Source organism: Salinibacterium sp. NG22 (assembly GCF_015864925.1).
Lineage (GTDB): Bacteria > Actinomycetota > Actinomycetes > Actinomycetales > Microbacteriaceae > Rhodoglobus.
On record NZ_JADYWG010000003.1, the window covers coordinates 56546 to 113719 of the forward strand.

A 57174-nucleotide genomic window follows, 5' to 3' on the forward strand; every position below is an offset into this window, starting at 1 on the left:
TGGAGTCAGTCGCCGCCGAACTCACTAAGCCCGACTTCCGCGGATGCCCGTTCCTCAACGTTGTCGCGGAATTCCCCGACCCCACCCACCCGGTTCGCCTGCTGATCGCTGATCACCGCGACTGGTACAACGAGTCGCTGTACGAACTTATGCGCGCCGCAGAGCACCCCTTTGCCGGCGACGCCGCTGACGAGCTCATGCTCGCCAAGGATGGCGCCCTCGCCGGTGGCTACGCTGGCGACACTATCGCCGCCGGCGCCGCAATGGCTCGCGTCATCAAGCGCGTGCTCTCTGACGCCGTCAAGGTCTAGCCAGCCAGTCCCGCACCCACAGAGGCGCACTGGTCTCCTGAGCTCGCTAGTTACGCGAAGGCGCCCGTCGCATGAAGGCGTCAGCCGTATGACGGCGATAGCGGCACGACGGCGATAGCGGCACGACGGCGTCTGGGGCAGAGCGTGCTCGTCACCGTCGCGCGCTTGTTCCTGACACGCGTTAGTAGTGAGAAACGCGGTCAAGCTCCGCTGACTGATGCCGCGTCAATTGCACCCGCGCCGCTGCAATCAGCTCGGGGACCTGTTCGGCACGGCTAGCGCTGACCACCGGCGCTACAACGCCAGGCTTGTTTAAGAGCCAGGCCAGAGCGATCGTCGCGACACTCTCATCTTGCTCTTCGGCGACTCCGTCGAGAGCATTCAGAATTTTGATGCCACGGCGACGCAAGTACTGTGCCGCATCGTGGCCGCGCGAGTTGAGCGCAAGATCGGCACGCTGCCGATACTTGCCGCTTAAGAATCCACTGGCGAGCGCGAATCGGGGCATCACGCCAAGCCCCTGAATCGCTGCCACATGCGCGAGCCCCGTTTCGTACTCGTGACGGTGAAGAAGATTGTAGTGCGCCTGTACCGCGACCATGGGCGCAACCCCCATCTGGCCGCAGGCAATGCGCGCCTGAATGAGTCGGTTGCCCGTGTGATCGGAACCACCGAAGTAGCGAACCTTGCCCTCACCAATCAGTTCGTCAACGGCGAGCAGCGTCTCATCGAAGTCGACACTCTCGTCGTCGACGTGCAAGTACAAAAGATCAATGTGGGATGTTCCCAATCGCGCAAGCGAAGCATCCACTGAGCGCTTGATGGCGTCAGCTTCCATGCCTGGGTTGTCGCGACTCTTCCCGACCTTGGTTGCGACCACAATCTGATCGCGGTTGCGGCGGACGCGCATCCACTTTCCGATCATGAGCTCGCTGCGGCCAGACGCGTAGGAGTCTGCGGTGTCGATGAAGTTGCCTCCGCCGTCGGCAAAAGCATTGAGAATCGAGGCGGTCGCGGCATCATCTGCGGTCCAGCCGAAGATGTTTCCACTGAGCGCAAGAGGGAAGACACGGAGGTCAGACGACCCGATGACGCGGGTAGAGAAATGCTGCCCGGTTACTGGACGCGCGCGAGTGGAACCCGTCAGTGATTGCGTCGGGTGCACTTGCGTCATAACGGCCTCCCACAAGGCTTTTGGTAAGAATATGTCGCCATGGGAGTGAATGGCGGGAGGACAGACAGATCGTTATTAGTCCGTGTCGAAAACCGTCATTTTCGCGTCACACACCCCTCGAAAGTGTCGTCTGCGCATCATTCTCGCCATACTGGCCACAGCGCCGTTTTTGCTATCGAGAGGACCGTCACCGTGAATGACCCCAATTGGAAACTGCCCGCAGTACCCACCTTTGAACTCGAGAGTCCCGATTTCGAAGAGGGTGGCACACTCCCCCAGTGGGCCCGTTCAGGGATTGCGAACGCCGGCGGCGAAGATCGCTCCCCCACACTGCATTGGCACGGTTTCCCCTCCGGCACCAAGAGCTTCGCACTGACGGTCTTCGACCCCGACGCCCCCACCGGCAGCGGCTGGTGGCACTGGGCCGTCTACAACATCCCGGCCTCCGTTGAGTCGTTGCCCCAAGACGCCGGCAATCCGGATGCCCAGCTCATGCCCCATGGCGCGATCACCCTTCCCAACGAACTGCGGCTCACCTCGTTTCAGGGAGCGGCCCCTCCGGCCGACCATGGGCCGCACCGCTACGTCTTTACCGTGAGCGCCCTCAACGTCGAACGTCTCGACGTGCCAGAAGGAAGCACCCCGGCCATGCTCGGCTTCGCACTGCGCGACTTCATCGTCGCGCGCGCGCAACTGATTGGCGTCTCGAGTACCTAGAGGATAGCTAGCGCCTGAAGCGCGCAGCAGCCAGTGCAGGCACGACAAACATCCCGTATCGGAAATACGGGCAATCGAGAGAACGCGAAAGTCTCTGAGTTAGGTGTTGCGGCGGTAGTAATGCGGAACGCGTTCGTAGCCTCGGCTGCGCATCTTCGCAACAACCACGCAAACGACCACGACGAAAACAACAATGCCGAGGGCCACCCACAAATACCATGCGGTCTCTAGCCAAATGAACATGTCGCTCATGAAGGCATCAAGAGGTGTAGTGATTCGGGTCACTCCCACACAATAGCGTGATCGCCCCCCCGAAGCGGCACCCCAACGAAGGGCAGACAAGGGTGACTACCCCTGTCTTGCCTGCATTCCGATCAGACAATTTTTCGGCGGTGCACGATCGCGGCGGCGAGACTCACCGTTAACGACACAGCGCCCCTTCTCGTCGAGAAGGGGCGCTGTGTGATGTACGTCTAGCGGGACTTAGCTTTCGTCAGCGGGAGCCGCTGCTTCTGCTTCAGTCTCTTCCAAGACGGGAGCAAGCGAGAGCTTGCCACGGTCATCAATCTTCGTGATCTCAACCTGAATCTTCTGGCCGACTCCGAGAACGTCTTCGACGTTCTCAACACGCTTGCCACCGGCAAGCTTGCGAACCTCAGAGATGTGCAGCAGTCCGTCCTTGCCCGGGGTGAGCGATACGAATGCACCGAAGGTAGCGATCTTGACGACCGTACCCAAGAAGCGTTCGCCAACCTCAGGGTTGAGCGGGTTCGCGATGGCGTTGACCGCCGCGCGTGCAGCCTCGGCAGAAGGACCATCGACAGCGCCGATGTAGACGGTTCCGTCATCCTCAATCGAGATGTCGGCTCCGGTGTCATCCTGGATCTGGTTGATGTTCTTGCCCTTAGGGCCAATCAGCTCACCGATCTTGTCGATCGGAATCTGAACCGAGATCACGCGAGGCGCCGTGGGGGCCATCTCGTCGGGAGCGTCGATTGCAGCGTTGATCACCGAAAGAATCGCGGTACGCGCTTCCTTAGCCTGCTTGAGCGCTCCGTCGAGAACCGACGAAGGCAAACCAGCGAGCTTGGTGTCGAGCTGGATAGCGGTGATGAATTCGCTCGTACCGGCAACCTTGAAGTCCATGTCACCGAGTGCGTCTTCAGCACCGAGGATGTCGGTGAGAGCTGCGTAGCGCGTAACGCCATCAACTTCATCCGAGATCAGGCCCATGGCGATACCGGCGACGGGTGCGCGCAGCGGCACACCAGCGTTCAGCAGCGACAGAGTCGACGCACAAACAGAACCCATCGACGTCGAACCGTTGGAGCCGAGAGCCTCGGATACCTGGCGGATCGCGTAAGGGAAGTCTTCACGAGCAGGAAGCACCGGTGCGATAGCGCGCTCGGCAAGGAAGCCGTGCCCGATCTCGCGACGCTTCGGGCTACCAACGCGACCGGTCTCACCAGTCGAGTAGGGCGGGAAGTTGTAGTGGTGCATGTAGCGCTTCTTGGTCACTGGTGCCAGTGAGTCAATCTGCTGCTCCATCTTGAGCATGTTCAGCGTGGTGACACCCAGGATCTGAGTCTCGCCGCGCTGGAAGATTGCCGAACCGTGAACGCGAGGAATGACCTCGACCTCAGCATCGAGCGCACGAATGTCGCTCAAGCCACGGCCGTCGATACGGATGCCCTCGGTGAGTACGCGGGTACGCATAACCTTCTTGCTGACGGCCTTGTACGCTCCGCCAACCATGCCGAGTACGTCTTCGCTGAGTTCTTCAGCGTCAACCTTGGACTGAACCTCAGCCTTGACGCGAGCCTTGAGCTCGTCGTCAGCGGTCTGGCGCTCGATCTTGTCAGCGATCTTGTACACGTCGCGAAGCTCAGCTTCAGCGATTTCGCTGACCGCGTTGTACGCCTGGTCGGAGTACGGCGGGAAGAGCTGGAACTCGGCAACAGGCTTGGCAGCCTTGTTGGCAACCTCGAGCTGAGCCTTGACGAGCTGCTTGAGGAAGGGCTTCGATGCTTCGAGGCCCTGAGCAACAACAGCCTCGTCGGGCTTCGTTGCGCCAGCCTTGATGAGCTCCCAGCTGTTCTCGGTAGCTTCTGCCTCAACCATCATGATGGCGATGTCTTCTTCACCCTGGTCGTTGGTGACCATGCGGCCAGCAACGGTGAGGTCGAAGACAGCGTCAGCAAGCTGGCTGTGCTTCGGGAAGGCAACCCACTGGTCGTTGATCAGAGCCATGCGGATGCCGGCAACCGGACCATAGAACGGAAGTCCTGAGATCTGGGTGCTGAGCGATGCGGCGTTGATCGAGAGCGCGTCGTAGAACTCGTCCGGAGCGATGCTCAGAACGGTGATGACGATCTGAACTTCGTTGCGGAGGCCCTCAACGAAGGTCGGACGCATCGGACGGTCAATGAGACGGCAGACGAGGATCGCTTCCGTGGAGGGACGACCCTCGCGACGGAAGAAGCTGCCGGGGATCTTGCCCGCTGCGTAGGAACGCTCTTCAACATCCACAGTGAGTGGGAAGAAGTCGAAGCCTTCGCGCGGGTGCTTGCCAGCGCTGGTCGCGCTCAAGATCATTGTTTCTTCGTCGAGGTACGCAGCGACGGCACCCTGTGCCTGCTGAGCGAGTCGACCGGTTTCGAAGCGCACGGTGCGCTTGCCGAACTTGCCGTTATCGAGAACGGCTTCGGCGAATGTGATTTCTGGACCCTCCATGCGGGGGTTTCTCCTTTGTTTTACGTCGCGCACCCGTGTGGTGTGCGACTCGTCAAGGAGCAGGAGCGGGCAGAAGGACGCGATGGTTCATGCGCATGCCTAGAGTGGCGGCGCATGTCTGGCCAACAGTAGAAAGCCTCCGAACGACTCGGAAAATTACCACCGGTGACCAGCTTCTTGCCAGCCTGCTCCGTGCGTTGCCCTCTAACTAGCAGGACAACTCCCATAATCGTAGCACCGGGGGCCTGTGAAGCCCCAGAGATTGGTGCGCGACACGGACCAGGCACAGATTGTCATGCAGGTGGCCTACGCTGACGAGTATGGAACCCACAGAAGAAACACCCTCTGCGAGCGAAGAAAACAAGCGCAGGTTCCGCGAGGCGCTTGATCGCAAGCAGGGCAAGCAGACCGACCGGCCGGGACACCTGGATGCTGAATCAGCTATCCAAGGCACCCACGACCGGGCCGACCACAAACGCGATTTCCGCCGCAAGACCGGGTAACTGCACCGCGACGGATTAACGCAGACACGTTGTTATTGCGCTCCGAAGCTGCCGACAGGGCTAAAGCCCTCCGGCAGCGCAAAGGGGTCAATCACGCGGTCTGAACGATCGGAGACCGCGGCGAGCGCCGCAAGTTCTCCCGCCGCACGAGTGATTCGTGCCGGAAGAGTGCTCGAGGCACTACCGGCACCACTACCCCAGTCGGCAGATGCCGCATACACGCCGGTTGGTACAGCCACGGCGTGCAGGTAGCTGAATAGCGGTCGCATCGCATAGTCGATCGCGAGTGAGTGCCGATCGGTACCGCCGGTCGCGCCCAGTAGTACCGGCAGGTCCGTGAGTGATTGCGGGTCGAGCACGTCGATGAATGACTTGAACAGCCCGCTGTAGCTCGTGGTGAAGATGGGCGTGACGGCGATGAGCCCGTCAGCGCCGGTAACTGCGGCGATTGCTTCGTCGAGCTTCGTGCTCGGAAAGCCCGTGAGCAGATTGTTTGTCACGTCGTGTGCGAGGTCGCGCAACTCGATGACGGTCACCTCGGCATCGACACCACGTTCGCGCAGGTTGTTGACGGTTGCTTCGGTGAGACGGTCGGCGAGTAGTCGGGTTGACGAGGGCTGGCTGAGGCCAGCGGCGATGACGGCAATCTTCTTGACGTCGGACATGATGAGCTTCTTTCTGTGGATCTGACGGTGTGGATGCGCGGCGGGCCGCGAAACTAGACCGTCGCGGGGGCGTCGGCTGCGGAGGCGGCGAGAGCCGCATCACGCTTGGCGACGAGAGATGCGTGGGTTGGGGCATCCGGAACCTCGGCCGGACGGTTGGTGGCAAACTCCTTGCGAAGGACGGGAACGACCTCTTCACCGAGAATGTCGAGCTGCTCGAGAACTGTCTTGAGCGGCAGGCCAGCGTGATCCATGAGGAACAGCTGACGCTGGTAATCGCCGAAGTGTTCGCGCATCCCGGCATACTTATCGATGACCTCTTGCGGGCTGCCAACGGCAAGCGGTGTCTGGTCGGTGAAGTCTTCCATTGACGGCCCGTGGCCATACACGGGAGCGTTGTCGAAGTAGGGACGGAACTCTGCCTTGGCCGCCTGCGAGTTGCTGCGCATGAAGGCCTGACCACCGAGACCAACGATGGCCTGGGCCGCGGTGCCGTGGCCGTAGTGCTCAAAACGCTGACGGTAGTAGCTCACGAGGCGCATGTAGTGCTCTTTGGGCCAGAAGATGTTGTTGGCGAAGAAGCCGTCGCCGTAGAACGCGGCTTGCTCAGCGATCTCGGGACTGCGGATCGACCCGTGCCAGACGAAGGGAGGCACGCCATCCAGCGGCCGTGGCGTCGGCTGGAAGCCCTGCAGCGGTGTGCGGTACTTGCCCTCCCAGTTGACGAATTCTTCGCGCCACAGCTTGTGCAGCAGCGAATAGTTTTCGATGGCCAGCGGGATGCCCTCGCGAATGTCTTTGCCAAACCACGGGTACACCGGCCCCGTGTTGCCGCGCCCCATCATGAGGTCAGCGCGACCGTCGGAGAGGTGCTGAAGCATCGCGTAGTCTTCCGCGATCTTCACGGGGTCGTTGGTCGTGATGAGCGTCGTGCTCGTCGACAGGATGAGTTTCTCGGTCTGAGCCGCGATGTACGCCAGCGTCGCGGTGGGGCTTGAGGAGACGAACGGAGGGTTGTGGTGCTCCCCCAGCGCGAAAACATCGAGCCCGACTTCTTCCGCCTTCCTGGCGATCGTCACGATGGCCTTGATGCGCTCGCCCTCACTGGGCGTTGTGCCGTTTGTCGGGTCAGTTGTGACGTCGCTCACGGTGAAAATTCCGAACTGCATGGTGTGCTCCGGTCTCCCAAAATCTGTCTGGATGAATCAGTTATCCGGTTCAACCACGCCGTTTCCCGATAATTCCGGCCCGGTACCGCCACATGGCGGTTAAGGGACTCTGAACGTGGAATGGCTGGCGGTACTGACGCGGAGCCGCCACGCTCTAGCGTGGAGATAGGCCGTCACACTGGCGTGACGCAGACCAATGGAGGTCTCATGACTACGAACAATGTTCATTCCGCTCCCCCGTTCGATGCCGAACTGGCTGCAGTGCTGTTGATCGTGAACGAGCAGCTACCGCCCACGCTCACTCCCGCGATGATCGAGCCTTTTCGGGCCGGGCTGGCTACGCCCGTCGCCGATTTGCTCGAAGGGCGGGCGATCACTCACCGCGAAGAGACCTTCGCTGGTCCCGGTGGGGACCTGCTGGTCTCCATTTTCCACCGCAACGATCACACAGTTGCCGGGCCAGGCATCGTTCACACGCACGGCGGTGGGATGATCATTGGCGACCGCTTCAGCGGCATGGAGACAATGCTCGCCTGGGTCGAAGAATTGGATGCCGTTGTGGTGTCGGTCGAGTACCGGTTGGCTCCCGAGCATCCTGACCCTGCTCCGGTCGAGGACTGCTACGCAACTCTCGTGTGGACGGCGGAGAACGCAGCACGGCTCGGAATCGACGCGACGAAGCTCGTTATTGCTGGTGGTAGCGCTGGAGGCGGCCTTGCTGCGGGCACGACGCTCTTGGCGCGCGACCGCAAGGGACCCGCGCTTGCCGCTCAAATGCTGATCTACCCGATGCTCGATGACCGCAACGAGACGGTGTCGAGCTATCAGATCGACGGCACAGGAGTCTGGGATCGTGGTAGCAATGACACCGGCTGGGATGCCCTGCTCGGAGACCGCCGCAAGACCGATGACGTCTCGATCTATGCGGCACCCGCGCGCGCGACGGACCTCAGCAACTTGCCGCCCGCCTTTATTGACGTGGGCACCTCGGAAGTATTCCGCGACGAAGATGTCGCCTACGCCTCAACCATCTGGGCATCGGGCGGCCACTGCGAACTGCACGTCTGGCCCGGTGGCTTCCACGGTTACGACGCCATGGCTCCTTTCGCCGCCCTCTCTATCGCCACTCAAGACGCTCGCCTCAACTGGTTGCGCCGCACGCTCGGCGTGTAACGAGCCAGCAGGGTCCAGCGCCACCAGTGCCCCTGCGGTTCGAGCGCTGACTGCGACTGTTCGTTCTGGGCAGGCCGCAATAGAGTAGGGCTCGAACCACAGAGGGCGGAACGAGAATGCAAGAACTAGCCGGGCGCTTGAAAGCACTCGATCCCGAAGCCAGCGAAACCCTGCGGGTGATCTCGTACTTCGACGCGCTCACCGCAGGCCACGCGAGCGCTGAAGTTCTCTTGCGCGGCGCCAGCATGCTTGCCGGATGCCCCGCCGGGTTCACCTCGCCAGCTCTCACCCTTCGCGTTGATGAGCGCGGACGTCGCAGCCCAGAAGCGGGCACACCGGCGTTCTGGCCAACACGGGCAGTCACCGGCGGCGGCACCGTATGGATCGAACGCGACGGAAACGCCCACGTGAACGACGACATGATTCTCGAACGAGTTGCGCTCGCCCTCGGCATCCTGTTCGAACGCACTGGGCCTGCTGAGTCCGTTCACAACCCGGTCGAAACACTGCTCGATTCGACAGAGAGCGCCGAGAGCCGACAGGCCGCAGCCCACGCTCTCCATTTGGTGGCCACGACCCGCTATCGCGTGATCACTCAGCCGGCGAGCACCACGAACGCCGCGGCCGGGCCGTCTGCCGTGATCACTACCGTCGCGGGTGCTGTGCGCGCCGAGATCATACTGAGCACGGATGCCGTGGCCGCTCCGCGCGCCGGCATCGGCATCGCTGCCTCCCCTTCCGATCTCATACGTTCCTGGTTATCGGCACTCACGGCGCTGCGCCTCACTTCCGATCATGAGCCCGTGCTTTATGGCGACGATCTTGGTTCGCTGTTGTTGCTCGCCGAAATCAGTCCCGCCGGAGCTCCGGAAAATTGCGATCTGCAATCGCTCGGCGTCGTTATCCGCGAGACTCCGCGCATCCTGCCGATGCTCGACACTCTCGCTGCGAGTGAAAGTTTGCGGGCCGCCGCCGCGACGCTCGGCTTTCACCACTCGACGGTGCAGTCCCGCGCGGAGGAACTCAGCGCGAAGCTCGGCTTCGATGTGCGAACCTCGCGCGGTCGCACACGCCTCTCTGTCGCTCTTGCCCTTCACCGCTTGGAGACAGCTCGGTTCGACTGAGCTGAGCCCGAACTAAGCCGAACAGAACCGGACCAACGCTTCAGCGGCGCTCGCTACGCGTCGCTGGAGAGCTGACCTCGCACGATGGAGTCGCCGGAGTGAGCCGGGTTTCCGTCGAACTGTTCCTCCGAGATGTCCACGAGGTCATAACTCGAGATATCGAGACCGTCGGGCACCGTGAACTGACCTGACGTGCCTTCGACGATTCCGAGGCTGACGAGAGCCGTGGCATCCGTCGTGATCAACCACACTTCGCGGTAACCGCCGTCGGTCGCGGGAGCATCAAAATTGACGTCAATGACCCGCGTGCCGTCGGGCAGTTGCTCGAGCTTTGCTTCGCCGGCGGAATCTGGCCAGTCGGGAAATGCAGCGAGCGTTGCGCTCGCGAGAATGGTGGGCTGTTCAGCCGGGCGGAACGTTGACCACAGTGCGGTTCCCGCGCTCGCCACCAGGGCGACGGCGGCCGCTGCAGCAACGATGCCGATCCACGGACGGCGACGACGCTCAGCAAGCGAGTGCACTGTGCCACTCTCCGCAGTAATCGTTGCAGCTGACTCGTCCACCGCGACGTCGTCTCGTTCGACGCGTTTCTGGGCCAGCTCATCGCTGGGCACCCTGTCGCCAGCATCGCCAACAGCGGGGGCGGATGTCGCACTAGCGTCTTCTGCTGTCAGCGCCAGTTCGTCGCTGATGCGCTCCCACACGCGCGAGGGCGGCTGAAGCAACTCACCGGCGTCGAAGGTTGAGCGACCAACCATCGCGGCGCGGGACAAAACCTCGATTTCGCGGCGGCACTGGTCGCACTCGCTGACGTGCACACTGTCTTCAGGAAGGGCAACTTGCTCACCGAGGGCGAGCAGCGCCAGGATCTCTGGATCAACGTGTCGCATAAGTCGCCTCCAATCGTGTTCGCATCCGTTGCAGACTGCGCCGGATATGGCTCTTGACCGTTCCGAGAGGTAGTTCGAGACGGTCGGCTATTTGGTTGTGGGTGAGATCGTCGAAAAACGCCAATCTCATGATCGCTTGAGCATCTGGTTCGAGACGAGAGATTTCGTCGGCGACCATGAGCGTGTCCGCTAGGTCGAAGTCTTCCACGACTGCGTCTCCCCGAGATGTTGTGGCGGCCAACTCTTCTTGGAGCCGACGAATTCGAGCCCGCGCCTCATGCGTGTCCGCAATTTTGTTCTTCGTGATTCCGACAAGCCACGCGGAGAGGCTCGAACGTTCGGGCTTGAAACTTGAGCGCCCGGTCCAGGCCGAGACGAAAACCTTTTGAGTCACATCCTCCGCGTCGCCACGGTCGCCGAGCGAGCGAACAGCAAGGGTGAAGACGAGCGACGACCAACGTTTATAGACCTCGGCGAGTGCGGCTTCGTCACCAGCGATGAACGCCTGCGTCATGCGGGCTTCGTCTGCGGCTTCGTTGTCCGTCATTGCTCTCCGGTTGAGGATGTCGTTCATAGCGGGTTAGCGATCGCTACAACGTTGTCAGAATATTGCCGCACATTTTCGTCGAACTGTCCACCACAGGTGAGAAGGACGATGCGTGGCGCTCCGTCTCGATCGAACACTTGGTCGAGTGGGACCTGGGCCTTCTGAATGTTCTGAACCGATTCGAGTTGATAGCGGTGATCGACGCCATCGTCGGTTGTCACAATGATTTCCGCTTGAGCTGGCATCGATGCCAGTCGCGAAAACGGTCCAAGACCTTGAATGAAGTCGTCGACATGGGCCGTGATGACAGTAGACCCTGTGTCGCTGCTCGGAGACGAGCCGTATTGGTACCAACCCGCAACGGTGATGTTTTCGGGGATCTCCATAAAGCCGTCGGGCTGGATACCGACCGGAGCAATCGAGATGTCCACGCCCACGGAGGGAATCTGAATGCGAACCGGGGCAGCAAGCTGCTCTACCGGCGCAAGTTCGCTGGACTGGCGGGGCACATCGATCTCTGCCGTGGGCAGTGGTGCCGGCACCGGGGCGATGGATTCTGCGGGGGCTGCAGCACAGCCAGCAAGGAGAAGCGCCATGACCGCGAGGGCTAGGATTCTCGGGGCCATGACGTTCTCCTTGCTGGGGTATGTGAGTGCTGGTGTTACTGGATCGTGCTGTGGAGGTTGTGCTGGTGACTACTTCGCTGCGCGTGCGGCGGAGAGTCGAGTTGCGGCGAATCCTGCGAGAGCAAGGAGTGCTGCGAGGCCACCGAGACCGGCGACGAGGATGCCGTTGTTGTTGTCAGCGGCGAGTCCTGCGGTTCCGGCGTCTACTCCACCGGGGTTCGAGTGGAGACCGTCGATGGTCTGCACGGCGAGGGTGAGGTTGTCGTCTGCGGCGCTGCCCCAGGCGTACACGATCGTGTTGACACCTTCGGCGATTTCGACGTCGGCCGGGCCAATGACGGGGTCAGTGGTTCCGGTGAGCGCGACAGCGGCGGAGATGGTTCCGACCGCGAGGTCAGCCTTCACTTCGTCGGGGTTGCTGAGGTTGTCGAAGGCGACTGCATCGTTGGCGAGCACGTCGACAGCAGGGGCTGCAGCAGTGTGGCGAACGGTCAAGCGGCCTTCACCCGCAGCAACAGTGCTGAGGTCGTTGGTGAAGAGGCTGGCCGTGGGGTCACCTGATTCATCGAGGTGAGCAACAGCGGTGTAGCTCGTGTTGGCTTCGAGCGTGAGGTCGATGGGGCCGATAGCGGGCTCCGAGTCGTCGGCAGCATCAGAAGCGGTGATGGCGACCGTGTACGTGTCGGCAGGGAGGTCGAGGGGGCCTGCGAGGTCACCGGGCTCGAAATCGTCGAGGGTGAGCTCACCGTTGACGTAGACGTCTACGGTGAGTCCCGGCACAGCGTGCAGAACATACAGGTCAGCAGTGGTGTCCGAGATGGCATTGGCGGGGATAGCGACTCCTACGGCGGCAATCGCTCCGGCGGCTACACCGGCAAAAATTTTGTTTCGCACTGTTCTTGTCCTCTCATGGTCGGGCGTAAATCGCCTTACATGGAGTACTTCCGGCTGAACCCCTGTTTTGGATGCAGCAATCTCAAAAAACTTTAACGTTTCTTTTCTGGGGCGGTCCTCTCGGCGCCCTCCGGAGTTGATTCTGGGCCAGCGGGCGTGGCTGCCGGAGCAGCTTTTCGGCGCCAACCGAGCCACGCCATGATGACCGCTCCTACGATGAGCGCCCAGAACGCGGAGCCGATTCCGATCACGGTGATGCCCGACGCGGCGACGAGAAAGGTCGCTATGGCCGCGATGCGGTGCTCGGGAGCATCCAGAGCCGTGCGCACCGATGTGATGAGAGCACCGATTACCGCTAGCCCCGCAATGGCAACAACGACGATCGGAGGCGCTACCGAGACGAGCGCTGTGGCGAAGCCAGCGGCCAGCCCGATCACGACGTAGGTTGCCCCAGCGGACACCGATGCGATCCACCGCCGCTTCGGGTCATCGTGCGCCTCCTCGCTTGCCGTGAGCGCTGCCGTGATGGCAGCCAAATTGAGAGCGTGGCCTCCAAAGAACGCACTCGCCGCTGATGCTGCGCCCGTGACGGTGAGCGCGGGCCCCGCGGGCACCGCGTAGCCGTAGGTGCGCATCACCGTGAAGCCAGGCACATTCTGACCCGCCATCGTCACGATAAACAGTGGAATGCCGAGGCTCACGATCAGAATCGGATCAAAAATCGGAACGACGGGAGTGAGCTGCGGCACGACGGCGGCATCCCCCAATAAACTGCCCTCGGTCGTGAGCGCAATCGCGACAATCGCCGCCACCAGCGCGCCGGGCACAGCCCAGCGCGGCGCCACCCTCAACAGGATCAGCCACACCACGACCATCGGTAGCCCCAGCAACGGGTAGTCAACCGAAGCCGTGATCGGAGCAAGACAAATGGGAAACAGGATACCCGCGAGCATCGCACTCGCGATCGGCTGCGGAATGCGAGTGATGAGGCGGCCCAGTGCCGGCACGAGGCCACACACCATGATGAGCACCCCACACACAATGAACGCGCCAACAGCCGCCTGAAACTCGACATCGCCCTGCGCCGCGACGATCAGCAACGCTGCTCCCGGAGTCGACCACGCCACAGTGATCGGCATCCGGTACCGCCAGGCCAAACCGATCGTGACAAGCCCCATCATCACGGTCAGAATCAGTAGACCGGATGCCGCTTGCGCGTCACTAGCGCCGACCGCCTGGAGCCCAGCAACAACGAGGGTGAACGACGAAGCGAAACCGGCGATGCCCGCAATGATGCCGGTGGTGAGGAGCTGGAAAATAGTGGTTGTCGCTCTCTGCGCAGGGACGGGGCTAGGCCAGGTGGTGCGCTAGAGCGCGAGAACGATCTTTCCGCGGGAGTGACCCTCGAGGAGCTTCGTGTAGGCCTCAGAAACCTGCTCAAACGGGAAGATTGAATCAATCGGCACCTGCACGGAGCCGTCAGCAACCAGCGCGGCGAGCGCCGCGAGGTCGTCGGGGGTCGCACCGGCGGCACCGATACCCGATGTGCCGTATTCGGAAATGGCGGCGTAGTCGGCGATCGTGTTAATGCGGTGAGCTGGTGCGCCAAGCGCAAGCGCAGCATCCACAGTTTCGCGGCCGTTGTTGTCGAGAGCCGCGGTGATGCCCTCGGGACTAATCTCCAGAATCCGTTCGACCATGCCCTCGCCGTAACGAACCGGATGGATGCCGAGGGAACGCAAGAACTCGTGGTTCGATTCGCTGGCGGAGCCAATGACTTTCGCGCCCTTGAGCATGGCAAGCTGAGCGGCAATAACGCCGACACCGCCCGCTGCTGCGCTCACCAAGACGGTATCGGCGGGTGTCAGATCGATTGCTTCGACACTCGCCCACGCGGTGCGCCCGACAATGTCGAGGCCACCGGCCTGTTCCCAACTGAGATCGCTGGGCTTTCGGACGAGCTTGTCGGCGGGAACGACAACGAAATCAGCTTGACCGCTGAAGCCCTTGCCACCGAGAACGTCATCCCCGACGGCCCATCGATCAACTCCAGCGCCAATCTCGTCAACGACACCGGCAAAATCGTTGCCGTTGCCACTCGGAAACTGCACATCTTGAGGAGCAGCCGTTGCTGCACCCCTGAAAACCTTCGAGTCAAAGGGATTGATGCCGGCGAACTTCACCCGCACTCGCACCTCACCTTCGCCCACATGAGGTTCAGAGACTTCGGAAATCGTGAGCACTTCAGGCCCACCGAGCTGAGAATAAGTAACACGACGCGACATGGTTCGAGCCTAATGGGTGCGTCGCAGTTGCACACCGGGGCAATCGAACTGGGAGAATGAGAGAGTAAGGCACCACTTGACAACTCTGGATAAGGACCCTCATGAGCTCGTCTGACAGCACGACACCGCCAACCACTTCGGTGAATGATCTTCTTCCCGGCTTGCTGCGCGTGCACCGTGGTCAACTCATGGCGGTCGCCGTCATCGGACTCGTCCTGGGAGTGATCGGCCTGCTGTTCCCCGGCGCCACGTTGCTCACCATCGCGGTGCTCTTCGGTATCTACCTCATTGCCTCCGGCATGTACCGCGTCACCGCAGCCTTCGTTGCCAACAACCTCGACTCCCCGATGCGCTGGACGACCGGCCTCCTGGGACTCCTCGTCGTCATTGCTGGCATCCTGTGCCTTGCCAACCCCTTCCAGTCACTCATCGCACTCGCGCTCGTCATCGGAATCGGTTGGATTCTCGAAGGGATCGTTGACCTCGTCGGCGGCGTTCGCGGCACCATCCACCCCCGCTGGTTTGGCTGGGTTAGTGGAATCGTCTCGATGGCCGCTGGTGTTGCCATGTTCGTGCTTCCCGCTGCGGGCGTTTTCTCGCTCGTCGCGATCGGCGCGATCCTCATGATCGCCGTGAGCCTCACCACCCTGCTGACGCTGCCGCGCAAGCCCAAGACCGACGCAGAAAGCGCCACAGCCACCACCGTCTAGGGAGCACTCTCGACCGAATGGGGTCGGGCTAACCGCACGGTTCGCCCGACCCCATTCCGTTTAAACGGTGCAGCTCATTACTGGCGAAACTCGCACGGGGTCCAGCCGCTACGCAGTGCAGCTCATTCGTCGGACCGCACTGCCTCTGCAGGAAACAACAAAGGCCGCCATCGCATTGCGATGACGGCCTTTGGCAAGTGTGACGAATCGACTAGCGACGCAGTCCCAGCTTCTCGATCAGCGTACGGTAACGCGTGATGTCAACGTTCTGCAGGTAACCCAGCAGACGGCGACGCTGACCAACAAGAAGAAGCAGTCCACGACGTGAGTGGTGGTCGTGCTTGTGCATCTTGAGGTGCTCCGTGAGGTCGAGGATGCGACGAGTCATCATCGCGATCTGGACCTCGGGGGATCCCGTGTCACCTGGGTGGGTTGCGTATTCTTCGATGATCGCCTTCTTGATACTTGCTTCAAGTGCCATTAGGTAATCCCCTCTCTAGTCGTTGCGCGGTGCTCATAGCTGAATGCGCGAGCTCTCTTTATCCGCGGCCGTTAGACGGCAACCTTGAAAGCTTAGCAGAATGGATGCTCCGGCAGAACTATCCCGAGAAGAGCGCAAAGACAGCGGGAATCGCGAACGCCAGCATTGTGACGGTAGCCGCGAGGGCAACCGCTGCCCCGAAGACGATCCACAGCCGCGAGCGCCGGCGGGCGGCATCCACTTCTGTTCGCAATCGTTCGAATCGTGCCGTGAGTCGCACGCTCGCACCTGTGACGGCAGGGCGAACCTGCCAGCCGGCGAGGCGGCCAGCCACCGGCACGAGAGCCGCGACTTGAGCACGCGAATACACCGCTTCATGGCGGATCAACCAGCCGGCCAGCTCGCCGAGAGCAAGCACGGGTACCGGTGCTTTCGACCGGCCACGGATGAGATCGGATGCGCCGGTGAGCGCCACGATCGGCCGCACAGCGACGTCGGCCGCGCCCCGTTGCACAAACTCTTCCGACAATTGCACCGCACGAGTTGTTGCATCGCGCACGTAGGCGGCACGGTGACCATTCACCAAAATCATGCGTCCCGCAGTGACAATTCTGTCCCCCGGATGCCGTCGGCTGCACACGATAAAGGCACCGGCCGGGCCTAACACTAGGTGGTCGGCGCCCACGCTCTGATCGTGATCGTCATCGGAGTGCGCGACCATCCAATCGGATCCCAGCGCGGCGAGCGCCACTGCCGACTCCAACTCGCCGACTCCGTGCTGGTACAGATCCTTCGCTTCCGGAGACAACGGGCTCGTTCCGCGAAGGGCCCGAAACCAGGTGCGTGGTTCATGATCAGCTTGCGCTCGGAGACATGCAGCCATCGCAGCGCCAAAGCCGCGATCGAGCGTTGGGGTCGCCGGAGCCTGGTCTTCGTGTGCTGACTCGCTCACCGGATCCCCCAACATCGTTCTGTCAGAGAATATCTGGCGTCTCGCTTTCGCCCAACTCGACACGTCACGCGCCGACGCAGTTTAGGCTGAGTCCATGAACGTGGCGCCCTTGCTCGATCTACTCCTCGTAGTAGTTCTGCTGGGGTATGTCATCTACGGCCTTGTCATCGGACTCACTCGCGGCATCTTTGTGATCGCAGGCGTTGGTGTCGGCATCTTTTTTGCCACGATGCTCGCCCCGGCAGCATCCCAGCTCGTCGCTCTCCCCCAGCTGCGGGCGATAGTTGCGATCTCTGTTGCCATCGGGCTTGTTGCCCTTGGCCACGCTGTGGGAGTTGCTGCGGGCAAAGCAATCCACGTAGAAATCCAGACCAGCGCCTTGCGTGGAGCCAACCGCGCGGTTGGTGGCCTGGTGATCGGCGTCGTTGCGGCCCTCGTGATCTCGACAGTGAGCTTCAGCGCTGCCCAACTCGGGCTGCCGGTTCTCTCGCGCACCATTGCCTCCTCTGCGGTCATCCGAACGATTCAGGACATCACCCCCGATGTCGTCGAAGCGAGCATCGCCCGCTGGCGAACCGTGCTCACCGAACAAGCTCTGCCCCTGCTCGGCTCCCCTCTCGGCGACCCCAATGCTCTGATCCCGACGATTGACTCCGACAGTCCAGCACTGGCGGCCGCTGCACAATCGGTCGTACGGATTACCGGAAACGCATACGCCTGCGGTCAGGGTCAAACCGGCAGCGGGTTTGTCATCGCCCCTGAGCGTGTGATGACAAACGCGCACGTGATCTCGGGCACTACAGACCCCGTCGTGGAGGCGCTGAACGGTCAAGTGTTGCCTAGCACCATCGTGTACTTCGACTCCGTCAACGACCTCGCTGTACTCGCCGTTCCCGGATTGAGCCTCGATCCATTGCGCCTCGGCGTCACCGCTCGCCCCGGAACGAGCACGGCGATCCAGGGCTACCCCTACGGCGGTCCGTTCAGCACCCATGCCGCTCTCGTGCAGCACATCAGCACGTTTGAAAGTCCCGATATCTATGGGGATGGAGCTGCGCCGCGGGAGGTTTACACCCTCGCCGGTCAGGTAAATCCTGGCAATTCAGGCGGCCCGCTTCTCACTCTCGATGGAGAGTTCGTCGGCACCATTTTCGGCAGCAGCACCGAACAAAATAACGTCGGTTACGCTCTCACGCTGGATGCCGTTCAACCGGTAGTAGACAACGCTGCAGACCTGACGAGCACCGTTTCTAGCGGGGCGTGCATCGCGCGTTAGCCGGTGCCCTCACGCCGCAGGAACTCGGCGACGGGTTAGAGAGCGACTCTCCGCCCACTCGTTACCGATTCATAGCTCTGAGAGGAGCACGGGCCGCTAGCGACCGAAGATTAGGTACTCCGGTGCATCCGGTGTTCCCGGGCACGTATCAATTGTCGATTCGCCGGCCGCGCTAAACCCAAACCATGACCAGTCGTCGCCGAGTTTTTTGCCGATCGAGCGCGGAATAAGGAAGCGAACAGTGGAGCCATCAACTTCGGCGTCGTCAGTGTCGAGGCTGTCGCTGTCGTCGCGGTAGAGCTCATAGGCCGAGACCTCGTCGATTTCGCCATCATCCAACTCCACTAAGAATTGGTAGGCACGCTCACCGTCAGCAGTCTCCGCATAGATTCCGAGCTGGGATGAGTTCTGATCGAACGGTGCTGTGAGAGAAAACTCGATCGCGACTTCCTCCCGGTCCGATTGCGCCACCAGAACCGACTCGATATCGAGCGACGCAACCTCGCGCGTGAAATCGACACACTCGTTGCCACTCGATTCACCGGCAGGCGCAACCACGGTCGACTCAGGCTCCGGAGCGCGTGGTGCGAGCGATGGTGCGGACGAGGACGACGCGGCAACCGGAATCGCCGGCTCCTCGTTAGTCGATGCCGCCGCCAAGGTAACGACGACGGTCAAGACAACGGCAAAGACCACCAACAGAGCGACCCCGACGACCACAGGGACGACGGCGACGCGTCGGTTCACAGAAGGCTCGGAGGGCTCGGGAGTCACCCCGATACGCTAGCAGTGTTCCGCGAGCCTCTTCGTGCCGCAACAAAGCCAACCGCGATCAGAAGCTGACCGCCGGTGTAGAGCGTCATGATGAGAGCATCTGACTGCCACCACACCGCTGCTGGCGCAAAAAGTGCCCAGGCAAGCGCGGTGTCAGACGCCAAAAATAACACCGCTCCGGTTGCGATGAGCCGAGTGGTCGCGAACGCTGAGGCAGTGGATGCCGCCAACACGGCCCCGTAGGCCGCGAGTGGCACAAAAAATGACCCAAGGTCAGCCCGCAGCACGACGAGCAATCCCACCCACCACACGAGGAGGACGGCGGTAGCCCACGGAACTCGGCGGGAACGCACGGCCCTCAGGAACAGCACGAGGTACACCGCGTGGGCGGCGAGAAATGCGGCAAGCCCAATGATGAAGCTTGAGCTTGCGGCATCCGCTACAAAAATATCGCCGACCCAGGCCAGAGTGAGTGCACCGATAAAGGCGTAGTCAGGCCACCGAAACCCGCGCGCGGTCGCGAGAATGACCCCCACGCCGAGCGTCGGCATGAGGAGAAATTTGCTCGGGTTCGCCACTGCGTCCCAGCCCGCGAGAAGGCTCACGACGTGCACAATCGCCACCGCGACGTAGATCCCACACCATCGGAAGTTGACCACGCTCATAGCGTAGGGCGAATCACCGTTTTTGTGAATAATTATCGTAATTGGTCCGGCGTTGATGACGCCGGCGAGCGCGCTCGCGAGCCGCCGCCACGCTCAACGTCACCACGACGCCGATCGTGGCCCCCAGCGAATTCGACACAATGTCGCGCACGTCAGATACCCGAGAAGGAATGAACTGCTGCACCCATTCGATTCCCGACGTAAGAATGACGGCCAGACCGAGAGCGAGCCACCAGCGACGCTTACCCACCAACAGCACGAAGAACAACCCGAGCGGCACAAACAGCGCGATATTCGCGACGAACTCAAGATCGTTGAACGTCAGCCACTGCGTCGCCGGGAAACGATCAAGGAAGACAGCAAACTGCCACAGCGGACCATCGCGTTGGTCAGGGGCCTGCGGGCTCAACGTCAACCACGCCACTACGGCGAGATAACTGAACGTGGCAGCGCTCAGATAAGGGTGACGCCGAAACATCCACCAATCGTGCCCTATGAACGCTCAGAAAGTGCTCGACGCGCTAGGAACTCATGACAAGACGGGCCAATACCGACACGAGAACCCACACCGACAAGAAGGTGACGATGAGGGCCACAACGATCCACAAGAAACTTCGGAGGCTTGCAGCGCGAACATCATGATGGATGCGCACGAAAGCGCGCGTCAGATTCCGCGACTTCTGCGCCGCCTGTTGAGGATGCGGCCAGGTTGTTCCCGCTTCAGCCGCGGTCGAGATTGTGGCAACTTCATCCCCGGTGAACACTTCGGGCGCGCTGGCGAGCCATTGCTCTAGCTGCGTGGAGGTGAGGACATGGACGTCAGCGGGGGCGGCCAGTAGTGAAACTTTTACCGGCTCGACCATGACGAGCACAGGAATAACCTCGACCTCGTGACCGAGCGCTGCCGTCAACGCCCTAGCGACCGCACGAGCAGCCGTGCGCGACGCAACGATAGCGGTGCTGACCGCTCGGGCAACGACGAGTTCGTCACCGTTGACCGCGACATCGTCACCCTGGCAGTTCACGACGGTCACCGCGAAGATGCCGGCACGGCCAACAGCAAAGTGATCGAGAGAAGTTTCTCCAAGCGGAACCCCATGGAGCACGTCCCAACTGTGCCCGAGCCGATCAAGGATTGAGCCGACGAGGAGCTCGCCGACCGCACCGCGATACTGTGCGCGGCTTTCTTTGGTCAATGGAGAGACACCACACAAGCGCGCCACAAAACCTCGCGTCGCACGGCGCGATTGTGCCTCAACGACGGCAGCCATGGCTGACTGTCCGGCGATCCGGCCGCGAAGATCGATATTCTGCGGCACGCAGACCTCCAGCTCTCACATGCGTCTGAATGCATGCAGAAATACGTTGGGCCGGAGGCTCCCCCGCCTCCGGCCCGACTCGTGGCGAAGAATCGCTCCCGAGTGAAGGTTCCTCCCCCGAGGAATAACTTCTAGGTACATACTGCCGAACCTGTGAATCCGCCGAAACCCCCACTATTGGGCATACCCGAGTGGGGGTCAACTACTCAGACCACCCCTTATGACGGTTGCGGAATACCTTCAGGAAGGCCCTCAGCAGCCACGATGGCGAGCCGCTGAGTAGGTCGCGTCATGGCGACATACAGCGCCGCGGCACCCCGGGAAATCTCCTCCACGATCCGCTGTGGCTCCACCACAATGACCGAGTCGAACTCGAGTCCCTTCGACTCTTGTGGCGTCAGCACCGCGATGGGCCGATTGAGCCCCGCGGCACCCTCCCCGACCTCTCCTGCGAACGACTGCTGCAGGGCATCCACGATGGTTGCAGTCAAAGAATCGCTCACAATCACCGCAATGGTGCCGTCGTGGGAAATAGCACGGTCGGCTGTCACTACGGCGGAGACACTGGCAGCCAGCTGTTCGGGGGTCGAGACAGTGACCGCAACGGGCCACTCACTGTGACGAACCGCGCGCGATGGAGTGATCGAGACGTTGTGGGCCACCGCCACTGCCTCGGCAACCGCAACAATCTGCGACGGCGTGCGGTAGTTGACCGTGAGTTCCTCAAGACGCCAATGGTCACCGATGTCGGCCGAGAGCGCCGCACCCCAGCTGGAGGTAGCTGCAGCAGCACTCGCCTGAGCGACGTCTCCGACAATCGTGAAGGACTTCAACGGATTGCGACGGGCCAGCAGTTTCCACTGCATGGGCGACAGCTCTTGAGCTTCATCAACGACGATGTGGCCGTATGTCCACGACCGGTCAGCGGATGCCAGCTCCGCCGTCGTTGACCGTTCGACACTCGCCTCGAAACCCTCAGCCAGCGTTTCCGCATCGATCATGCCGTCGACACCCATGTTGCGAATGGCCGCCGTAGCGTTCTCAACATCGCGTTTACGCTGCTGTTTGCGTTCGTGTTCGGCTGCGGTCTGGGCAACATCGACTTCACCGAGCAACTCGGCAGCTTCGTCGAGCAGGGCAACATCACTGATCGTGAACGGAACGTCCCGCTCGCGACGCAACAGTTCGCGCTGCTCTGGCGTCCAGTGCGGCGTAAGGCTCTGCAACCAACCAGGTCGGGCATAGAGGTCGTCGACGAGTTTTTGGGGCGTCAGCGGCATCCACGCCGTGTTGAGCGCCACCTTCACGTCGTGGGCGGTGCGAATGTCTTCCCGCAACCACTTCTGGTCGGCGTCATCGATCGTGTTGCCGTGGGCGCGCAACTGATTTGCGAGCAGACGGCTGATCCCCGCGATCGCTGCCTTGTTAAAAATCACCCGCGCAAGGTTGTGTGGTTTGTGAGAGTCCCACGCTTTTTGCATGGCGGAGCGCAGGAGTTCGGCAGGGACATCCAGGATCTCGCCGTTGATTTCTAGGCGCTGCGTCTCAGTCGGAACGACACGGCGCGAACGGACGGCACGCTTGATCAGAGCCGCCATTTCGAGCGAGCCCTTGAGCTGCGCCACCGCAGCGACATCATCGTGCCGCGCATCTTCGCCAGGGAACAGTTGCCCGAGGCTCGCCAACACAACGCCCGTTTCGCCGAGAGACGGCAGCACAGCTTCGATGTAACGCAAGAATGCGCGGGACGGTCCCACAATGAGCACACCGGATGCGGAGAGCCGTTCTCGATGCGAGTACAGCAAGAATGCAGCGCGATGCAGCGCGACCGCAGTTTTTCCGGTGCCGGGCCCACCCTGCACGACGAGCGCGCCGCGAAGTTCGGAGCGGATGATCGCATCCTGCTCAGCCTGAATCGTCGCGACAATGTCGCCCATGCGACCGGTGCGCTCCGCGGTGAGACTCGCCATAAGGGCGGCTTCGCCCTGAAGCGATGCTGCATCGGTCTCGAGGAGTTCAGCGTCAAAAATCTCATCGTCAATGCGCACGATGTCTCGGCCCTTGCTCTGCAGGTGCCGGCGGGCGCGGGCTCCTAGTGGCGTCGCGGCTGTGGCCTGATAAAACGCTCGGGCCTGAGGAACGCGCCAGTCGAGCAACAGCGAGCGCTGATCTTCGTCACGCAATCCGATGCGACCGATGTACCGCACCGGGCGTTCAACGGCGCTCTCGCTCTCGGCGTCAGTTTCAGTGCCGGCCTCGGTGTCAGTCTCGACTTCAAGTTCAAGGCGCCCGAAGGCGAGCCGCTCATCGATTTCGCGCAACTGACCGATCCGGTCTTCGTAGATGCGGGCGAATGCGTCCCGCTCTGAGCGGTTTTGGTGGGTGCCACCTGGCGCACTCCGGCGCACTGATTCGAGCTGCTCTTGAGCCGCATCTCTCAGGGCGTCGAGCCGCCGGTAGAGGCCGTGGACATAGTCCCGCTCGCGTTCAAGCTCACTCGATGACATCAGCTGTCCTCTCCAAATTGCGACCTCCAATCGTACGCGCTTTTTGACTATGATTTCGCCGCTTAACCCTTGCGCTCAGCGAAACTCAGTGGCAATCTAAAAGCAGTTAAACTCATCGCCCTCCAGGTCGCAGGCAGTGCCGCACCGGCGGGCGATGAGTCTGTTAAAGGACAAAGACTGAGCAGATCACCCCCAAAGGGAGGCTGCAGCAGACAGCATCCCAGCCTCTACGATGGGCTGATGCTTCGCTCTATCGACTATTCCGGGTTGATCTATCCCGTGAACCCGCACGATGTCGCAGAGTTCAAGCGCAACCGCCGGGATCTCTTCGGGTATTCGCAAGTGCAGCTCATGGGCAAAGTTGTGCTCGTCGGCGTTGCCGTAGTGGTGTTCATATTCGTCGCCGGCGGGCCACTCATTGCCATTGCGACCCATAACTTTCGCACTGTAGCGGCCACAGGCAACATTGTCCCTTCCGTTCCTGCGCTGATCATCGGTGCTCTTGTCGTGTCGATTGCGGGAGGCGCGCTCTATTCGCTCGTGCGGGCGTGGCGTAAAAATGGCGGACCATGGCAACGTTTTTATCGGATGAACACATTTGCCGAAGACAACGAACTGGTCTTTTCGCCCCGTGATCGAGTGATCGACTATCCGGGGCTGATTTTCGATGAAGGCGGAAACCGTTCCATGCGCAACCGCTTTCGAAGCGTGAGCGGTCGAACCCTCGATTACGGAAACTACCGCTACACCACCGGTTCGGGAAAGAACAAGCGAACCCATGACTGGGGATTCTTGGCGTTCGAACTCGACCGCGCTCTGCCCCACATGGTCCTCGATGCCACCGGCAATAACCAGCTTTTCGGCGTAAGCAATCTCCCGCAATCGTTCGCGAAAAATCAGATCCTGAAGCTCGAGGGTGACTTCAATTCGCACTTCACCCTCTATTGCCCGCGCGAGTACGAACGCGACGCCCTGTACATTTTCACGCCCGACCTGATGGCGCTGCTGATCGACAACGCGGGAGCGTACGACGTGGAAGTCGTCGACAAGTGGCTACTGGTGTACTCCCCGAAACCGTTTGACCTTGTTGACCCGGCGCAGCACCGCCGCCTCCTCGGCATCGCCGACACCGTCGGCACAAAAACGGTGCGGCAATCCCGTCGCTATGCCGATGAAAAAATCGGCGATTACAGCGTCAACCTAGTGGCTCCCCGCGGTCAACGCCTCAGGGCCGGTATCCCCGCAACCACGCTCGTAATGGTCGCGCTCTTCGCGGCAGTATGGGGCATCCCTTTCGTGCTGGGGATGTTCACCTAACGCTGCAGAGATCGTGTTCGGCCGGTGCGATCAGAGCGCTACGGTCGCCGCTCACCCGTGAGCGCGTGGCGTGCTTCGACGATTGCGCCGAGCAATACTGCCTCGTCGGCAATTGCGCCGATCCTGTCGCGGCCCGTAATGATGCGCTGACGCGCAAAAGCAAGCCGAGTGGCCTCTTGAATGTAAACCTTCATCGTGGCGCGCTTGTTGTGCTGCGCAGCCCAAGCAAGGGCCCGCCGACGGCCCTGGGAAGTCGCGAGCACCGGAACCTCATCCTGATTGAACCAGCCAGCGTTCGCGTACTCTGCGAGCCTTTCAAACGTCATCCGTTCTTCTTGGCGACGCAGGTAGACGACGATGATGATCGCGATCACGAAGAGCGGAACTTGCACGATGGCGTAGTAGCCAAAGAAGTCGTTGACGAAGAAGAGGGCGCCGTTCCACAGTGCGTGCAGCGCAATCGCGAGCCCAAGCCCAGCAGCGAAGACTCCGACACTGCGGGCGTTGCTTCGTGACCGCACGGCGAAGCCCAAAGCGATGCCAGTGCAGGCCGTAAACATGACGTGCGCGAACGGCGACATGAGGCCGCGAATGAGGAACAACTGCAGGATGCCCGTGCTGTTGTCTCCCACATTGAGGAGCTCGGAACCGAAGTACAGAATGTTCTCGGTAAAGGCGAAACCACCAGCGATCCACGCTCCATAGACGAGCCCATCAACCGGGCCATCGAAGTGGCGTCGTGCCACCCAGAAAATCACGAGGATGCCGAGGGCTTTGCCTGCTTCTTCCACGATGGGCGCCTGAATTGCCGCCGAGAAGAACGCGTAGCCGGGCCCTGGACCACCGAGCGAGTTGATCACGTTATCGATCTCGGCTCCCACAATGAGCGCAAGCAACACGGCAACGCCAGCGCCCCAGAGGAACGCAAAGACTACCGCGAGTCGCGGCTCAGGCTCCCAACGGTCGATCCACCGCACGGCAAAAAATACGACGGCAAGCGGGACTACGGCCAACACCCCGCCGATCGCAAAGGCGTCTGTTCCGATGCCCGAAATCACGTAGACAACAACAAAGAGGAGCACAAACGAGAGTGCGATGACTCCGAGAATTCCCAGAATCAGCAGCCCCGGGCCCCGGGGCTGAGGCACATGGGGCGGCAACTGGTGCCTCCGCGCCTCGTCGGCGATCTCGGCAGATGCCGCAGCGGGGTGAGGGGCTGATCGCCCCGACGATGCCGTGAAATCGGGAGTCGCAGAAGAAGAATGGCTCTCGGTCATGTCAACGAGACTAACGTGCAGGCTGCACCCCGCTGCGTCACTGCTACTCGGTTTCTTGCTGCTCGCGCAGAATGCTGAGCGCGCGAGTGACTCGATCGCCGAGCCCCGCAACACGCTTCTTGGACGAGCGCTCCGCATCCACAATCAGGCTCATTAGTTCACCGCGGTAGACGTCTTGCGTCGACCGCACCGATGCTCCCAACGCGAGAGATGCCTGCGCAGCGCTGACGCCAATGATGAAGCTTGCCACCAGGGCGATCACGGCGATGACGACGGCTGGGCCCTGCGACGAACCCTGCGACGTTTCAACGACGGCAGCGATCACGAGGCCAAGGGCAAGGACGGGGGCGATGAGTCGATACGGGGTGCGCACGCTCAGTTGTAGTGCCGCGCTGACCGTGCCGGCGCCCGTGTTCACGCGACCACGGGATGCGCCGTCGATTGCCGAGACGCGTGCACGAAACTCGTCGACCTGGTCTTGATGGATGCGCAGCCCGGCAGACTCGATGAGTTCGTCGCGCACGAGACGGTAGCTATCCGCGGGCGGCCGAACGACCACGACGGCAATGATCGCCACAATCGTGACCGCAACAACCACCGTGCTGAGCGCGATAAGAATTGCGGCCGGTGCTTGTGCCGGTTCAGCAAAGAAAAGGCGCGTGCTCCAGTCGGCGGCAATGGTGAGCGCCACAATCCCCAGCCCAGCTGTCGGCACGATCCACGCCACCGGGTGCAAGCGCAACCGGGTTCGAACTCCACGCGCGAGGCGAAGGTCATCAAAGCGGGCTGTGGCGTAGTCAGCGAGTTGCGCCGAAAACGCAATGAGCCAGAGAGCTGCCAGAACGGTAAGGGCTGTCCACGAAGATTCCACGGTGCGACTGTAGCCGTTCACCGTCCCCTTCTGCACCGTCGTCGTGGAGCGTTGGGGAGAAACCCTGCCACAGTAATGTCTGATTTCCGCTGGTCAGGCACCACAGGCAGTGACAGAGTTAAGCCATGGTCTCCCCCACGCTCAGCTTCGACGAGCAATACCGCGCCCTCTGCTCGCGGGATGCCCGCTTTGATGGCCAGTTCATTGCTGGCGTGCACTCCACGGGAATCTACTGTCGCCCCAGTTGCCCAGCCGTTGCCCCTCAACCACGCAACGTGCGTTTCTACCGCACCGCCGCCGCCGCGCACGAAGCGGGCCTTCGCGCCTGCAAACGCTGCCAACCGGATGCGGTTCCTGGCTCCCCCGAATGGAACCTCAACGACGATCTCGCCTCGCGCGCCATGCGGCTCATCGCCGATGGCGTTGTCGAACGCGACGGCGTCGAGGGCCTCTCAACTCGCCTCGGCTACACCAGCCGCCACCTCACCCGCGTGCTCTCTGCCGAGCTCGGAGCTGGCCCGCTTGCTCTGGCCCGCGCACACCGCGCGCAGGCCGCCCGCACCCTGCTCGCCGCGACAGAGCTCAGTATTTCTGACGTTGCCTTTGCTGCTGGCTTTTCCAGCATCCGTCAGTTCAACGACACCATTCAGGCTGTGTACGAAACCACGCCGAGCCAACTACGCGCCCTCGCCAGACGCGGAGCAGCAGCACACCCGCACGCTGCCCACGAACGCCCTTCTTCTCTCACGCTGCGCTTGCCCACCCGCGCGCCGTTCGACGGTGCAGGACTCATGACGTTCTTCGCGAATCACGCAGTAGCCGGCATCGAGAGCGCCACCGACACCAGCCTTGAGCGCGCCATCCGGCTCCCCGGCGGCATAGCTCGGGTTCGTCTAGAGCTCGCAGACCAGGGCATCATCTGCACGGCCCAATTAGCCACAATTTCGGATGTCGCCCCGCTCGTCGCTCGAGTGCGTCGCCTCTTCGACCTCGACGCCGACTCGCTCGCGATCGATCACGCGCTCGGCAGCGATCCGGCGCTGGCTGGGTCCGTGGCGCGCGTTCCCGGAATGCGGCTCCCCGGCAGCGTCGACACCGAAGAGACTCTCTTCCGAACGCTCATCGGCCAGCAGATTTCCGTCGCTGCCGCCCGCACGGTGCACGCCCGCATCGTGGAGCAACTGGGCAGCGACGGTCTGTTCCCCTCCGCAGCCGTGCTGGCCGCATCCGGAGCCGAGGTTGTGCGGGGCCCGGCCACCCGCATACGAAGCATCCTCGGGGTCGCCGAAGCCATCGCCTCGGGTGATCTCGATCTTGATGTCTCGACCCCTGTCGACGAATTCACAGCAAAACTTGTCGCGATGCCCGGAATTGGTCCGTGGACGGCCGGCTACATGGCCATGCGTGTGCTCGGAAACTCCGACATCATGCTCAGCAGCGACCTCGTGATTCGCCAAGGTGCTGGGGAGTTGGGGCTTCCTGACACAGCGAAAGCTCTCACCGAGCACTCCAGCCGGTGGGCACCGTGGCGAAGCTACGCCAGCATGCATCTGTGGCGATCACGGCCAGCATAGGTGGAGCGAAAGGCTACGTCACCGTAGGCTGGAGTCATGAACGCCAGACTCTTCATCCTCGGTTTCGGTATCGCTGTCGGATACGTTGTTGGCGCCCGCGCTGGCCGCGAACGTTACGACCAAATGAAGGGCAAAGCCACCCAGGTGTGGGAGAGCCCGCGAGTGTCGAGCGCGCGCACTTCTGTCGAAGAATATGCCCGCACTCAGGCTCCGATCGTGCGCGATAAAGCAACCGCCGTGGCCAAAGCGACCCCCGGCTTCGTGAGCGAGAAGGCGAAAGATGTCGCCGAGAACACTCGGGAGTTTGCCGAGCACACGCGCGACACCGCCAAAGAGCTCGCAGAGAATGCGAAGAAGTCGGCCAAAGAGCTCGCGGAGAACGCGAAAGAGTCGGCCAAAGAGCTCGCCGAAAACGCGAAAGAATCCGCCAAGAGCCTCGCCGATCGCGCTTCCAGCACCGCGCGCGGTGCCGTCGGTCGCGTCACGGAAACGGCCGACGACGTTCGCGAGAACGCCAATAAAGAATTAGCAGAGCTTCGCGAACGCGGCGAAGAAGCCATCGACCGCGCTTTCATCACCGCGGGTAAGGCTCGAGATGAAGCGCTCGCGCCCCTCGATGACGAAGACGACGAGGATTACGACGAAACGGCCGCCCAGAAGTAGCGCCACCTGCACCACGCTTCGTTATCGCCAACGGGCGACCTGAGCACACAAAGACGCCCCATCTTCTCTCGAGAAGCTGGGGCGTCTTTCTGCTGTACCGGGTGGCTATTTTTCTTCCAACCAGGGCAGCGAGATCGCTGCTGTCATCGGTGAGGTTCCGCTGAGACGCTCAGGCGTGAGGACGCGCTTGACGTCTTCTTCCTTCATGAGCCCCGACGAGACGACAAGCTGCGCGATCGACGCGTTTGTCGTGAGCGCAGTGTGGGCAAGATTCGCTGCCGCCGCGTAGCCGATGTACGGGGTCAACGCCGTCACGACACCGACACTCGTCTCGACCTGAGCGGCAAGTCGTTCTTCATTGGCTGTGATGCCATCAATGCAGTTTTCTCGCAGCGTGCGGCAGGCGTTGGTCATCCACATCACTGACTGGAGGATCGAGTGAGCAATCACGGGCTCGAAGGCGTTGAGCTGCAATTGGCCAGCCTCCGCGGCCGCCGTGACCGTAGCATCCGCCCCGATAACGCTGAAGGCAACCTGGTTGACGACTTCGGGGATGACCGGGTTGACCTTGCCGGGCATGATCGACGACCCGGCTTGCTTGGCGGGCAAGTTGATCTCGCCGAAGCCAGCCTGCGGTCCGCTCGAGAGCAAACGAAGGTCGTTACAGATCTTGGAAAGCTTGACAGCAGAGCGCTTGAGAACGCTGCTGAGGGTCATGAAGATTCCGACGTCGCTCGTGGCCTCGATGAGGTCGAACGCGGTCTTCATCTCGATGCCCGTCGCCTCGGTGAGGTGACGACGAACGGCCTCGGCGTAGCGGGAATCGGCCGTGATACCGGTGCCGATCGCGGTAGCGCCCATGTTGATCTCGCTCATGAACGGCAGCACCTCAGTGAGACGCGCGTAGTCCTCTTCGAGGGTGTGCGAGAAGCCCGTGAACTCTTGCCCAAGAGTCATCGGCACAGCGTCTTGCATTTGCGTGCGACCGATTTTGAGGATGTTGACGAACTCACGCCCCTTGGCGCCGAACGATTCCGAGAGCAACTCGTGCTCCACGAGCAGTCGGCGCACACCGAAGACCATCGCGAGCTTGATCGCCGTGGGGTACACGTCGTTCGTGCTCTGGCTGCGGTTGACGTCATCGATGGGATGCAGGAACGAGTATTCGCCCTTGCCGTGTCCCAAAATTTCCAGAGCCCGGTTCGCGATCACTTCGTTCGCGTTCATGTTGGTCGACGTGCCGGCGCCGCCCTGGATTACTCCAACGCAGAATTCTGCGTGCAGTGCGCCATCGAGGATCTCTTGGCAGGCCTGATCGATAGCGTGCGCCTTGCGTGATTCGAGAACGCCGAGTTCGGCGTTAGCGCGCGCCGCTGCCTGCTTGATGTGGGCGAGCGCGCGGACAAGATCGGGGTAAACGGAGATAGCGCGACGCGTGATCGGAAAGTTCTGCATCGCGCGTAGCGTGTGCACTCCCCAATACGCATCAACAGGGACCTCAAGCGAGCCGAGTGAATCGGATTCGATACGGGTTGCGGTGTTCTGCACAGAGGTGTTGCTCAACTCTTTTTCTCATCTCCATTGATTTTTGGCGCGACGCACAAGCGTTGTGATCACGCCTCAAGTGTACGCTCGCGCAGAGTCGTGCCGGAGGAAAGAGCGGTGGCCAGAAAGCCATTTCTTAACGCGGTGCTACTCCTTGATAGCGTCGCGCAAGAGTGCCGAAAGAGCCTGCAATTGAATGTTCGCTTCGGCGACAACAGCCTCATCAGAACCGTCGAGTGCGCGGGCGGCAAGACCGGCCTTGCTGTCGATCAGTTCGGCGATGCGAGCATCGATCGTGTGGGCAGCGATGATGCGCCAGGCCGTGACAGGAAGCTCCTGACCGATGCGGTGCACGCGGTCGATTGCCTGCGTCTGCTCGGCGTTGGTCCAGCTCAATTCGGCAAGCACGACGTTGGATGCTGCCTGCAGGTTGAGGCCGACGCCAGCCGCGGTGAGCGATGCAACCACAATCGCGACATCCGGATCATTGGCAAAGGAGTCAATGGCATTCTGACGCGCCTTGGCGCTCTGATCGCCACGGATGGAAACAGCCTTGAGGCCGACCTTCGCAAAGTGAGCCTCGGCGGTATCCATGACGTCAATGTGCTTGGCGAAGAAAACAACCTTGCCCACCGAGCGAGCGAGCTGGGCCGTGTAGTCGGCGGCCAGTGTTGCCTTGGCCTGACCGATGCGGCGCACCATCGTGAAGACGTTCTCGCCGGTGGTTGCACTCTTCGACTCTTCGAGTTCGGCGTGGGCAACAACGCGGATGAGGTCTTCAATGGCGACGTCTGGCTTGAGCTTGCGTACTCGCGTAAACCGGTCGACAAGACGAGCGGTGAGGGCTTGCTCGGCAGCACGAATCGAGCGACCGAGGTCGTTGTCGAGTTCGACGGGGATGTCAGCGATACGGCGAGCAGGGATGTCCGCGGCAACGTCAACCTTCTTGCGACGCACGATACCCATGTCGATGACCGCGCGACGCGCTTCGGAGAAGAAGCCAGGGTCGGCCGGGGTGAGATCGGTGTCTTCGAGCTTCGACATGAGCGGCGCGAGCGGCTTGGCGCCGTCGATCCAGCCGAGAAACTGCCAGATGGCTCGGAAGTCTTCAATCGAGTTGATCAGCGGGGTTCCCGTGAGCGCCATGAGCAACGCCTTCGGGTACGTCGCACGAATATTCTGCGACAGGTTCAAAACGTGCTTGGAGCGTTCAGATTTGAGGTTCTTAATGAAATGGGCTTCGTCGACGACCATGCCCTTGAAGCCAAAACGACCGAGCCAACCGACGTGGCGGTCAAGAACTTCGTAGTTGACGATGACAACGTCGCTGAAGGCATCAACCGTGTCGCCATCACCGTGAACGACTGTCGCACTGCGACCAGGAGTCCAGAGTTCCACTTCGCGTTCCCAGTTGGTTTTCACCACGTTGGGCACGACGACAAGCAAGGGGTAGGAGTTGGAAGCTTCCGCCGCCATGAGCGCCTGCGCGGTCTTGCCAAGTCCTGGTTCATCGGCGAGCAAGAAGGTGCGATGCCCCTGCTTGACGACCTCGACGAAACGCGCTTGGTGACGCATAAGTTCAAGATTTCCGCGCGTGCGCAGAGACTCGGCTTCTGGCAGCTCCATCGAGGCAGCTCCACCACCGGAGCCGTGCTCGAAAGCACGGAAGAGTGGATCGATGAGTTCCCAGTTGGCGAGCCGGTTGTTGTGTTCCTGCTGAGGAGCAATCGCGCTGAAATCGGGAGCTAAGAATGGATTCGCCATCTGCATTTGACGAACGGATGCCGGCACGACCTGCTTCTCGATCTGCTTGTCGACGGGCTTCGGCTCTTCGGTGATGATCAGTTCATCGGGGCTCAACTCGACACCAGCGTCGAGGAGGAGGTCACGGCGCAACGCCTTCGCTGCGGGAGTGATCGGCGCCGACTCCCCCAACATCGACAGCAGGCTTGTGTCTCGAGCGGCAGTCTTCGCGAGAATGCCCGCGAGGCCATCGAGGCGCTTTTGTTCGTTCGCGCGCTCAGAGTCCGTGAGGGTGGCATCTGTCTTCACCCGAGCACGCTCTTCGCGCAGCAGCAGTGCCGCCACTTGGAAGCGAGCCCGGTTGGCGGGCTTGAGCGGCCCCTTCTGCACGGCGGTTTCGACCTCACGGGCGGCACGGGCCAACACGGGGATCACGCCGGTGTCGTCACCGGGACGAGCACGACGACGCTGGGCACCGCCCGCTTGACGCTGACCCGAATTTTTGGGTCGTTTGTTGCGCTGTGCGGAATCGGACTTTGACGAGGTGGTCAATTATTCTCCTGGCGCTAGGCGAGCGGCTCAGTCGCGGGTACGAGGACTCATAGCCGTTGAACGAATAGACGTTGCCACGATAGGGACTTCAATTGAGTGACAACATCCACTCAAGTGAGCCAGACCCAACTGCGATGCGATTGGTGGTCTCAAGGGATGCGTGAATCAGTCTACGCAGAAAATCGCCAGAGTGCGCTATCCGCGCGAATTAACCTCGACTTGTGGAGTCGGTGACGCGTGCCCCAACGCCGACAGCGATGAACACGAGCGCTGCGGTGTAGTGCAGTCCTTGGAAGAGTTGGATGTCGGCAATCTCGATCGGGAAGATCGGATTCCACAGAATGGCAATCGGAATGAGACCGATGGCCCACCACCACTGGCGCACCTGCCAGACGAGGACAACGCTGATGAGAGCGAGGATGCTCACCACGTAGCGCACGACCGTGAAGATCTCGGTTCCGACCACGCCGGCGCCAACTAACAACACGAGCACAGCAAGGATTGCGGCGGGTAGTGCCACGCGTCGGGGGCGATTCGGATACGTTGCACTCACTCGTTCGAATATACCCGTCTGAGCGTGGCCAGCTGCGCAGCGTGGCGCGCTAAACCCCGCCGCCGCCACCGCCACCGCCACCGCCGCCGGACGAACCGCCGCCGCCTGACCCTCCGCTTGAGCTACTCGAGGAACTGCCGGAGTACGAGCTGGCTACCGCGGTAGAAAAGCTCGAGATGCTCGACGCAAAGATGACAGCGTTGAAGCCACCGCTGCCGCGGTACCAGTCAGGCGAGCTATCGGCGTAGTAGCGGCTGAGCTCGGTCGACCATTCCTTCTCAAGCCCAAACAGAACCGCGTACGGCAGGAGCTTCTCGTACACCTTGAGGACGTCGGTGTTGCCTGTTGCTTCATTTCGCTCGCGCAAAGCGCCCTTGGGGCTTTGCAACATCCGCAAACGGTCGGCCTCTGCCAGGCGAATATAGAGCTTGAGCCCCTCCAAATGATCGCGCAGCTCGGCCCCGTGAGGGGTGAGCGGTGAACGCGCAAGAAGCGCCAGCGTGATCACGGCAGCAATGATGGCCGTCACAATGACCACGAAAGGCACCGCGGCGCCGTAGGAGCCCGAGATCAAGCTAATGCCGAAGAAAATGGCCAGAATGACCGCGACAACAGCGACGAGTAACGGCAGAAAATTGCGGCCATGAACCTTGCGACGGTAGCCAGCATCCGCGAGACCGGAACGTTCCGCCATAATCAGCTTGTAGAGCTTCTGGCTGAGCTTGGCATCCGTTTTCTTCATATCCCGGATGGCGCCGTGTTGAAGCGACTGACCGAACAGGGCGCGCAAGATGTCGAGCTGGTGCCCCGTCACCCCTGTGGGGTCGGTCAGTTCGAGGCGGTACGTGGTGCGAGATGAAAAGAATCCGCTCGATTCTTCTTCGAGGATGCGCAGCTTGCCCCGCACCGCAAAGTCCAGAATCTGCGCGGCAATTGCCTTGTCGCTTTTCTTGATCACGAGGGCAGCGGTCACGACAGGGATGTCGCGGGGCGGTGCATACTCGGCGATGATCGTGGGGCGCCCAACAGCATCCGCGAGAGTGCTGCGACGAAGTCGGATAGCCCAGATAAGCGCTCCGATCGCCCCAATGAGTCCGAGCGGCTGAACGAATCCTGCCGCCGAACCAAAGTACGAGCTATCGCGCGCTACGAAAGTGTCGGGAACGAATCCGAACGCCACAGTCACGTTCTGGCCGGGCCCTATGAGGTCTCGAGTGGCGACGAAGGTGTCGGCGTCGAGCGTGGCGATTTCGCACTTCTCGGTGGAGCCGTCCGCACCCCAATAGCAATCGGGTTCGACGCTCAACGCCTCACTGAGCCCTTCGCCCATATGAATAGTGGCCGTGACCGAGCCGAACGGTTGATTCCAGCCGGTTCCGTTGGTGTCCCAGTAGAACTCGTCGGCGTTGGTGTCGGCGGCAAACCGCGTTACGTTCGAGCGGGTGTACATGAAGACATACGTTTGCGGCCCCTCTACGAACGATCCGGAAGCACTCGTTACCAGCGTGAAGTCGCCGTCGTCTTCCACGTCGAAATCACGCGGCTCTCCCGCTTCATCCGTCACAGCAATGTTCTGAATATCGACAGGGTCACCCTTATAGAAATTGGGGATCGCCCGACGCATTCCGCGGTTTTGGTCGGGCGGAAAGTTGGCGACGAAGGTCTCAACCGTGAGCAGCGTCGAGCGACCTTCTGCGTCGCGATCAAGAAAGAAATCCGCGTCATAACTGTCGAACACAAAATCATCGAGGCCCGCGTGAACAACGCTGGTGACAGCGGTGCCGGTGTTACCGAGGGCGACCGGATGCTCGGCTGCCGTCGCCGCGAGAGGTGCTGTGCCGAGCGCCAGCACGACCGCTAGCGCCCCCACGAGCCGCGCGCCGAGTCGCACGCTCAACCGTGCTCGAGTGCGTCGCTGCGCTCTGGTCGTCATGGCGTCTCCGTTTCCATCACCCTCGCGGGAAAACACGCACCGCCCAGCGCTCGCTAGAGTCGAGGTATGAAGAGTGCTTTGGCTGTCGAACATCTGCAGGAACTTGTTCGAATTCCCACCATTTCGCGGGAGGATGCCTCCACTACTGAATGGCAAGAGTTCGATCGTTTCGTCCAGACGCTGCGCAAACTGTATCCACTGTGCCACAGCCGGCTCGAGCGTGAAACGGTGCTGGACCATTCCCTGATTTTCCGTTGGCGTGGTCGCGCATCAACTGAGCCCGCCGTGCTCATGGGGCATTACGACGTCGTGGCAGCGACCGACGAGGGCTGGAAACGGCCGCCGTTCGCTGCCGAACTCAGCGGTAAAGACGATGAACAACTGATCTGGGGTCGAGGCACGCTCGACGACAAAGGTTCTGTAGTCGCCATCCTTGAGGCAGTCGAGGCGCAGCTCGAGGCTGGTCTTGTTCCTGCCCAAGACATCTACTTGTGCTTCGGCCATGATGAAGAGACTCACGGCACCGGGGCGTCAGCGATTGTTGATCTCTTGGAAAGCCGTGGCGTCAGCCCCACCTTCGTGCTCGACGAGGGCGGTGCCATTGTCGATGATGTTTTTGAGCAGGTTGACTCCCCCATGGCGGTCGTTGGTGTTGCCGAGAAAGGCACGGCCGCTCTTCGCCTGACGGTCGACCAGTCGGGCGGTCACGCTTCCACCCCACCCCAGTTTCCCGCCGCGGTTCGTCTCGCTCAGGCCATCGTGCGCTTGAACTCTCGGCCATTCCCGTCTCGACTGACTCCCACGGGCGCCGACCTCCTGCGTCTGCTCGGCGAGCACGCTGGCGGAGTAACCGGCTACTTGCTGCGCAACGTGTCGTGGACCAAAACCCTGCTGCTGCCGATTCTCGTGCGCAAAAGCGATGAACTCGCCGCCATGATGCGCACAACGCAAGCGGTCACGATTCTGGAGGGCGGTCACGCCGTCAACGCCATGCCGGAACGGGTCAGCGCGATAATCAATGTGCGCATTGCTGTGAACTCGAGCCTCGAAGAAACGGTCAAGCATGTCACGCGCGCGATCAACGACAAGCGCGTTCGAGTGACGGTCGACTCCCCCGGCGAACCATCGCCGGTTTCAGCCACCACCGGCCTGGCGTGGGAACTGCTGCGCTCAACGATCGAGAAGAGCTTCCCAGGAACCCTCGTAACGCCCTACGTACAAAACGGTGCAACCGACAGCCGCCACTTCACCCGCATCAGCACCGGCGTCTATCGCTTCACCCCGTTCGCGATGGCACGCGAGGTGCGCGACACTCTGCACGCCCGCAATGAGCGGATGCTCGTGAGCAGCTATCTCGACGGCATTGCGTTTTATCGAGCCCTCATCGCTTCGCTCTAGACGAGGCGGTCACGGCTGGGTTATCCCGCAGCGGCATGACGAGGCGCTAGCGGGAGGGTATTTGCGTCCGAGACTTCTTTCGCGATCCACGTGCCGAGCTCTGCCGGACGATCGGTGACGATTCCGTCGACACCGAGGGCGACGGCATCCGACCACGTATCTGAATCGTTGAGGGTGTAGATCAAAATGCCGAGACCCGCATCGTGCACGACTTGCACGAGATTCGGGTCGCGAGTGATGGCTTTCTTGCTCGTGACGAGTGCCACGGCGCCCGACGCGGCCGCGAGTTCAGCCGGATCGCCCACGATGTCACGAACGATAAGCATCCCGGGCAATTCGGGGCTCACCCGTTGCACGGCCTGCAGCGTCATGATGTCGAAGCTCCCGATGATCACGTGGTTGTTCACGCCATTGCGGGCAATCAGATCGGCGACGAGCGCGACCTGATCGTCGGTCCACGAGCCTTTGAGTTCCAGAATCGCGTTCTTTGTTGACCAGCGGAGCACTCCCAGAAACTGCTCAAGCGTGGGCACGGTGGCTCCGGCGAATTCCTCGCCGAACCACGAGCCAGCATCGAGGGCAGAAAGCTCCTCGTAGGTGTATTGCCACACCGGCCCAGTGCCGTCTGTTGTGCGATCAACGGTCCAGTCGTGCATGAGCACGGGAACGCCGTCGGCCGTCAGCTGCACATCAGTTTCGACATAGTCGGCCGCGCTATCAAGCGCGAGACTCAAGGCCTCGATCGTGTTCTCGGGAGCAACCGTCTTGTCGCCGCGATGACCGGCGATGAACGCGGCCTCCCCCGGCGCCTTGAGCGAGGTGAAAACTCCCGCCGCATGCACGCGGGCGACGTTAGCGTTCAGTACGAGAGCGAGCGTGATTGCCGTGACAATCGTGGCCGCTAGCGCAGCTCGCCGCGCTCGAAGATGGTGTTTCGGGTGTGCCAGGTGATGCGATGTCGCCATTGACTCGCCGTCCTTGTGTCGGGTTGCCGCACGTTCACGGTGACCCCACTATAGCGAGCCTGTTACCAATCCGTTACCTTTTGGGCGGATTAGTTAAGGCGTGTCTCAATCGCTGCCCGGTGCGGAATCGACGGCACAGCACCGTGGTTCTCCACCGAAATGGATGCCGCAGCCCCGGCAAAGCGCAACGCATCATCCATCATCATTCCCTCGACAACGCCCGCGGCGAAAGCACCACAGAACGTGTCGCCAGCGCCGGTAGCGTCTACGGCCGTGACACGGTGAGCAGGAACGACGACCGGCTCCGAGCCGACGCGGTGAAGAGCAGCACCCTTCGAACCCAACGTGACGATGACAGTCGAGACGAGGCTCAAGAGGCGTTCGCCCACTCCCTCAAGGTCAGCGGACAGGCCGTTATCGCGCGCGAGCTCAGCAGCCTCGTGCTCGTTGACGATCAGGATGTCGAGGTTGTCGAGGAGTTCTTTGGGCAATGGCTGAATCGGCGCCGCGTTCAGAATCACCTGCGTGCCAACGGCGTGCGCAATACGCGCTGACTCGATCACGGTAGCCAGCGGGATCTCCAGCTGCATCATGAGAGCGGATGCTGTGCTGATCGCGGCGGAGTCTTCGCTCGTCAGGTTAGCGACGTCGTTATTGGCGCCGGCCTCAACGATGATCGTGTTCTCACCCGTGGGATCGACGGCGATGAGCGCGGTTCCGGTTGGCTTGTCTGTGGTCTTCAGGTGCGACACATCGATGGAGTCGGCCGCGAGACCGGTACGCACCATTTCTCCGAAACCATCGTTTCCGACGGCACCGATAAACGTGGTGGCTACTCCCGCGCGCGCTGCCGCAACCGCTTGGTTTTGGCCCTTGCCGCCCAGAGCCGTGTTCAGCCCCTGAGACATGACGGTCTCCCCCGGAGAGGGAATCCGTTCCACTCGAAAGACCTGATCAATGTTTGCGCTACCGACGACGACGATTCCTGACATTAGTCAAAAGTAGCGCATTCCCGGCGCGAACGGCGCACTTTATTCGGCCGCGTCAGCTTCGGCGGCTGCCACAATCCGATTCACCATGCCGCTAAAGATCACGCCATGGAACGGCAGAATTGCGGCCCAATAGAGCCGGCCGCCCAAACCGCTCGGAAAGAACACGGCACGCTGGCGATACACGGCACCGTCAGCGCCGCGATCCTCCACCGTCAGTTCAAGCCACGCTCGCCCAGGGAGCTTCATCTCGGCACGCAAGCGCAAACTGTGCCCGCGGTCGATGCTTTCCACTCGCCAAAAGTCGAGGGCATCGCCTGTATTTAACGTGCTCGGATGGCGACGACCACGTCGTAGTCCGACCCCGCCAACGAGCTTGTCGAGCCAGCCGCGCAGAGCCCAGGCCAGCGGGAAGGAATACCACCCGTTCTCGCCACCGATTCCCTCGACGACGCCCCACAGGGCCTCCGCCGAAGCCGGAGTTTCACGTTCCCGAAGATCGGTAAAGACCGTGTGCCCCGTCCACTCCGGGTCGCTAGGAATCGGATCGCTCGGCGCACCAACAACGGTGGCGTCCTGCCAGCTCGTTTCAACCTCGCCGTCGCCCATCTTCACGAGAGCTAAGCGCACCGAAGCGCGGTATCCCGTAAGGCCGCCCTCGGGCTCCGGGATGAAATCTGACACCGAAGTGTCGCGTACGACACAGTCGAACTGCAGCGATTCGATAATCGGCACGGCGAGCAACCGCGGGATGGGCGTCACCAAGTTGACCCACTGCGAAGCCAGCCACGGGGTCAGCACCGGCAATGACGCGATGGGGCGCTGGTGAAGGCCAGCCTCAAGGGCGTAGCCATTCATCATCTGGCCGTAACGCAACACATCCGGGCCACCGATGTCGAAACTGCGATTGAGATCTGCCGGCAATTCGAGGGCCGAAACGAGGTAGTAGAGCACGTCGCGCACCGCGATCGGCTGAATGAAGTTGCGCACCCACTTGGGTGCCGGCATGTAGGGCAGCACCTCGGTGAGGTGACGGATCATCTCGAAGGATGCCGACCCGGAACCGATGACGACTCCCGCATTGAACGCAATCGTGGGCACACCAGATTCCAGCAGGATGTTGCCGACCTCGGCACGACTGCGCAAATGGCGGCTCAGCTCAGCGATATCCCCCGCGGGGTGCAACCCACCGAGGTACACAATGCGTGAGACACCGGCCTTCTTGGCTGCCTTCGCCACATTGTTTGCGGAGAGCTTCTCGGTCTTTTCGAAGTCGCCGGCAGCGCCCATGGCGTGCACCAAGTAATAGAGCGCATCGATATCGACCATGGCGTCCGTGAGTGAACTCGCGTCGGTGAGATCACCAACGACGACGTCAACATCGTCACTCCAAGGAACGTCCTGAAGCTTGCGGGGGTTGCGCACCAGAACGCGCACCGTGTGGCCTGCTTCGATCAGCCGAGGTACGAGTCGGCCACCCAAATATCCTGTTGCTCCAGTTACAAGAACGCGCATGCGGCAACCCTAGGCAGCGCGACTGGGAAGCAGCGCACAAACGCCTAGATACTCGCCGTAGGTTCTTCTATTGGCGGGCGCGACGCGCTACGGGCCGTCGTGACTTCAGACGACGCCACACCACAAACCAGAAGCCTCCGCCGACCGCAAGCAGGGTGAAGAAGATGGTCCACGAAATCCACGTGTAGTCCGGTTGAGTGCCATAGACGCTGGCCTGCAATTCGGCTTGAGTCAACGTGGGGGCTGCGTCGGCATCAATTTCGCCGATCGTGCCGTCAGCTGACGACCCCGACGACGAGTTCGACCCCGCCCCAGAATCCCCGGCGTCGGTTGCTGTCGGCGTGGGTGTGGGTGACGCGGAAGACGTCGCCGTTTCGCTCGACTCCTCAGAAGGCTCGGGAGCCGGTGCGGGAGCTGCGGAGGCGGCATCCGGTCCAGTGTGGCCGGGATAGGTCGCGAAAACCTGCACTCCCCACGTTGTGCCACCGCTCGTATAGAACGCGATACCGATGTCAGTGAACGCGCCCAAGATGTTCTCGCGGTGGCCCTGCGACGACATCCAGCCGTCATGCATGGCCTGCGCGGTGCGATACCCCTGCGCCACGTTCTCGCCGGCGGAACGCCAACCAGTCGGGATCTGATCCGAATAGTTGGGGTTGTGCGACATGTTGTTGCTCGCCGCCATCTTCTTGGCCCACGCCAACGCAACCGCGTCCATCTCCGCATTGCGGATGAGGCCGAGCTGACCGTCATCCCAGCGAGCTTGGTTCACAAGTCCGTGAATAGTGTCTGCCTCGGCGGCCGAGGCAGAACTTGCGGCACCGAGGGGAACAAGGAACATCGCCAAGAGAAGCGCAAAAAATGCGCTGGCGATACGAGACGGAGTGTGGCGTGAAAAAATCATTACTCAGCAAGTATCCGTAGATACGCGCGCCGGGCAACCCCCACGCCACACTTCTCGGCTAAATCAGAGACTTCGTGTGCCAGACCGTCTTCGTTTCGGTCCACTGAACGATGCGCTCGACGGACGGTGCGGGAACTCCCACGACCGGCCCCAGGACGCGCTTGAGCGTGTCGGCAGCCGCGATTTGAAGGTCAACCCACTCGAGCTGTTCTGCTCCGGCGAGGTCGAGACCATTGACATCCGCGTGGCTCGCAAGCCACGGCGCGATCTCGGCCGGTGACCCCGTGAGGATGTTGACGACGCCACCGGGAACGTCGCTCGTCGCGAGAACCTCAGAGAGGCTGATCGCGCTGAGCGGGGCGTTCTGGTGAGCAACCACGACAACCGTGTTTCCGCTGACGAGAGCCGGAGCAATGACGCTCACGAGACCCAACAACGACGACGAATCCTGCGGAGCCACAATGGCGATAACGCCACTCGGCTCAGGAGTGGAGAGGTTGAAGTACGGGCCCGAAACGGGGTTTCCGTTACCGGCAACCTGCACGTACTTGTCTGCCCAGCCCGCATACCAAACCCACGCATCAATTGCCGTATCGAGCTGTGCGGTCGCTGCCGACTTCGAGAGCGACTCCGTTGCCATGAGTTCGTCGATGAACTGCTCGCGACGACCCTCCAACAGTTCTGCAATGCGGTACAGCACCTGGCCGCGGTTGTAGCCCGTGGCCCCCGACCAACCGCTGAAGGCTGCGCGGGCGGCGACTACGGCATCCCGAGCGTCCTTGCGGCTTGCCAAAGCTGCGTTCGCGAGGAAGGCACCCTTTTTAGTGGCGACTTCGTAGGTGCGACCGCTTTCGCTGCGCGGAAACTTGCCACCGATGTAGAGCTTGTAGGTCTTAGGAACCGTGAGACGGGTCATTTCTTGCCACCTTTCGTGACGGCGGGCGCGGCCCATCCAGCGGATTCTAGGTAGGAGGCCAGTCCGTGACGGCCACCCTCGCGGCCGTAGCCACTCTCCTTGTAGCCACCGAATGGCGACGCAGGATCGAAACGGTTGAACGTGTTAGCCCAGATAACGCCAGCACGCAGCTTGTCAGCCACAGCAAGGACTCGTGAGCCCTTCTCGCTCCAGATGCCCGCAGACAGGCCGTAGGGCGTGTTGTTGGCCTTAGCGATAGCTTCTGCTGGGGTGCGGAACGTGAGAACACTCAGCACCGGCCCGAAGACTTCTTCGCGAGCGATGCGACTCGAGGTCGACACGTTCGTGAAGATGGTGGGCGCGAACCAGAAACCGTTTTCGGGAATCGGGCAGTCGGCGGTCCATCGTTCTGAACCTTCCGCTTCACCGATATCGCTGAGTTCACGGATGCGGTCGAGCTGAGCCTTCGAGTTGATCGCACCGATGTCGGTGTTCTTGTCGAGCGGGTCACCCATGCGCAGCGTGGACAGTCGCGCCTTGAGACGATCGACGACTTCGTCGTGCACGTTCTCTTGAACCAGCAGTCGCGAACCTGCACAGCAGACGTGACCCTGGTTGAAGAAGATGCCGTTGACGATTCCCTCGATGGCTTGGTCCATGGGGGCGTCGTCGAAGACGATGTTCGCTGCCTTGCCACCGAGCTCGAGCGTGACCTTCTTGCCCGTGCCCGCGACCGATTTCGCGATCGCACGGCCAACACCGGTTGAGCCGGTGAAGGCAACCTTGTTGACGTCGGGGTGATTGACGAGCGCGTGGCCCGTGTCGCCAGCGCCGGTGACGATGTTGACGACACCCTTGGGCAGGTCAGCCTGCTGCAAGATCTCGGCGAAGATCATCGCGCTCAACGGGGTAGTCTCTGCCGGCTTAATCACGACAGTGTTTCCTGCCGCGAGCGCCGGAGCGATCTTCCACGCGAGCATGAGCAGCGGAAAGTTCCACGGGATTACCTGAGCGGCAACACCGAGCGACTGCGGGTTGGGGCCGAGACCGGCGTAGTCGAGCTTGTCGGCCCAACCGGCGTAGTAGAAGAACCAGGCAGCAACGAGAGGCACATCAACGTCGCGGCTCTCCTTGATCGGCTTTCCGTTGTCGAGGCTCTCGGCAACAGCAAGCTCACGGGCCCGCTCCTGCACGAGGCGCGCAATGCGGAAGAGGTACTTGCCGCGGTCTGCGCCCGACAGCTTCGACCACGTGCGGTCGTAGGCCTTGCGGGCTGCAGCGACTGCGACATCCACATCGGCGCTGTTGGCGTTGGAGATCGAGGCGATCTCCTTTTCGGTTGCCGGTGAGATCGTGCTGAACGCGTCGCCGCGGCCATCCACAAATTCACCATCAATGAAGAGACCGTAGTGCTTCTTCAAGTGCAGAACCGAAGTCGATTCGGGGGCGGGAGCGTAGTCGAGAAAACTCGGGACCTTCGCGCTCAGTGCTTTGTCGTTCTCTGTCATGGTGTGCCTTAGTCAATCGTGACGTAGTCGGGGCCGGAGTAGTGGCCGGTGGTGAGCTTCTGACGCTGCATGAGAACGTCATTGAGAAGACTGGATGCTCCGAAACGGAACAGGTGCGGCTGAAGCCATTCCTCGCCCACCGTTTCAGCAACCGTGACGAGGTACTTGATGGCATCCTTCGAGCTGCGGATGCCGCCAGCCGGCTTCACCCCGATCTTCTCCCCGGTGAGCAAGTGCCAGTCGCGCACAACCTCAAGCATGAGGAGGGTGACGGGCAAAGTCGCTGCTGGCGCGACCTTTCCGGTTGACGTCTTGATGAAGTCTCCCCCGGCCAGAATTGCCAGCCAGGATGCGCGGCGAACGTTGTCGTAGGTGTTGAGCTCGCCGGTCTCCAAAATCACCTTGAGGTGAGCGTAGGTGCCGTTCTCGCGGCGGCAGGCTTCTTTGACAGCAACGATCTGATCGAAGACGACACCGTACTTGCCGGAGAGGAAGGCGCCACGGTCGATGACCATGTCGATTTCGTCTGCACCGTTAGCGACGGCTTCTTTGGTGTCCATGATCTTGATCGGCAACGACGAGCGTCCGCTCGGGAACGCGGTGGCAACGGCGGCAACGTTGATTCCGTTGTCTGAGCCGTTTGACCAGGATGACCCGAGGGCTTCGGCCGCGTAAGGAACCATGTCGCCATACACGCAGACAGCAGCGACCTGAGGGGTCGAGGCATCCGAAGCATCCGGCAGCACAGCCTTGGCCGCGAGTGAGCGAACCTTGCCAGGGGTGTCTGCGCCCTCAAGCGTGGTGAGGTCGATGAGCTTGATGATGGTGTCGAGGGCCCAGGCCTTTGACGTGGTCTTGATCGAGCGGGTGCCGAGCGCTGCGGCACGCTGCTCAAGACCGACCGCGTCGACGCCCGGGAGTCCCTCAAGGTGAAGCTTGAGAGATTTCTCGGTCAGGTCTGCTCCGATGAGATTGACCGCGCGCTCAGCAGGAGCGAGCGCGATGGCCGATTCGATTGTCATGTTGTTTCCTCCAGAAGGGCGTGAGCGGTGGCCTCATCGGTGACGATGACGGAACACAGCCCACTCGTAACGACGGCGCGCGCGACGTCATGTTTAGCGTCGCCAGCGACGACAAAAATTGCGTGCTCAGCAGCACGAAGCTCATCAAGGCCGATACCGACGGTTCGTTCATCGAGTGCCGAATCGACGATCTTGCCTGCGCTATCGATGTAGCGACCAACAACGTCGCCGACCGCTCCCTTAGCCACGAGTTCGTCGACATCGCTCTCAGTGAGGTAGCCGCTATCGACGTGCACGGAACTCGCTCCCGCAACACCAGCGCTATATAAGTACGCGGATGCCGAAGCACCCAGCGCGCGCACACTCGCCACCGTGCGGTCACGTTCAATCGCACGCTTCGTTTCGACCTGCTCAAGAATCGCGGGGATCGGCAGCAGCGTTGCTTGGCCGTGTCCCTTTTGCGCAATGGTCACTGCGGTCTGAGCGGCGGTTCCCTGCTTGCTGTTGAGGCTCACTCCGCCGTTGATCTGCACTACTTGCACACCGATGGTCCAGCCGTCAGCGAGCAAACGAGCGACCTCGTCAAGGGTTCGGCCCCAGCTCACGCCGAGGGTACGAGGAATGGGGCGCACAGCAGCGAGGTAGTCAGCCGCAGCCTGAGCCACGCGAGGGCTCACTTCTTCGTCTTCGGCGGGAAGCGGAACAACAACCGCATCTTTGAGGCCAAAGCGGTCTCGCAACTGACGTTCGATATCCAGCCGGCGGGCTCGGGGGTGCACGATCTCAATACGAACAATTCCGGCTTCGCGAGCGCGAGTGAGTAGGCGGCCCACTTTCCAGCGGGTTATTCCGAGGAGGGCGCCGACTTCGTCTTGCGTCTTGTTCTCTTCGTAATAGAGCTCGGCGACGCGCACGGCCAAGAGTTCGGTTGATTCATCCACTGCTGCCTCCTGCTTCAACGATAGAGTCACGGACACCGAGCTGCAACATATGCGGGGCCACTTGCTCAGATGAGCAGCAAGTGGCCGACGCGAGTGCGCACACGAGCAGCAAACACCCCCAAGCTGAACACCACACGAACGTCCACAGGTGCACCATGACCACCCCTCGAACCCAATAAGGTGGATGCCGTGACCACCACCACATCGAATCGCTATGCCCTTGCCATTGATATTGGCGGAACCAAAGTCGAAGCCGCTCTCGTCGACCCCCACGGCGTCGTTCTCACCCCGAGCCGCTTTCGCGCGCCAACGGGCCGCGCCTCCTCCAGCGCTCAGCTCGCTGACAGCGTGCGCACGGTCGTGCGACAGTCGATCGCTGAGCTTCCGGATGGCGCGGAGCTGCTCGGTGCTGGCATCGGCAGCGCTGGCCCCATCTCGGTGTCCCGCGGTGAGGTCTCCCCCTTGAACTTGCCCGCGTGGCGTGACTTCGGCGTTCGCGCCCTTGTCGAAGAAGAATTGCCAGGACTCACGGTGTCGCTGCGCGGCGATGGCAACTGCATCGCACTGGCAGAACACTGGATCGGTGCCGCTCAGGGAGTGAAGTACTTCATGGGCATGGTCGTCTCCACCGGCGTCGGCGGCGGGCTCATCCTCGACAACCAGCTCATCGACGGTCCCACGGGTAACGGCGGCCATTTCGGTCACGTCGAAGTTGGCGGAGAAACTGTCATCTGCGGCTGTGGCGGAACAGGCTGCGTCGAAGCAGTCGCCGCTGGCCCCAAAACCGTTGAATGGGCACAATCGCAGGGCTGGACTGGCACCACCGGCGAAGAGCTGTCTGCCGACTACGCCGCAGGAAACGACATTGCGATCGCCGCAGTACGCCGCTCGGCGCGTGCCGTTGGCCACGGCATCGCCTCGGCCACCGCACTCGTTGATCTTGAGCTCGTCGCAATCGGTGGCGGCTTCTCGCACGTTGCCGCCGACTACATCGATCTTGTTGCGGACGCGATCACCGATCGAGCGCCCTTCCCGTTCATTACGAAGGTGCGCGTCGTCGCGTCCGGGCTCTCCAGCGATGGACCCCTTATCGGCGCCGCCTCTCTCGTGCATCACCCCGAACGGCTGAGCACGTCAGCTCTCGGCGACTAGTCAACTAGCCGCGCGCCGGTTACTCGTCGAGAGCCGCTGCCGGAAAGTCGATCTCGTCTTCGACGAAACTGGGGCGGGCGAGCATGACAGCGCTGATAAGCGCGAGCAGACTTGTGACGAGCAAGAACATCAGCGGCCAGATCCAGCCGCCGCTGAGCTCACGTACGAGAGCGACAGCAAACGGGCCAAGCGCCGCCACTGAGTAGGCAACGCTCTGCACGAAGCCGCTGAGGGCTGCCGAACCCTCATGGCTTCTCGTACGCAGGTTGATGAGCACGAGGCACAACGGGAACAGGATCGAACTGATTCCAACGAGCACGACCCACAGCCAGGTGGAGACCGTGGGGGCGAACGCAAGACCGGTGAAGCCAATCACGCCGGCAAACACTCCCCCGGCAATGACAACACCGATGTTCTGTACGCGGCTGGCAAGAATAGGGCTCAGGATGCCGAGCGGAATTCCGATGAGCCCAAAGAGAGACAGCATTGCCCCTGCTTCGACCGGGGTGAACTGAGCGGACTCGATAAGAATCTCTGGCAACCACGCAAAGAACGAGTAGAACGCGATCGATGAGACTCCGAAGGCGATCGTGATGGCCCACGCCGTTCGCGACTTCGCGACGGCCCACACCGAAATATGCGGTGTCAGCGGCAGTACACTCTCGTCGTTCACAGCCCGACGCTTGGCGTGGCGCCCCCGCAGCGTCAGTACGAGCCACGGGACAAACGCGGTAAGCGCGAGAGCAGCCCACACCGCAACGGACACACGCCAGCCAGAGGCGTCGGCGATCGGCGCTGCGAAGAACGCCGGAATCGCGGCGCCGAGCGAGATGAGCACGACATAGCCGCCCGTTACCGTCGCTAAACGGTCGGGGAAATACTTTTTGACAGCGGGAGGCAGCAGCACGTTGCCGATTCCCATTCCCGCAAGCGCCACGAAACTGCCGATTGCAAGCACGATGTAGTTGTCACTGACGGCACGCAAGCTCGAACCGGCAACCATGGCCGCCGCCGCAATGAGCAGTCCCGCGTCAAGACCGCGGGCGCGAGCGAGCGCTGGTGCCGCGACTCCGGCGATGGCAAAAGCGATCGGCGGCAACATCCCGAGCACTCCCAGGCCCAGACTCGAGATCGGAATATCGTTTTCGATCACGCCGATAATCGGCGAAATAGCGGCAACCGCGGTTCGCACATTCAAAGCGACGAACAGGATGCCAGCAAGCGCAAGAATGCGCCCCCTCCAGAGGGTGCGCGTGGGGGTAGTCATTCGCACGAGTCTACGTCGTGAAAAGCCCTACCTCTACGATGGTGGGTATCGCCGACAACTCGTGTCGGCTGGCATCTCAGGGAGATAAATATGGGTAACAGCGGATTCGATCTCGGTGACATCGGCGACGTCGTCGGCGATCTCGTCAAAGGCAAGGGTCTTGACACTGACGCTCTAGAGCCCATCTGGGAAGGCATCCAGCCGACCCTTAAAGGTCTCGACACCGACACGATCCTCGAGACTGTCGCGAACTGGGCCAAAGACCTCAACCTGCCGATCATCGGCGATGTGCCCGATGACATCGTGGAGAACCTCAAGAACGGCGTCAAGGTTCCCCTCAACAAGCTCATCAAGGGCTAACCCTCAAGAACTATTTCTTGGGCGTCTTTTTTGCCGAGACGCCCAAGATTTCTCTCACCGCAATCTCATCAAGGCACATTTGCTCGATAAGAGCATCAACTGTCGTGTACTTGACCATGCCGCGAACGTATTCCACAAACTCGATTTCGACACGCTTGCCATAGATATCGAAATCTTGGTCGAGCGCGTGCGCTTCAACCTGCTTCTCGGGCACCCCATCAAAAGTCGGGTTATTGCCGATAGAAACCGCGGACGCAAAGCGAACCCCGTCAACCACAAGCCAGGCCGCATACACGCCATCAGCGGGAATGAAACCCTCAGAGTTTCGGTCCAAATTGGCGGTCGGGTACCCGAGCTCTCGTCCGCGTTGCTGGCCGAGCACCACCACGCCGCGCACCGAGTGTGGGGCCGTGAGCAATTGCCCCGCTTCGGCCACGCGACCCTCGGAGAGAAGTTCGCGCACAAAGGTTGACGAGACGCGACGCCCTTCCTCAAGAGCAATGTCATCGATGACGACGACGTCAAAACCATGGTTATTGCCCAGAGTGCGAAGCAGGGCGACATCGCCAGCGCCGCGAGCGCCGAAACGGAAATCGGCCCCGACGAGAACAACCTTGGTATCGAGCGCCCCCGCGAGCACCGTCGCGACAAAGTCGTCAGCCGAGACTTCGCTGAGGGCACGGTCAAAGGTCAAGACAAGAGCGGCGTCGACGTCGGTCGTGGCCAGTCGTTCCAGCTTCTGCTCCTTGCTCAGCAAGGGTTGCGGGCACGCTGCCGGGTTCAACAGGCTCATCGGATTGCGGTCAAACGTCACCACAACAGAGCGCAAACCGCGTTCGGCGGCAACCGCGCGCAACCGCGCCAACACCGCACGGTGCCCGCTGTGCACGCCATCAAACTTGCCGATGGTGACGGCAACCGGACCAAAGGTCGCGGGAACAGCGTCAATTGAATCGAAAACATCCATGTCAGCGTCTCCCCTCAGCACGACGCACCCGATACAGCCAGATAAGGCCAAGCACCGGAAGAGCGAGAGGCACGAAGAGGTAGCCGGCGCCGAAAGCAGACCAGACAGTATCTGCCGGGAACAACACGGCATCCACGAGACTGAGGATTCCGACGGTAATCACTCCGACAAGTTCAAACACGATCGCGATCACAGCGACGCGGAACCAGACACGACCCGAGCGAATGAGCGCGACAGTGGCAACGATGTAGACAAGCCCCGCAAGACCAGACAAGAGATACGCCACGGGCGCCTCATCGAACTTGGTAGCGATTTGAAACAGTGACCGAGCGGTAGCGCCCAGCGCCATCACCGCATAAACAGCGATCAGCACTCGGCCGATGCCCGAGGCAGTCGAAGAAGCTTTCCTAGTCATCACATTCAACTTTAGGCGCTCTCGGCTAGGCCAATTGCACAAACCAGATTTGGCTCATGCGGTAAACCATGATGGCGATCGACAAACACGCCACCCCCAAGATCACCGTGCTCCAGCGGTTGCGCTCGATAAGCCCCCACATGACCGCTGCGGGAGGGATCAGGATGGCCGAGACCAAGTAGATCCAGAACTCTAGAGAACTACCCGTCGCCACGTTCCCGAGCAACGGCGCAATGATCGCCATGACCAGTTGGACGATGAGCAACAGTTCAACCAGCAACGTTGCCCCCAGGGTGTAATCATTGGGCTTCACTCGCGCGAAGCCGACAATCACGGCGCCAAGGCCTGCTGTGACCGCCACAACGATCTGAACCCACACAAACCACTCAACCATTGTTCGGGGTTCCTTCCTCAGAGGCGGACTCGCCGTCGCCCGGCACCAGAAGCTCAGGCGCTGCTGGCTCGGCATCCGGTCGAAAATTCGAGAGGATTCGGGCGCGACCATCAACAATTTCGAGGAGGCCGACCAAGCGGCCCTCTGAGTTGAGCGCCGCAAGTGCCCCCTCGCCCTGGGGCTCCAAAGCAATTTGCTTGCCCTGCGCCAAATCAGCAGCCTGCTCATCATCGAGCTCAACAGTGTCAAAGAGCACTCGGGCCACGACGGCCGGCGCCACGAGCTTCGTTTCAAGGTCCTCATCGACAGCACTCGCCTCCTCGACGGAGAACGGCCCAACCCGAGTGCGACGCAGCACCGTTAGGTGACCGCCAACTCCCAGCGCCTCCCCCATATCGCGAGCAAGAGCGCGGATGTAGGTGCCGGAGGAGCAATCCACTCGAACCTTCACATCGATGAACTCTCCGCGCACAATCTCGAGCACCTCGAAAGCAGAAACCGTGACCGCTCGCTCAGCGAGCACGACCTCTTCGCCCGCGCGAGCCAACGTGTAAGCGCGGCGACCATCTACCTTGATGGCGCTCACTGAACTGGGGCGCTGCGAGATAGCCCCAGTGAGATTGGCGACGGCGTGCGCGATGGCATCGTCGGAGACGGCAGCGAGAGCCGCGGCATCCGCGGTCTCAGAGAGTTCGCCCTCAGCGTCGTCAGTGTTTGACGATGCCCCCAAACGAATCGTGGCGGTGTACTGCTTGTCGAGCCCGACGAGATACGTGAGCAGGCGAGTCGCATTGTTGACGCCGAGCACAAGGAGCCCGGTGGCCATCGGGTCAAGCGTTCCGGCGTGGCCGATCTTGCGGGTGCCCACTGATTTGCGGGCGCGTGAGATCACGCCATGGCTCGTGATGCCTTGAGGCTTATCCACGAACAGAATCCCGCTCGTCGGATTGCGCGGCGGCTTAGCCATGACATTCCTTTCCGCACGGGTGCCCCGGATGGGCAGCCCCACAACTTTAGCCAATTCTGACGCGGTCGATGTGCGGCGCTCCATTGCGTCGGTCACGAAAAATGTTCACGCAGTACGCCTAGACTTCCCCTATGCGAATCGGCGTTATTGGGGCGGGTGCCGTCGGCGGTGCAATAGCAGCGTTGCTCGCGCGCGCTGGCAATGATGTCGAAGTGACGGCACGAGGAGCTCACCTCCACGCCATCCGCGAATCGGGCCTCACCCTCACCGGCGCGTGGGGAGACAGCGTCTCTCGCGTGCGTGCCTCTGGCACGCTCAGCCGCATCAACGAGCTCGTGATCGTCGCCACAAAAGCGCACGACGCCGAAGAAGCGATTCGCGAGAACATTCGCTTTTTGCGTGACCTCCCCGTTGTCATCTTTCAAAACGGCCTCGACTCGCTCGACGTTGCCACCTACGCCTCGCCGCGGTCAGACATCATCGGCGGGCTCGCCACCTTCGCCTCCTCGTTCCTCTCCCCCGGCGCCATCCATGTCACCGCCGCCGGCCCCAGCTATTTGGGCGTTGCCGGAGACAACGATGTGCCAGCACGTTATGCCGCAAACGCGCTCAACGCGGTCATGCCGACCTTCGCTGTGTCCAACTTTCGCGGTGCGCAGTGGACAAAGCTCGTCATCAACCAGGTCAATGCGCTGCCTGCGGTTACTGGCCGTAGCGTGCAAGACGTCATCGAAGAGCCCTTGCTGCGACAGATAATGACCGCGAGCATGCGCGAAACAGCACGCACTGCCCTTGCCGCCGGCATCCGCTTCGAGACGCTTCAGGGACTCTCCCACCGACGCCTTCGTAATCTGGCACGGTCACCGCTGTGGCTCGGTCAGATCATCCCCCTGCTCATGAGCCGGCGAATGGGGCGCACCCCCAATCCTGGCTCGACGCTGCAGAGCATTCGTCGCGGTCAACCCAGTGAAGTGGATGCCCTCAACGGTGCCGTGGTGCGTGCCGCTGACGAACTGAACCGTGCCGCTCCCCTCAACGCGCTGATGGTCGAACTTGTTCACGGCGTCGAAGAGACCGGCAATTTTCTGACCACGGAGGATGTTGCCGCGCGATTCGCTGCGCTCGACACCACGCCTCCCTCCACGCGTTAGCCAGCGCTCCACAGCCCCACACAACGCACCCCACGACCCCGACGAAACCGACAAACCTCCGTGACCGCAGAAACCACGACGGCCGACCGCGCTGAACTCGCCAGGCTCATCGGTGACTGGTTCGTCGAATATGGCCGCGATCTGCCCTGGCGACACGACGGCTTCGGCGCGTGGGGAATCCTCGTGAGCGAGATCATGCTCCAGCAAACCCCGGTCGTTCGCGTGATCCCGCGGCTCGAACAGTGGCTCGAACGCTGGCCATCGCCCGCCGCCCTCGCCGCTTCCGCCCCTGGCGACGCTGTTCGGGCGTGGGAACGCCTCGGGTACCCGCGCCGTGCCCTCAACCTGCACGCCGCCGCAACCGCCATCGCGGAGCAGCACAACAACGTGGTTCCCGAGGATGTGCCGACCCTGCTGGCGCTGCCCGGGATCGGCGACTACACGGCTCGCGCTGTCGCCGTGTTCGCCTACGGCCACCATCATCCGGTCGTTGACACCAATGTGCGGCGGGTGATCGCCCGGGCCGTCAACGGCGAGGGCGAAGCCGGCCCGCCCTCGAGCAAACGAGACCTCGCAGCCATGGAGCAGCTGCTCCCGGATGACCGGGCTGCCTCTCCACTCACAAATGCCGCCGTCATGGAACTGGGCGCGATCGTGTGCACGGCCAAGAAACCGCTATGCGAGCAATGCCCGGTGCGCGAACTGTGCGCGTGGCGTGCTGCCGGTTACCCGGCCTATGAGGGCAAACGGCAGGTCGTGCAGAAAAAGTTTGAGGGCTCAGACCGGCAAGTGCGCGGTCTGATCCTTGCCGAGCTTCGGGCCAGCGATGTGCCGGTCACCGCAGACGAAATCACGCAGGTGTGGGCGGATGCCGAACAGCGTGAGCGCGCACTAGCAGGTCTCCTGAAAGACGGACTCGCCGTCGCTGAGGACTCGGGCTACGTGCTGCCCTAACGGGCGTGAATCAGCCGCTCTGCCGGCGCGCGGCAGTCGCTAGGCGTGAGTGGTGTCATCCTCGTCGTCGTCAAAGCCTGCGGCTTCTTCTTCGGCGGCAAGATCGCGCGGCTTCACGTAAGGATCTTCGTCCCCCGCGTAGCGTGCGGTTTTCTTGAGTACTTCGACTGAGGCGTCGCGCTGCTGCGCTTCCGTCAGGAGTGACTCGATGAGAGCAGCGTTCTCGGGGATTCCGTCGGCAATGAACTCGATAGACGGCGTTAGGCGGGCTGTAATGTTCTTGCCCACTTCACGGCGCACGAGGCCGGTGGCCGATTTGAGAGCCGCTGCGCTGTCGCTGCGTTCTTCGTCGGTGCCGTACACCGTGTAGAAGACCGAGGCATGCTGGAGGTCGCCGGTTACCCGGACGTCAGTGATGGTGACAAAGCCGAGGCGCGGGTCTCGGATGCCGCGCTCAAGCGTTTTGGCAACGATCACTTTGATACGGTCGGCCATTTTCGCGGCACGAGCTGCGTCAACCATCTCTACTCCTTCTATAACTTTTGCTGCCTCGAGAATAACCGAGGCGTTGACGGCACCCAGGTCAGGAAGCTTGCGGAGCCTGCGTAGCTCCGCTTCCTGACCGGGGTGCCGTCATAAGCCAGCGAGATTAGACTCGCGGCTTTTCCTTCATTTCAATTGTCTCGATCTCGTCACCGATTTGGATGTCGTTGAACTTACCAAGTCCGATACCGGCTTCGTAGTCGGTACGAACTTCAGTGACGTCGTCCTTGAAGCGACGCAGCGAGTCGATCGCGAGGTTGTCGCCAACGACGACACCTTCGCGGATAACTCGTGCCTTGGCGTTTCGCGTGATCGTTCCCGAACGCACGATGACACCAGCGATGTTTCCGACCTTGGAGGAACGGAAGATCTCGCGGATCTCAGCAACACCCGACTGAACTTCTTCAAATTCAGGCTTGAGCATTCCCTTGAGCGAGTTCTCAACGTCTTCAAGTGCGGCGTAGATGACCGAGTAGAAGCGCACGTCGACACCTTCGCGAACGGCGCGCTCGCGTGCCTTCGGGTCGGGGCGAACGTTGAATCCAATGATGATGGCGTTGTCGACCGTGGCGAGGTTGATGTCGCTTTCGGTAACAGCACCGACACCGCGGTGGATGATGCGCAGCTGAACCGAGTCATCAACATCAATCTTGAGCAGCGACTCTTCGAGGGCTTCAACAGCACCCGATACGTCACCCTTGATGATGAGGTTGAGCGATTCGACCTTGCCGTCTTCGAGGGCCTTCGTGAAGTCCTCGAGGCTGATGCGCTTGCGGCTACGAGCGAGCATTGCGTTGCGCTCTGCTGCTTCGCGCTTTTCAGCGATCTGGCGGGCCATGCGGTCGTCGTCGGTAACCAAGAACACGTCGCCGGCCTTGGGTACTGAAGTCAGACCGAGTACGGCAACGGGGCGCGAAGGCTCCGCGTGAGTAACCGATCCACCATTCTCGTCGAACATGGCACGAACGCGACCGTAAGCGGTACCCGCAACGATGGGGTCTCCGATTTCAAGCGTTCCCGACTGGATGAGCACGGTAGCAACAGCACCGCGACCCTTGTCGAGCTTGGCTTCAATCGCGACACCACGAGCGTCCTTGTTGGGGTTCGCACGCAGGTCGAGTCCGGCATCCGCTGTCAGGAGCACTGCGTCAAGAAGCTCGGTGATACCGACCTTGTTGAGCGCCGAGACATCCATGAACATGGTGTCTCCGCCGTACTCTTCTGCAACGAGGCCGAATTCGGTGAGCTGCTGGCGCACCTTGGCCGGGTTTGCACCCTCTTTATCGATCTTGTTGATCGCGACAACGATCGGAACGTTTGCTGCCTGAGCGTGGTTGAGTGCTTCAACCGTCTGGGGCATGATTCCGTCGTCTGCTGCAACCACGAGGATGGCAACGTCGGTGACCTGAGCACCACGAGCACGCATAGCGGTGAACGCTTCGTGACCCGGGGTGTCAATGAAGGTGATCGGACGTTCGATACCGTCGTGCTCCTTGACGACCTGGTAAGCACCAATGTGCTGCGTGATGCCGCCGGCTTCGCCAGCAACAACGTTGGCGTTACGGATGGCGTCAAGCAGCTTGGTCTTACCGTGGTCGACGTGACCCATGACGGTAACAACGGGAGGACGGATGACGAGTTCGTCGTCTGATTCGTCTTCGAGTTCTTGAGAGAGGTCCATGTCGAAGCCGAGCAACAACTCGCGGTCTTCTTCTTCTGGCGAGACCATTTCGATCTTGAAGCCAAGTTCTTCACCGAGGATGTCGAACGTTGCCTCGTCGAGAGACTCGGTCGCTGTCGCCATCTGTCCCAAGTGGAACAGTACGGTGACGAGGTTTCCGGGGCTCGTGTCGATCTTGTCGGCAAAGTCGGTGATCGATGCACCACGGCGAAGGCGAATAACTTCCTTGCCGTTTCCGCGGGGGACGCTAACGCCACCAAGCGACGGTGCTTCTCTCAGTTCGAACTCTGCCCGCTTCGCCCGCTTGGACTTGCGTGCCTTGCTCTTGCCGCCACCGCGACCGAAAGCACCTGCGGTGCCTCCGCCGGGACCGCGACCGCGACCGCCGGCTGGTGGACGGTTAGGCCCAAAGTTGTTTCCTGGTGCTCCACCGGGACGGAATCCGCCACCAGCTCCACCTGGGCGTGCGCCGGCTCCTGCTCCAGCAGGACCGCCTGGACGCTGACCGAAGCCACCGGGGCGCTGACCCTGACCGGGTCCACCCGGACGAGGTGCACCGGGACGAGGTGAACCTGGGCGCGGCGAACCGGGACGAGGTGCACCCGGACGCGGAGCGCCAGGACGAGGCAAGCCCGGACGCGGAGCGCCGGGACGAGGAATCGAGCTTGCGCCACCGGCAGGTGCGGGACGCCCCATGCCTTGATTGGAGGCGAAAGGGTTGTTTCCCGGACGGGGAGTACCCGGACGAGGAACAGAGGAAGGGTTGGGAGCATCTGCTGCGCCGCCCTCGGGCTTTGCACCAGACTCGGCAGAAGCCTTTTCTGCGGCCAGTGCCTTTTCAGCAGCCAGTGCCTGAGCTTGACGCTCGGCAACCGTCAGAGGAGCGGGAGCCGCGCCTTCTTCTGGTTCAGCAGCGTGCTCGGGCTCCGGTGCTGCTGCGGGTGCTTCCTCAGCAACAGGTGCTGGGGTCGGCGCGCTTGGCATCGGAGTTTTGGGCTTCGGTGTCGCTTTAGCGGCAGCCTTCGGCGCGGCCTTGGGAGCAGCCTTGGGCTTCTCCGGCTCTGCCGGTGCTTTCGCTGCGTCAGCTTCGAGTGCAGCCTTCAACCGTCGTGCGACGGGGGGCTCAATGCTCGATGACGGGCCCTTAACGAATTCGCCCATTTCTTTGAGCTTCGCTAGAGCAGCCTTGCTATCGACGCCAGCTTCGGCGGCGACTTCGTGTACGCGTGGTTTTGCAGCCACTTTTCTCCTGTCTGGGTCTGCTCCCAGACAGGGGCAGACCACTAATTACGGACGGAACTCATTTCGAGCCGCTCATTAGTTGTCCATAGGTCAATCAGCCTGTTCGTTAGGGGACATCGGTTGATGTCCCGCCTCATATTCAGCTAACACTGAAAGAAGTGCTCCGGTATCTAGCGGTGGTTCCACCTTCAACGCACGTGCAAAAGCTCTGCGTTTGATTGCAGACTCAAAACACGTGGTTGTGGGATGAAGCCACGCACCGCGACCCGGAAGTGTGGCCGAATGGTCGGCCACAACCGCACCGTGAGATGCGATAACCCTCAGTAACGAGGATCTGCTGGCGCTCGCGCGACAGCCAATACACGTTCTTACTGCTTCCATGATACCCCTACTCTGCAAT

55 protein-coding genes (1 of these 55 running past the window's edge) are annotated in these 57174 nt (G+C 61.5%); 15 read left to right on the forward strand and 40 right to left on the reverse strand.

Annotated features, from left to right (window positions below; all coding sequences use genetic code 11):
* Positions 1-311 carry the 3' portion of a TetR/AcrR family transcriptional regulator gene (locus I6E81_RS13280; protein WP_197108740.1) on the forward strand. Its footprint begins 280 nt before the window's first position, so 311 of the gene's 591 nt are visible here — the last part of the coding sequence; its start codon lies off the left edge, out of view; the stop codon is at positions 309-311.
* Positions 312-492: 181 nt separating this feature from the next.
* On the opposite strand, the gene I6E81_RS13285 is transcribed toward I6E81_RS13280, so the two are convergent.
* Positions 493-1485, reverse strand: a complete 993-nt coding sequence (locus tag I6E81_RS13285; RefSeq protein WP_197108749.1) for an aldo/keto reductase — start codon at positions 1483-1485, stop codon at positions 493-495.
* 192 nt (positions 1486-1677) lie between these two features.
* Between I6E81_RS13285 and I6E81_RS13290 the strand changes: the two genes are divergently transcribed.
* Positions 1678-2202 carry a YbhB/YbcL family Raf kinase inhibitor-like protein gene (locus I6E81_RS13290; RefSeq protein ID WP_307784171.1) on the forward strand — a complete coding sequence of 175 codons (525 nt, stop codon included), beginning with the start codon at positions 1678-1680 and terminating at the stop codon, positions 2200-2202.
* A gap of 99 nt (positions 2203-2301) precedes the next feature.
* On the opposite strand, the gene I6E81_RS13295 is transcribed toward I6E81_RS13290, so the two are convergent.
* Both I6E81_RS13295 and I6E81_RS13300 read right to left on the reverse strand, forming a co-directional pair.
* Positions 2302-2487, reverse strand: a complete 186-nt coding sequence (locus I6E81_RS13295) for a hypothetical protein (RefSeq protein ID WP_197108761.1) — start codon at positions 2485-2487, stop codon at positions 2302-2304.
* Positions 2488-2685: 198 nt separating this feature from the next.
* Positions 2686-4935 (reverse strand): polyribonucleotide nucleotidyltransferase, encoded by a 2250-nt coding sequence (locus I6E81_RS13300; protein WP_197108769.1) that lies wholly within the window; start codon positions 4933-4935, stop codon positions 2686-2688.
* A 320-nt stretch (positions 4936-5255) separates the two neighbouring features.
* Between I6E81_RS13300 and I6E81_RS13305 the strand changes: the two genes are divergently transcribed.
* Complete coding sequence (locus I6E81_RS13305) at positions 5256-5438, forward strand: DUF5302 domain-containing protein (protein WP_197108771.1); 183 nt, start codon at positions 5256-5258, stop codon at positions 5436-5438.
* 32 nt (positions 5439-5470) lie between these two features.
* Here the strand turns inward: I6E81_RS13305 and I6E81_RS13310 are convergent, their stop codons facing one another.
* Both I6E81_RS13310 and I6E81_RS13315 read right to left on the reverse strand, forming a co-directional pair.
* Positions 5471-6103: an FMN reductase gene (locus I6E81_RS13310; protein ID WP_197108773.1), complete on the reverse strand. Its 633-nt coding sequence runs from the start codon at positions 6101-6103 to the stop codon at positions 5471-5473.
* A 53-nt stretch (positions 6104-6156) separates the two neighbouring features.
* Entirely contained in the window at positions 6157-7272 is a 1116-nt protein-coding gene (locus tag I6E81_RS13315; RefSeq protein ID WP_197108774.1) for an LLM class flavin-dependent oxidoreductase, read from the reverse strand.
* A 207-nt stretch (positions 7273-7479) separates the two neighbouring features.
* On the opposite strand from I6E81_RS13315, the gene I6E81_RS13320 reads away from it, so the two are divergent.
* Both I6E81_RS13320 and I6E81_RS13325 read left to right on the forward strand, forming a co-directional pair.
* The gene (locus I6E81_RS13320) at positions 7480-8445 is read left to right on the forward strand and encodes an alpha/beta hydrolase (RefSeq protein WP_197108776.1); all 966 of its coding nucleotides are present in this window, start codon (positions 7480-7482) and stop codon (positions 8443-8445) included.
* A gap of 116 nt (positions 8446-8561) precedes the next feature.
* Positions 8562-9569, forward strand: coding sequence for a helix-turn-helix domain-containing protein (locus I6E81_RS13325; protein WP_197108778.1), 1008 nt, complete (start codon positions 8562-8564; stop codon positions 9567-9569).
* A 53-nt stretch (positions 9570-9622) separates the two neighbouring features.
* Here I6E81_RS13325 and I6E81_RS13330 read toward each other — a convergent pair whose 3' ends face one another.
* From I6E81_RS13330 to I6E81_RS13355, 6 genes are all read right to left on the reverse strand, one after another.
* Positions 9623-10459 (reverse strand): anti-sigma factor, encoded by an 837-nt coding sequence (locus tag I6E81_RS13330; protein ID WP_197108780.1) that lies wholly within the window; start codon positions 10457-10459, stop codon positions 9623-9625.
* Complete coding sequence (locus I6E81_RS13335) at positions 10446-11006, reverse strand: RNA polymerase sigma factor (RefSeq protein ID WP_197108782.1); 561 nt, start codon at positions 11004-11006, stop codon at positions 10446-10448. Before I6E81_RS13335 ends, I6E81_RS13330 begins: the two co-directional genes overlap by 14 nt.
* 23 nt (positions 11007-11029) lie before the next feature.
* Positions 11030-11632: a class F sortase gene (locus I6E81_RS13340; RefSeq protein WP_197108783.1), complete on the reverse strand. Its 603-nt coding sequence runs from the start codon at positions 11630-11632 to the stop codon at positions 11030-11032.
* Between the two features lie 69 nt (positions 11633-11701).
* Positions 11702-12526, reverse strand: a complete 825-nt coding sequence (locus I6E81_RS13345; RefSeq protein ID WP_197108785.1) for a DUF4397 domain-containing protein — start codon at positions 12524-12526, stop codon at positions 11702-11704.
* A 92-nt stretch (positions 12527-12618) separates the two neighbouring features.
* Entirely contained in the window at positions 12619-13845 is a 1227-nt protein-coding gene (locus I6E81_RS13350) for a benzoate/H(+) symporter BenE family transporter (RefSeq protein WP_197108919.1), read from the reverse strand.
* A gap of 48 nt (positions 13846-13893) precedes the next feature.
* Positions 13894-14811, reverse strand: a complete 918-nt coding sequence (locus I6E81_RS13355; protein ID WP_197108787.1) for an NADP-dependent oxidoreductase — start codon at positions 14809-14811, stop codon at positions 13894-13896.
* Positions 14812-14912: 101 nt separating this feature from the next.
* Between I6E81_RS13355 and I6E81_RS13360 the strand changes: the two genes are divergently transcribed.
* Positions 14913-15521: an HdeD family acid-resistance protein gene (locus tag I6E81_RS13360; protein ID WP_197108789.1), complete on the forward strand. Its 609-nt coding sequence runs from the start codon at positions 14913-14915 to the stop codon at positions 15519-15521.
* 211 nt (positions 15522-15732) lie between these two features.
* Here the strand turns inward: I6E81_RS13360 and rpsO are convergent, their stop codons facing one another.
* On the reverse strand, positions 15733-16002 hold the full coding sequence (rpsO, locus tag I6E81_RS13365) for a 30S ribosomal protein S15 (RefSeq protein WP_009771894.1): 270 nt from the start codon (positions 16000-16002) through the stop codon (positions 15733-15735).
* 118 nt (positions 16003-16120) lie between these two features.
* The gene (locus I6E81_RS13370; RefSeq protein WP_197108791.1) at positions 16121-16954 is read right to left on the reverse strand and encodes a hypothetical protein; all 834 of its coding nucleotides are present in this window, start codon (positions 16952-16954) and stop codon (positions 16121-16123) included.
* 94 nt (positions 16955-17048) lie between these two features.
* Here I6E81_RS13370 and I6E81_RS13375 point away from each other — a divergent pair, with 94 nt between their 5' ends.
* Positions 17049-18230 (forward strand): MarP family serine protease, encoded by a 1182-nt coding sequence (locus I6E81_RS13375; protein ID WP_197108799.1) that lies wholly within the window; start codon positions 17049-17051, stop codon positions 18228-18230.
* A 96-nt stretch (positions 18231-18326) separates the two neighbouring features.
* Here the strand turns inward: I6E81_RS13375 and I6E81_RS13380 are convergent, their stop codons facing one another.
* From I6E81_RS13380 to I6E81_RS13400, 5 genes are all read right to left on the reverse strand, one after another.
* Entirely contained in the window at positions 18327-19004 is a 678-nt protein-coding gene (locus I6E81_RS13380; protein WP_197108801.1) for a hypothetical protein, read from the reverse strand.
* Positions 19001-19663, reverse strand: a complete 663-nt coding sequence (locus tag I6E81_RS13385) for a lysoplasmalogenase family protein (protein ID WP_197108803.1) — start codon at positions 19661-19663, stop codon at positions 19001-19003. Before I6E81_RS13385 ends, I6E81_RS13380 begins: the two co-directional genes overlap by 4 nt.
* Positions 19664-19682: 19 nt before the next feature.
* Positions 19683-20147 carry a VanZ family protein gene (locus I6E81_RS13390; protein WP_197108805.1) on the reverse strand — a complete coding sequence of 155 codons (465 nt, stop codon included), beginning with the start codon at positions 20145-20147 and terminating at the stop codon, positions 19683-19685.
* 43 nt (positions 20148-20190) lie between these two features.
* Positions 20191-20988, reverse strand: a complete 798-nt coding sequence (locus I6E81_RS13395; RefSeq protein ID WP_307784172.1) for a nuclease-related domain-containing protein — start codon at positions 20986-20988, stop codon at positions 20191-20193.
* A gap of 218 nt (positions 20989-21206) precedes the next feature.
* Complete coding sequence (locus tag I6E81_RS13400; RefSeq protein ID WP_197108807.1) at positions 21207-23495, reverse strand: UvrD-helicase domain-containing protein; 2289 nt, start codon at positions 23493-23495, stop codon at positions 21207-21209.
* Positions 23496-23735: 240 nt separating this feature from the next.
* On the opposite strand from I6E81_RS13400, the gene I6E81_RS13405 reads away from it, so the two are divergent.
* Positions 23736-24812, forward strand: a complete 1077-nt coding sequence (locus I6E81_RS13405; RefSeq protein WP_197108809.1) for a hypothetical protein — start codon at positions 23736-23738, stop codon at positions 24810-24812.
* Between the two features lie 38 nt (positions 24813-24850).
* Here the strand turns inward: I6E81_RS13405 and I6E81_RS13410 are convergent, their stop codons facing one another.
* Positions 24851-26089: a PrsW family intramembrane metalloprotease gene (locus I6E81_RS13410; RefSeq protein ID WP_197108810.1), complete on the reverse strand. Its 1239-nt coding sequence runs from the start codon at positions 26087-26089 to the stop codon at positions 24851-24853.
* A gap of 43 nt (positions 26090-26132) precedes the next feature.
* Positions 26133-26960, reverse strand: a complete 828-nt coding sequence (locus tag I6E81_RS13415; protein ID WP_197108812.1) for a hypothetical protein — start codon at positions 26958-26960, stop codon at positions 26133-26135.
* A gap of 125 nt (positions 26961-27085) precedes the next feature.
* Here I6E81_RS13415 and I6E81_RS13420 point away from each other — a divergent pair, with 125 nt between their 5' ends.
* Together I6E81_RS13420 and I6E81_RS13425 are read left to right on the forward strand one after the other, a co-directional pair.
* Positions 27086-28534: an AlkA N-terminal domain-containing protein gene (locus tag I6E81_RS13420; RefSeq protein ID WP_197108814.1), complete on the forward strand. Its 1449-nt coding sequence runs from the start codon at positions 27086-27088 to the stop codon at positions 28532-28534.
* 36 nt (positions 28535-28570) lie between these two features.
* Positions 28571-29197, forward strand: coding sequence for a protoporphyrinogen oxidase (locus I6E81_RS13425; protein WP_197108816.1), 627 nt, complete (start codon positions 28571-28573; stop codon positions 29195-29197).
* Positions 29198-29302: 105 nt separating this feature from the next.
* Here I6E81_RS13425 and I6E81_RS13430 read toward each other — a convergent pair whose 3' ends face one another.
* The 4 genes from I6E81_RS13430 to I6E81_RS13445 all read right to left on the reverse strand — a co-directional run bounded on the left by I6E81_RS13430 (position 29303) and on the right by I6E81_RS13445 (position 35523).
* Positions 29303-30760 carry an aspartate ammonia-lyase gene (locus I6E81_RS13430; protein WP_197108818.1) on the reverse strand — a complete coding sequence of 486 codons (1458 nt, stop codon included), beginning with the start codon at positions 30758-30760 and terminating at the stop codon, positions 29303-29305.
* A 129-nt stretch (positions 30761-30889) separates the two neighbouring features.
* Positions 30890-33037, reverse strand: a complete 2148-nt coding sequence (locus I6E81_RS13435; protein ID WP_197108820.1) for a DEAD/DEAH box helicase — start codon at positions 33035-33037, stop codon at positions 30890-30892.
* Positions 33038-33245: 208 nt separating this feature from the next.
* Positions 33246-33590, reverse strand: coding sequence for a DUF6804 family protein (locus I6E81_RS13440; RefSeq protein ID WP_307784173.1), 345 nt, complete (start codon positions 33588-33590; stop codon positions 33246-33248).
* 49 nt (positions 33591-33639) lie between these two features.
* Positions 33640-35523: a DUF2207 domain-containing protein gene (locus I6E81_RS13445; RefSeq protein WP_197108822.1), complete on the reverse strand. Its 1884-nt coding sequence runs from the start codon at positions 35521-35523 to the stop codon at positions 33640-33642.
* A gap of 66 nt (positions 35524-35589) precedes the next feature.
* On the opposite strand from I6E81_RS13445, the gene I6E81_RS13450 reads away from it, so the two are divergent.
* On the forward strand, positions 35590-36921 hold the full coding sequence (locus tag I6E81_RS13450; RefSeq protein WP_197108824.1) for a M20/M25/M40 family metallo-hydrolase: 1332 nt from the start codon (positions 35590-35592) through the stop codon (positions 36919-36921).
* 20 nt (positions 36922-36941) lie between these two features.
* Here the strand turns inward: I6E81_RS13450 and I6E81_RS13455 are convergent, their stop codons facing one another.
* From I6E81_RS13455 to I6E81_RS13490, 8 genes are all read right to left on the reverse strand, one after another.
* The gene (locus I6E81_RS13455) at positions 36942-37886 is read right to left on the reverse strand and encodes a glycerophosphodiester phosphodiesterase family protein (protein ID WP_197108826.1); all 945 of its coding nucleotides are present in this window, start codon (positions 37884-37886) and stop codon (positions 36942-36944) included.
* Positions 37887-37975: 89 nt separating this feature from the next.
* Positions 37976-38878, reverse strand: coding sequence for a ribokinase (locus I6E81_RS13460; protein ID WP_197108828.1), 903 nt, complete (start codon positions 38876-38878; stop codon positions 37976-37978).
* A 39-nt stretch (positions 38879-38917) separates the two neighbouring features.
* Positions 38918-40390: an SDR family oxidoreductase gene (locus I6E81_RS13465; RefSeq protein WP_197108830.1), complete on the reverse strand. Its 1473-nt coding sequence runs from the start codon at positions 40388-40390 to the stop codon at positions 38918-38920.
* A 67-nt stretch (positions 40391-40457) separates the two neighbouring features.
* Positions 40458-41294, reverse strand: a complete 837-nt coding sequence (locus I6E81_RS13470; RefSeq protein ID WP_197108832.1) for a CAP domain-containing protein — start codon at positions 41292-41294, stop codon at positions 40458-40460.
* A 58-nt stretch (positions 41295-41352) separates the two neighbouring features.
* Positions 41353-42210 carry an aldehyde dehydrogenase family protein gene (locus I6E81_RS13475; protein WP_197108834.1) on the reverse strand — a complete coding sequence of 286 codons (858 nt, stop codon included), beginning with the start codon at positions 42208-42210 and terminating at the stop codon, positions 41353-41355.
* On the reverse strand, positions 42207-43718 hold the full coding sequence (locus I6E81_RS13480; protein WP_197108836.1) for an aldehyde dehydrogenase family protein: 1512 nt from the start codon (positions 43716-43718) through the stop codon (positions 42207-42209). Before I6E81_RS13480 ends, I6E81_RS13475 begins: the two co-directional genes overlap by 4 nt.
* Positions 43719-43726: 8 nt before the next feature.
* On the reverse strand, positions 43727-44740 hold the full coding sequence (deoC, locus tag I6E81_RS13485; RefSeq protein ID WP_197108838.1) for a deoxyribose-phosphate aldolase: 1014 nt from the start codon (positions 44738-44740) through the stop codon (positions 43727-43729).
* Complete coding sequence (locus I6E81_RS13490; RefSeq protein ID WP_197108840.1) at positions 44737-45681, reverse strand: sugar-binding transcriptional regulator; 945 nt, start codon at positions 45679-45681, stop codon at positions 44737-44739. Before I6E81_RS13490 ends, deoC begins: the two co-directional genes overlap by 4 nt.
* A 189-nt stretch (positions 45682-45870) precedes the next feature.
* On the opposite strand from I6E81_RS13490, the gene I6E81_RS13495 reads away from it, so the two are divergent.
* Positions 45871-46833, forward strand: a complete 963-nt coding sequence (locus tag I6E81_RS13495) for an ROK family protein (RefSeq protein WP_197108842.1) — start codon at positions 45871-45873, stop codon at positions 46831-46833.
* Between the two features lie 19 nt (positions 46834-46852).
* Here I6E81_RS13495 and I6E81_RS13500 read toward each other — a convergent pair whose 3' ends face one another.
* Positions 46853-48100 (reverse strand): CynX/NimT family MFS transporter, encoded by a 1248-nt coding sequence (locus I6E81_RS13500; protein ID WP_197108844.1) that lies wholly within the window; start codon positions 48098-48100, stop codon positions 46853-46855.
* Positions 48101-48190: 90 nt separating this feature from the next.
* Between I6E81_RS13500 and I6E81_RS13505 the strand changes: the two genes are divergently transcribed.
* Entirely contained in the window at positions 48191-48460 is a 270-nt protein-coding gene (locus tag I6E81_RS13505; RefSeq protein ID WP_197108846.1) for a hypothetical protein, read from the forward strand.
* A gap of 10 nt (positions 48461-48470) precedes the next feature.
* Here the strand turns inward: I6E81_RS13505 and I6E81_RS13510 are convergent, their stop codons facing one another.
* From I6E81_RS13510 to truB, 4 genes are read right to left on the reverse strand one after another with little or no spacing between them, the layout of a single operon-like run.
* Entirely contained in the window at positions 48471-49427 is a 957-nt protein-coding gene (locus tag I6E81_RS13510; protein ID WP_197108848.1) for a bifunctional riboflavin kinase/FAD synthetase, read from the reverse strand.
* A gap of 1 nt (position 49428) precedes the next feature.
* Positions 49429-49842: a hypothetical protein gene (locus tag I6E81_RS13515; protein ID WP_197108850.1), complete on the reverse strand. Its 414-nt coding sequence runs from the start codon at positions 49840-49842 to the stop codon at positions 49429-49431.
* A 25-nt stretch (positions 49843-49867) separates the two neighbouring features.
* Positions 49868-50236 carry a hypothetical protein gene (locus tag I6E81_RS13520; RefSeq protein WP_197108852.1) on the reverse strand — a complete coding sequence of 123 codons (369 nt, stop codon included), beginning with the start codon at positions 50234-50236 and terminating at the stop codon, positions 49868-49870.
* Positions 50229-51203 (reverse strand): tRNA pseudouridine(55) synthase TruB, encoded by a 975-nt coding sequence (truB, locus tag I6E81_RS13525; RefSeq protein WP_197108854.1) that lies wholly within the window; start codon positions 51201-51203, stop codon positions 50229-50231. Before truB ends, I6E81_RS13520 begins: the two co-directional genes overlap by 8 nt.
* A gap of 131 nt (positions 51204-51334) precedes the next feature.
* On the opposite strand from truB, the gene I6E81_RS13530 reads away from it, so the two are divergent.
* On the forward strand, positions 51335-52354 hold the full coding sequence (locus tag I6E81_RS13530) for a ketopantoate reductase family protein (protein WP_197108863.1): 1020 nt from the start codon (positions 51335-51337) through the stop codon (positions 52352-52354).
* Between the two features lie 108 nt (positions 52355-52462).
* Positions 52463-53308, forward strand: coding sequence for an A/G-specific adenine glycosylase (locus I6E81_RS13535; protein WP_307784174.1), 846 nt, complete (start codon positions 52463-52465; stop codon positions 53306-53308).
* 39 nt (positions 53309-53347) lie between these two features.
* Here the strand turns inward: I6E81_RS13535 and rbfA are convergent, their stop codons facing one another.
* The 3 genes from rbfA to I6E81_RS13550 form a co-directional block, all read right to left on the reverse strand.
* Entirely contained in the window at positions 53348-53830 is a 483-nt protein-coding gene (gene rbfA, locus I6E81_RS13540) for a 30S ribosome-binding factor RbfA (protein WP_197108865.1), read from the reverse strand.
* 127 nt (positions 53831-53957) lie between these two features.
* A complete protein-coding gene (infB, locus tag I6E81_RS13545; RefSeq protein WP_197108867.1) occupies positions 53958-56774 on the reverse strand; it encodes a translation initiation factor IF-2 in 2817 nt (938 codons plus the stop codon).
* Positions 56775-56864: 90 nt separating this feature from the next.
* Positions 56865-57155, reverse strand: a complete 291-nt coding sequence (locus I6E81_RS13550) for a YlxR family protein (RefSeq protein ID WP_197108869.1) — start codon at positions 57153-57155, stop codon at positions 56865-56867.
* Between the last annotated feature and the right edge of the window lie 19 nt (positions 57156-57174).

Excerpts from the sequence above, each read along its gene's own strand:
- I6E81_RS13285 (WP_197108749.1), bottom strand. The coding sequence starts at position 1,485 with ATGACGCAAGTGCACCCGACGCAATCACTGACGGGTTCCACTCGCGCG.
- I6E81_RS13300 (WP_197108769.1), bottom strand. The coding sequence starts at position 4,935 with ATGGAGGGTCCAGAAATCACATTCGCCGAAGCCGTTCTCGATAACGGC.
- I6E81_RS13305 (WP_197108771.1), top strand. The coding sequence starts at position 5,256 with ATGGAACCCACAGAAGAAACACCCTCTGCGAGCGAAGAAAACAAGCGC.
- I6E81_RS13310 (WP_197108773.1), bottom strand. The coding sequence starts at position 6,103 with ATGTCCGACGTCAAGAAGATTGCCGTCATCGCCGCTGGCCTCAGCCAG.
- I6E81_RS13315 (WP_197108774.1), bottom strand. The coding sequence starts at position 7,272 with ATGCAGTTCGGAATTTTCACCGTGAGCGACGTCACAACTGACCCGACA.
- I6E81_RS13320 (WP_197108776.1), top strand. The coding sequence starts at position 7,480 with ATGACTACGAACAATGTTCATTCCGCTCCCCCGTTCGATGCCGAACTG.
- I6E81_RS13325 (WP_197108778.1), top strand. The coding sequence starts at position 8,562 with ATGCAAGAACTAGCCGGGCGCTTGAAAGCACTCGATCCCGAAGCCAGC.
- I6E81_RS13330 (WP_197108780.1), bottom strand. The coding sequence starts at position 10,459 with ATGCGACACGTTGATCCAGAGATCCTGGCGCTGCTCGCCCTCGGTGAG.
- I6E81_RS13335 (WP_197108782.1), bottom strand. The coding sequence starts at position 11,006 with ATGACGGACAACGAAGCCGCAGACGAAGCCCGCATGACGCAGGCGTTC.
- I6E81_RS13340 (WP_197108783.1), bottom strand. The coding sequence starts at position 11,632 with ATGGCCCCGAGAATCCTAGCCCTCGCGGTCATGGCGCTTCTCCTTGCT.
- I6E81_RS13355 (WP_197108787.1), bottom strand. The coding sequence starts at position 14,811 with ATGTCGCGTCGTGTTACTTATTCTCAGCTCGGTGGGCCTGAAGTGCTC.
- I6E81_RS13360 (WP_197108789.1), top strand. The coding sequence starts at position 14,913 with ATGAGCTCGTCTGACAGCACGACACCGCCAACCACTTCGGTGAATGAT.
- rpsO (WP_009771894.1), bottom strand. The coding sequence starts at position 16,002 with ATGGCACTTGAAGCAAGTATCAAGAAGGCGATCATCGAAGAATACGCA.
- I6E81_RS13375 (WP_197108799.1), top strand. The coding sequence starts at position 17,049 with ATGAACGTGGCGCCCTTGCTCGATCTACTCCTCGTAGTAGTTCTGCTG.
- I6E81_RS13390 (WP_197108805.1), bottom strand. The coding sequence starts at position 20,147 with ATGTTTCGGCGTCACCCTTATCTGAGCGCTGCCACGTTCAGTTATCTC.
- I6E81_RS13400 (WP_197108807.1), bottom strand. The coding sequence starts at position 23,495 with ATGTCATCGAGTGAGCTTGAACGCGAGCGGGACTATGTCCACGGCCTC.
- I6E81_RS13405 (WP_197108809.1), top strand. The coding sequence starts at position 23,736 with ATGCTTCGCTCTATCGACTATTCCGGGTTGATCTATCCCGTGAACCCG.
- I6E81_RS13410 (WP_197108810.1), bottom strand. The coding sequence starts at position 26,089 with ATGACCGAGAGCCATTCTTCTTCTGCGACTCCCGATTTCACGGCATCG.
- I6E81_RS13420 (WP_197108814.1), top strand. The coding sequence starts at position 27,086 with ATGGTCTCCCCCACGCTCAGCTTCGACGAGCAATACCGCGCCCTCTGC.
- I6E81_RS13425 (WP_197108816.1), top strand. The coding sequence starts at position 28,571 with ATGAACGCCAGACTCTTCATCCTCGGTTTCGGTATCGCTGTCGGATAC.
- I6E81_RS13445 (WP_197108822.1), bottom strand. The coding sequence starts at position 35,523 with ATGACGACCAGAGCGCAGCGACGCACTCGAGCACGGTTGAGCGTGCGA.
- I6E81_RS13450 (WP_197108824.1), top strand. The coding sequence starts at position 35,590 with ATGAAGAGTGCTTTGGCTGTCGAACATCTGCAGGAACTTGTTCGAATT.
- I6E81_RS13455 (WP_197108826.1), bottom strand. The coding sequence starts at position 37,886 with ATGGCGACATCGCATCACCTGGCACACCCGAAACACCATCTTCGAGCG.
- I6E81_RS13460 (WP_197108828.1), bottom strand. The coding sequence starts at position 38,878 with ATGTCAGGAATCGTCGTCGTCGGTAGCGCAAACATTGATCAGGTCTTT.
- I6E81_RS13465 (WP_197108830.1), bottom strand. The coding sequence starts at position 40,390 with ATGCGCGTTCTTGTAACTGGAGCAACAGGATATTTGGGTGGCCGACTC.
- I6E81_RS13470 (WP_197108832.1), bottom strand. The coding sequence starts at position 41,294 with ATGATTTTTTCACGCCACACTCCGTCTCGTATCGCCAGCGCATTTTTT.
- I6E81_RS13475 (WP_197108834.1), bottom strand. The coding sequence starts at position 42,210 with ATGACCCGTCTCACGGTTCCTAAGACCTACAAGCTCTACATCGGTGGC.
- I6E81_RS13480 (WP_197108836.1), bottom strand. The coding sequence starts at position 43,718 with ATGACAGAGAACGACAAAGCACTGAGCGCGAAGGTCCCGAGTTTTCTC.
- deoC (WP_197108838.1), bottom strand. The coding sequence starts at position 44,740 with ATGACAATCGAATCGGCCATCGCGCTCGCTCCTGCTGAGCGCGCGGTC.
- I6E81_RS13500 (WP_197108844.1), bottom strand. The coding sequence starts at position 48,100 with ATGACTACCCCCACGCGCACCCTCTGGAGGGGGCGCATTCTTGCGCTT.
- I6E81_RS13505 (WP_197108846.1), top strand. The coding sequence starts at position 48,191 with ATGGGTAACAGCGGATTCGATCTCGGTGACATCGGCGACGTCGTCGGC.
- I6E81_RS13510 (WP_197108848.1), bottom strand. The coding sequence starts at position 49,427 with ATGGATGTTTTCGATTCAATTGACGCTGTTCCCGCGACCTTTGGTCCG.
- I6E81_RS13515 (WP_197108850.1), bottom strand. The coding sequence starts at position 49,842 with ATGACTAGGAAAGCTTCTTCGACTGCCTCGGGCATCGGCCGAGTGCTG.
- I6E81_RS13520 (WP_197108852.1), bottom strand. The coding sequence starts at position 50,236 with ATGGTTGAGTGGTTTGTGTGGGTTCAGATCGTTGTGGCGGTCACAGCA.
- truB (WP_197108854.1), bottom strand. The coding sequence starts at position 51,203 with ATGGCTAAGCCGCCGCGCAATCCGACGAGCGGGATTCTGTTCGTGGAT.
- I6E81_RS13530 (WP_197108863.1), top strand. The coding sequence starts at position 51,335 with ATGCGAATCGGCGTTATTGGGGCGGGTGCCGTCGGCGGTGCAATAGCA.
- rbfA (WP_197108865.1), bottom strand. The coding sequence starts at position 53,830 with ATGGTTGACGCAGCTCGTGCCGCGAAAATGGCCGACCGTATCAAAGTG.
- I6E81_RS13550 (WP_197108869.1), bottom strand. The coding sequence starts at position 57,155 with ATGGAAGCAGTAAGAACGTGTATTGGCTGTCGCGCGAGCGCCAGCAGA.